Source organism: Aliarcobacter vitoriensis (assembly GCF_048320235.1).
Classification (GTDB): Bacteria; Campylobacterota; Campylobacteria; order Campylobacterales; family Arcobacteraceae; genus Aliarcobacter; species Aliarcobacter vitoriensis.
On the sequence record NZ_CP182882.1, the window covers coordinates 980,417 to 1,038,087 of the forward strand.

The following is a 57,671-nucleotide window of genomic DNA, read 5'->3' on the forward strand; positions in this document are numbered from 1 at the left end:
CATCTTTTTTTAAGACCTTCAACAATCTCTTCCTCAGTTAATTCTTCACCACCAAGATATTTATCCATTAATTCATCACTTGATTCAGCAGCAGCTTCAATTAATTTTTCTCTGTACTCGTTAGCAGTATCTACTAAATCAGCAGGAATCTCTTCAATTTGATACATTTCACCAGCTTGAGCATCAAGGTTATATGTATAAGCTTGCATTTTTACTAAATCAATCATTCCTCTAAATTGGTCTTCTGCACCAATTGGAACTTGAATTGGAACTGGATTTGCTTTTAATCTATCTTTTACTTGATTCATAACATTAAAGAAATTAGCACCTGTTCTATCCATTTTATTTACATAAATAATTCTTGGAACTCCATATTTATTCGCTTGTCTCCAAACAGTTTCAGATTGTGGTTGAACTCCACCAACTGAACAAAATACAGCAACAGCACCATCAAGAACTCTCATAGATCTTTCAACTTCAATAGTAAAATCAACGTGACCTGGAGTGTCAATGATATTTACTTGAAGTTGTTCTTTTGTTTTTGGATGAGTCCAATGACAAGTTGTAGCAGCAGAAGTAATTGTAATACCTCTTTCTTGTTCTTGTTCCATCCAGTCCATTGTAGCAGCACCTTCATGTACTTCTCCAATTTTATGAGAAACTCCCGTATAGAATAAAATTCTTTCAGTTGTTGTTGTTTTTCCTGCATCAATATGTGCAGCAATACCTATATTTCTAACTCTATTTAACGGTATTTTTCTTGCCATAATTTTATCCTACCATCTGTAGTGTGCAAATGCTTTGTTAGCTTCTGCCATTCTATGTACATCTTCTTTTTTCTTAAAAGATGCTCCTCTTTCGTTTGCAGCTTCAAATAGCTCATTTGCTAATCTTTCTACCATTGTTCTTTCATTTCTTTTTCTTGAAGCATCAATTAACCATCTTAAAGCTAAAGTTTGTCTTCTAACAGCTCTTACTTCAACTGGAACTTGGTAAGTTGCACCACCAACTCTTCTACTTCTTACTTCTAAAAGTGGTTTAACATTTTCTATTGCTTTTTCAAACAAATCAATACCTTTATCTTCACCTCTTGCATCTAAGTTTGCAATCGCACCATAAAGGATTTTTTCTGCAACAGATTTTTTACCATCTAACATAATTGCATTAACAAATTTTGTGATCACTTTACTATTGTAGATAGGATCAGCCATAATTTCTCTAACTGGAGCTTTTCTTCTTCTCATTTTCTATCCTTCTACTTATTTTTTAGCTTTTGCTTTTTTTGTACCATATTTAGATCTAGATACAGTTCTGTTATTTACTCCAGCCGAATCTAACGCACCTCTTACAATGTGGTATTTAACCCCAGGTAAATCTTTTACTCTTCCCCCTCTTACTAGAACAATTGAGTGTTCTTGAAGATTGTGACCTTCTCCACCGATATATGAAATAACTTCAAATCCAGTTGTTAATCTAACTTTTGCAACTTTTCTTAAAGCTGAGTTAGGTTTTTTAGGAGTCGTTGTATATACTCTTGTACACACACCTCTTCTTTGAGGACAATTTTTTAAAGCTGGTGATTTTGATTTTTTAATCACTTTTTTTCGCTCATTTCTTACAAGCTGATTAATTGTAGGCATTTCTTTCCTTTATAAAATTTGGTTTGAGTAGTTATAGCCCCACTCATGCTTCTCGTAATCTTCAAAATATTTTGAAACGATACTACCATTCTAGGAAACGATTTAAAGTTTTCTAAAAAAGTTTCGGATTATATCTAAAGTTCTTTAAATACAACTTATTAATATATTTTTAACTAAAATTACAAAAAAAGGTTTAATATGGAAATTTTAGCTTACAAAAGAGTTGGAACTGGTAAAAAAAGTATTATTTTTATTCATGAACTATTTGGTGATTGTACAAATTATGATAGTATAATTCCTTTTTTAGATAAAGAAAGATTTAGCTGTTATTTTGTAGATTTAAGAGGTTATGGTTTATCTAAAAATATTTTAGGAATTTACAATTTAGAAGAAGCTGTAAAAGATGTTATAAACCTCATTTCACATTTGAAAATAGAATCTTACAATTTAGTTGCTCACTCAATGTCTACAATGATAGCTCAACATATTTCTTTAAAAGACAATAGAGTAAAACAACTTATTTTAATAACTCCCATTAGCTACAAAGGTGTAAAAAGTACACAAAAAGCAAAAGAAAATTTACTATCTCAAATGGGAAAAGATAGTAAAAAAATAGAAGAAATTGTAGAGCAATCAAGCATAAGATATAACCAAACTTGGAAAAATTATCGTATAAATTTAGCTTTAAATTGCTCAATCTTAGAAGCAAGATTGGGTTATATGAGTATGTATTTGAATATAAATTTTGAAGAAGATAATAAAATAGATATTAATATTCCTATAAAAATATTAACTGGAAAATATGATTTTCCAGTTTTCTCAAAAAATGAAGTAGCTAAATATTTTCAAAATTTTAATAATATTGAAATAATAGAAGTTGAAGAATCAGGACATTATCCAATGATAGAGTGTCCTGTTTTTTTTGCTTCAAAACTAGAGTCTTGGTATGATTTTTAAATCTTTTTTGTATAGAATTCAAAAAAAATTTAAAAGGTAAACAATTTATGACCAAACAACTATTTCCTTTAGCATTAGGTGGACTTGCTATTGGAACAACAGAATTTATCATTATGGGACTTTTACCAGATGTTGCTAAAGATTTAGGAGTAACTATTCCTGTTGCAGGGCATTTAATATCTGCCTATGCTTTTGGAGTTGTTGTAGGTGCTCCAATTCTTGTAGCACTTAGTTCCAAATTTCCACCAAAAAATATTTTAATAGTTTATATGATTTTATTTACTCTATTTAATGCATTAGCAATACTAACACCAGATTATAATACTTTACTTATGTCAAGATTTTTTGCTGGTCTTCCTCATGGAGCATTTTTTGGAGTTGGGACAATAGTTGCAATAAAACTAGCAAAAAAGGGGAAAGAAGCCCAAGCTGTTGCATCAATGTTTACAGGATTGACTGTCGCCATTTTAGTTGCCGTACCAATTGTAACCTATATAGGACATCATCTTCATTGGAAATATGCTTTTGGTATAGTTTCTATTTTGGGCGCTTTTACAATTTTCTTTTTATATTTATATATGCCAAAACTAAAATCTTTAAAAACTGTTACATTTAAAGAAGAGATAGAATTTTTCTTAACAATAAAAGCTTGGCATATATTAACAATAGTTGCTATTGGTTTTGGTGGGCTTTTTGCTTGGTTTAGCTACATTGCACCACTTTTAATAAATATATCAAATTTTGATCCTGATAAAATATCATATTTAATGGTAGTCGCAGGTGCTGGAATGGTTGTTGGAAATATCTTAGGTGGATATTTAGCAGATAAAAGAAATCCTATAAAAGTAGCTATTTATCTTCTTTCTCTTATGGTTATTTTTCTAATTTTAGTATTCTTTTTATCTGAAAATCAAATTTTATCAATAGCGTTAACATTTATTTGTGGAGTTCTTGCTATGAGTATTGGAACTCCAATAAATATGGTTATGGTTAAAAGTGCAAAAAATTCTGAAATGTTAGGAGCTGCTTTTATCCAAGCTGCTTTTAATGTAGCAAATTCTTTAGGAGCTTTATTTGGTGGTTTTCCACTATTATTTGGTCTTAGCTATAATTATCCAGCATTAGTTGGAGCTTGTATGGCATTTATAGGTGTCATTTTAACTTTTTCTTTTTATAAAAAGTACAAAAAAGAGGAGTTTTAAACCTCTTTTTTATTCAAAATTTCGCTTTAAGTCCTGCAAAATAATATGTTCCTACATTTATATCGACATTTTCATTTACTTCTTTATTGAAGATATTATCAACTCCACCATAGATAGTAAAAATTTTACTAATATCATAGTTTATCCCTAAATCAACCAAAGTATAATCATCTACTTTATTATTGTTTTGAGTGTCTTCATACTGCTTTCCAATATATCTAAGATTTAAATTTGAAGATAAATTATCTAATATTTTATAGTTTAGATTTAAAGAAGCTGATAAATTTGGAGTATATGGAAGCTCTTTACTTGTAGTTTTATCTTCTGTATCAAGATAAGTTAGATTAAATGTAGTATCAAAACTATCATTAAATCTATAATCCAAATTTACCTCAACTCCATTTATATCTACCTTTTCTAAATTTTCAGAAGTATAATATTTTGCTCCACCAGTTCCATAAGGAACAGACTCAATTTTGTCTTTTACAATAGTTTTAAATAAAACAATTTCAGAGTTGAAATTATTAAAGCTATTAGCAAGTGCTAGTTCAAAAGTATCAGATTTTTCAGGTTTTAAATCATAAGCTGTTGTTTTAAAATTATTTATAACTTCTGAACCATATCTTTTCCCATCTTTAAAAAGTGGTGCAACAACATAAAGTTCTGCAATATCAGGAGCTCTGTATCCACTAGCATAATTTACTCTTACTCTTGTATTTTCACCTAATTTTTGTACAAGTCCAGCTTGGAAAGTTGCTTTACCATCTGCATTTGAAATATCATCATATCTTGCACCAATTGTTGCATTTAAAGAGTCTGTAAACTCTATTTCGTCTTGTAGATATACAGACTTATACTCTATAACTTTTTGAATAAAATCACTCGATTGTGGATTTGGATTTATTGCCGCACTATCTCTTGTCTCTTTTCTATAATCAAGTCCAAAAGTGATTAAATTTACACTATTTAAAGCATAAGTAGTGATACTTTCAATATCATCTATCTTTACATTTGCACTAAATTTTTTATTTACTGGTCCTGCAAAATTTATAGGGCTTGTTTCATTTCTTTTTTTATAGTAAGCCTCATAAAATCTTAAAGATGTTCTTAAATCATCATTGAAGCTATACTTTCCAAAAACTGAATAATCTACTCTTTTATTATCATCTTTTGATTTAACAGGAGTATTTAAAACCATCCCATTTAATCCTGTTCCTTGAGATGAACCTAAATACTGCCCTTCTCTATCTTCTTCAAAATAGTTTACATCAAAACCTAAAGTAAAGTTATCTGTAATATTTTTTTCAATTCCAACGCCAAAAGTATTTACAGTTGAATCATCTCCATAAGTTACTCCTAAAACTCCACTTTTTCCACTTTGAGGATTCATCATAGCTGGAAGTTCAGCTCCTGTATTTGGGTTTATAGCTTTTTGAGTATATTTTTTATCTATTTTGTATGAAGATGTATCAATAGTTGAAGCATAAACCTTATATTTTAAACCATTTACATTACCTAGAGTTGAAAAATTTGCATTTTTTTCTCTTGCTTGAGAATAAGCATTTGAACCATATTTTAAATCAAGAGTTGTCTGATTTATATCGTTAACATCTTTTTTTGTAATAATATTGATTACACCTCCAATAGCATCTGAACCATAAAGTGTACTCATAGATCCTTTTACTATTTCTATTCTATCAATCATAGAAGCTGGAATTCTACTCATCTCATACGGAGATTCTGTTTCTCCACTCAATCTTTTTCCATCAAGAAGTAGCAAAGTTCCATTAGGTCCAACACCTCTTATAGAAATTGCCCCTTTTGATAAAGCACTTGCATGTGGAAATCTTCCAAATTGTGAATTTATCGATGGAACTTTATCTAAAATATCTTTTAGTGTTGTTGCAGAAATTTTTTCAATATCCTCTTTTGTGATAACAACAACTGAAGCACTAACACCATCTATACTCTTTTGAGTCTTCGTTGCAGTTGTAACTAAAACCTCATCTAATTTTGTTGTGTCAGCTAAAATATTTGTTGTCAAAAATAAAGCTGCAACACTTGATAAAACTACTCTATTCATTCTTGTGTCCTTTTTATATATTAAGAATGAATATTGTAATATAATTTTATATAAAAATTATTGACTAAAATCAATAAAACTTATGGTTTATTTATAATATAAACTTTTATCTGGAATTTTTCCACCAATTAATTTGGCATCATTATCTTTTAGAACTTCAAAGAAAAATTCTAACTCTTTTTGTGAGTCAATTGCCATTTTATTATCAAAAACAATATGTGATATAGAATCAGCCAGTCCTTGCTCTTCCAACATTGGCAATGATTTAACTACCAATTTACTAGCTTCTTCTTTATTTGATTTATACCAATTCAAAGCTTTATCATATTCAAGTAAAAATCTATCTATTAACTCTTTTTTATCATCACTTTTTCCAATAACTGCAATCCCTGCTTGTGGGATTTTTGCTTCAGTTTGAAACAATCTTCCCCATTCATCTTGTAAACTAATACTTCTATATAAATCAGGAGCAATAACTTTCATAGGAAATGAACCAGTTTTTCGCAAAGCAATAGAAACGGCAGGTTCAGCCAAAAGTGCATGATCAACTCTTCTTAAAATTAACATTTGCATAGCATCTATTGGAGTTGCTACATATTGTATATCAAAATCTTTTTTTATATCAAGTCCAGCTTTTTTGATAACTGCTTGAAAAACAATATCTGGCATATCAGCACGAAATGGAACAACAATTTTTTTACCTTTAAAATCTTCAATAGTTTTTAAACTACTATCTCTACTTACCATTTGCAAAATTCCCCAAACAGATACATTTAAAAGTTTTAAATCAACTCCTTTATTGTGTAAGTTTGCTGCAACATTTGTAGGAAGAGCTATAAAATCAACATCACCTTTTAAAATCAATGCTCTTAATTCATCTGGATTATTCCAAAGTCTAAACTCTACTTTTTTATTTAAATCATTTAATACATCATTTTCTATCATATAAAAAAATGGATGAGAAACACTTGCTATTGGTCCAGCTACAACAATTTTTTGTTCATCTTTTGCCAATAAAATATTAAACAACAGAAAAAGTAAAACAACTATATTTTTCATAAAAACTCCTTTAAATTTAATTCAACCTTTTATTCCATCTGCTCTAGCACTTAGTAAAAATGGGAAAAATATTTTCATATATATGATAAAGGGTATAGCCCAAAGTATAGAAGATACAATATATGCTAATATCATATATTCATAATAATAAGGGATAAACGCTCTTATAAATGTAGCAAGAATGATTAAAATAAGCCCCAAAGTCAAAGCCCAATTTGTAAATATTGTTCTACCTGTATGAATCGTAGAAACTATTATCATCACAACATAAAATACCATTCCAAAAGTTCCAGTAGTTAAAAAGTGCCTAAAATGATTTAAAACATTTAATTCAAATAGATAATTAAATCCTAAAAACAAAAATCCAACTGCCGTCATTACAATAGTGGAAACTATATATAAAACAAATGGTTTTAATAATATATTATTATCCTTCAATACAAAATCATTTAATAAAGCCAATATAGAAGCTGTACAAGCAAAACAAATATAAGCTAAAGTAGAGTTATTTGGATAAAAGAACTCTATAAAACTATATAAAATGATGCAAAATATTGCTAAATTGTATCTATATGATTTTGCTAAAAATATTTCATCAATTTGCTGTTTTTCCAAAAGTTCATTTATAGACTCCATACTTATTCGCCGTAAAGCCAACAATATCAAAACTAAAAAAAGTCCCAAAGATAAAAGCAAAATTTGATACGAATTAATATCTACAATTCCAGCAACACTTAAAAAATAAACTATTTGAACGATAACAATTGAAGCCATAGAAAAGACTAAAGATATATGTTTTTTATTTGGGTCTTTAAATGCTGGAATAGTAGCAAGATATGAGATATAAACTAATAATGAAATATTTAAAAATCCTACGATATAAACTGTTAGAAAATCCATAAACCAAAATCCAACTCGCCCCAAAACCCATAAAACAACAATATATGCCAATTTTCTTCCAACGATTGGTATAACTCCATGAAATAATTCTGGTAATCCAGTTAAAAAAAATGCTACTATCATAGCACTTCCAACACCAAAAACCATCTCATAAATATGCCACTCTAAAAGATTATTAATTGGCAAACTTATATATCCAGCAAAAACAAAAGACCATAAAACAATATAAAGTACAATATATGGAGCAAGAAGTAAAAATATAGGTCTAAAACCATAAGCTAAATATATAGGAAAATCTCCTTTAGGATATGTTTCATAGTGATTCATCTTAACTCCAATTCAAAACTATCAATTATTATCTTGTCTTTTAAAAACTTTGCTGTTTCATTGTAAACAAACTCATCATCTCTTTTATCTCTTGATATATCAATACTAAACTTTTTAGCTATATGTCCAACCGGTTCGGCTTTTAAAACTATTATCTCATCACTTAATTTTATAGCCTCCATCAAATCGTGAGTTATAAACAATACACTCAAATTTTCTTTATTTATAGTTTCAATTAAAATATTTTGAAGTTCTTTTTTAAGCCCAATATCAAGTGCAGAAAATGGTTCATCTAAAAACAATAAACTAGGATTTACAACCAAAGCTCTAGCAAAAGAGACTCTTTGTTTCATACCTCCACTTAAATCTTTTGGAAATTTTGTAAAATCATCTATTTCTAGCCCAAATTTTAACGCTATCTCTTGGGCTTTTTTTATAGCAATATCTTTTTTCTCTTTTTTTGCTAACAATCCCAAAGCAATATTATCTATTACATTTTTCCAAGGTAATAATCTAGGTTCTTGAAAAGCAAAAGATGAACTATTAAAACTATTTCTTATCTCTCCATCTTCAACTCTTAGAATTTTTGAGCATAAATGCAAAAGTGTAGTTTTTCCACCACCACTAGGTCCAACAATAGATATAACTTTTCCTTTTTCAAGAACAAAATTTATATCTTCTAAAATCTCTTTAAATCCAAAAGAGAAATTTACATTTTTTACTTCTAATCTCTCCATGATTCAAGCTCCCTTTTTATCGGTTCTAAAATAATATACTCTATTAAAAGTAAACTTGCTATCATAATAGTTACAAGTGCTAAAGCAGTTGGAGTATCAAGCTGACTTCTAGCTATTGCCAGACTTGAACCTAAACCATCACTAGAAGCCAGAAGTTCAGCCATAACAACTATTTTCCACGACATTCCAAGTGCAGATATATAAGCAGGAAAAATATATGAAAAAACATGTGGTAAATATAAATCAAAAAGTTTCATAGAAAATGGTAAATGAAAACTATCAACCATCTGTTTCAAATCACCTTCAATAGTTCTTGTTCCTTGTAATGCTCCAACAAAAACAATAGGAAATGAAGCTATAAATACTGTAAAAATGACCGTCATATCACTCATACCAAACCAAATCATAGCTAAAACAATCCATGCAATTGGTGGCATTCCAAAAAGTATTGTTACTATTGGACGGCTCATAATAGAAGCTGTTATAAAAAGCCCTGATAATAGCCCAAGAATAGAACCAACTAAAACAGCTAAACCAAAACCAATCATAGCTCTTTTTATAGTTATAAAAATATTTTCTACAATTTCAGGATTGTGTAAGATTTCATTTAGAGCTATAAAAGTATCTTTTGGTGATGGTAAAACTAAACTACCATAAATTTGATGTCCAAAATCCCAAAGAGCCAAAAATAAAAATACAGAAGCAACAGAACCCCAGCCACTCCAAAGATAAGCTGGAAAATCTTTTATAATTTTTATAAAAAGTTTCATTTTAAATCCATTTCAAAATATTTTGTATTGTATAATATATATATTAATTATCATTGATTAACATCAAGTTTTATACCAAAATTTCAAATTTTGCTCCATCTTCAATATTGTAAACTATTAATTTCCCTTTAAAATGTTGTTCAATTATCATTTTGGACATATAAAGCCCTATTCCACTACCTTTTTGTTTTGTTGTAAAATATGGATCAAATATCAAATCTTTTTTATCTTTTTCTATTCCTCCACCATTATCAATTACAGATACAATAGAAATATTATCTTTTACATCAACAATTAATTTTATATTCGGATTTTCTATATTTCGTTCTATTAAAACATCTTTTGCATTTGTCAAAAGATTTAAAACAACTTGAGAATACTCATTTTCATAAGCATTTAATTCTTTATCATTTCTTATCTCAAAATCAAGAACTATTTTTTTATTTTCTAAAATAACTTTCATAATATCAATAGCTCTTTGTACAGCAACGCTTACATAAAAAAACTCTTTTTGTTTATTTAGTTTATAAAAATCTCTGAAATTATCAATAGTTTGCGACATAAAATCTAACTGATAAGTAGATTCTTTTAGTTTATCTTTTATATATTTTCTATCTAGTATTTCATCTTCTAAAACTAATTGTAAATTCATATTTATGAAGCCCAGATGAGTCAAAGGTTGTCTCCATTGATGAGCAATATTATTTATCATTTCACCCATTGAAGCTAGTTTACTTTGATGAATCAAAAGTTTCTCTTTTTCATTTTTTTCTTTTGCAAGATTTCTTAACATAATTCCTAAAGCAAAACTAAAAATTAAAGACTCTAAAGGTGTTCCAATATGTATTATATAGATTCCACTAATAGTAAATAAACCTTTTTGTGAGATATATATAATAACACACATAACAAACCAACCAATAGTATAAACAATAGCATTCTTATCTCCTTTAAATATAGCAATCAAGCCTATTAAACAAGGGATTAAAACTCCTATATAAAAAGGCATATATTCATACAATATTGAATATTTAGATATCAAAATTGCTATTAAATCTAAAAAATTTAAAACTATAAAGATATTTAATATTTTATGAAAGAATGGTAATTTATTTTTTGTTTCTAAAATAGCCTGAGCAAATAAAAAAGTAAATAAAAATGCCAAAGTTTCTGCAAAATCAACCAATGTATACATAAATATAGGAGCAGATGACTTATAACTAAAATACATAAAACCAACCAAAGATAGCAAAAGGAAAAATTGCATTAAAGAGTAATATAAAAAATATCTCATTTTTGTTGAAAAATATATTATTAAATAATACAAAAATGCACAAAATATTATCCCATAAGCAGTCCCATATAAAACTCCCTCATATTGTAAAAGGTATTTATATTCGAAAATACTTATACAATCAGAGCGAAAATCTGCAATTTTAGGTTCAGAATATCTATATTTAAAAAAAATCTCTTCTTTTTGATATTTATCTAATTTAACAACAATTATACTATTGATAATTTCATATTTTACATTTGTATATACTAAACTATTTTTATCTGAAATAACTGTTAAATAGTAAGTTTCATCTCCAAGTTGTTCCAAATCTAGCTTAAATTTAATTGTAAATTCATCCAAAATAACATTTCTATATTCTGAATATTGTAAATCTTTAAAATCTACATGATTCTCTGAAACATAATCTCTTATAAAAGAGCCATGATGATGACCATATAAATTTATAAATAGTAGGAAAAGTGTAAGTATTATTTTTTTCATATTGACATTATAACCAAACAATACCAATTCTTAAAATTTATCTTTTTGCTTGTATAATTCCACCATGAGTAAAAATGATTTTAAAAATATTAAAGTATTATTTGTTGATGATGAAGATAATATCAGAACAAATGCCATTTCTTATCTATCAAGATTATTTGATGAAGTTTATGAAGCAAAAGAGGTAAATGAAGCTTTTCAGATAATTGAATACAAAAAACCAGATATTATAATAACAGATATAAATATGCCTAAAATAAATGGTTTAGAGATGATAAGACAAATAAGACAAAAAGATATCAACACAAAAATAATAGTCCTAAGTGCTTACACAAATACAGAATATCTTTTAGATGCTATTGATTTAAATCTTGAAAAATATCTAGTAAAACCTATATCTCATGATATTTTATTTCCTGTTCTAAGTAATTGTGTAAATAAATTAAAAAATATTGATAGAAACATAAAATATTTATCTAAAGATTGCTATTTTGATATTTTAAAAAGAGATTTATACAAAGACAATGAGATTATAAAATTATCAAATAAAGAGTTAGATTTTCTAACTCTTCTTTGTGAAAGTAGTGGTAGTTTTGTATCTTATGAAACTATACAAGCAGTTGTTTGGCAAGACTCTTTTATGAGTGATGATGCTTTAAGAACAGTTGTAAGAAAACTAAGAAAAAATCTTCCAGAAAATTGTTTAGAAAACTTCTCAAAAACTGGGTATAGAATAACCACTATTTAGATAGTTTGAAAATATAAATATAAAATCTCCTTTTGAATATTTAATCTATATTTTTCAATATCTAACTTTCTTATCTCTTTAGAATTTTTCAAAGTATCTACATCTTCACTTGCTTTAAATCCAGCATTAAACTCTTCTTGATTTAACTCTAAAAGTTCTTGATAAAGTTCTATATCTTTTGTAGCTAAATTTATCCTATTTTCAAACTGTTTTATAGTTTCAAATGAACTATCATAAATTTTTTCAAGTTCAATCAAAGATAATTCTTCTTTTTTCCTATTTTGTAGATAAATTAATTTTGAGTACTCTACATCATTTAAAAAAGTATAATTTAATGGCATTGTTATACTCGCACCATAATTGTAATAATCTTTAGATTTATTTAAAGATGAATCTTCATAACCAACTTTTCCATTTAGATTTAAAGAAGGAAGATATTTACTTTTTGTTTTCTGATATTCATTTTTGCTTAATTGAGAATCTAAATTTGCATTAATTTGTTTTATAGCATTTTCTAAAAATATATCTTTAGAAATTAAAGATATTGATGGAATATTTATATTTCCAAATTCATAAGAAGTTAGTTTTTGTATCTCATTTTCATAAATTACATTATTAAGTTTTAATTCCATTTTGAAATCTTCTAAAGAGTTTCTTTTCATAATAGCATCATTTAATTCGCTAATATCACTTTGTCCATTTCTATATTGAGATTTTTTTATATCAACTTCTATTTCACTATTATTGATATTCAGGCTATTTTGTTGAAGATTTATACTATTTATTTTTAATTCAATAATATTTTTATACAAACTATTTAAATCTTCAAAATCATCCATTTTTATTTTTAAAGACTCTTTTTTCAATAGATTATTTGCATAATCAATTTGAGAAGATATACCTCCAAAATCTAGTATTTTTTGATTTAAATTTAAAGAATAATCTTTTGTTGTTATATCTTCATTATCTTTACTTTGACTCAAATTTATATTCAAATCATTTAACCATTCATATTTATTTAACTCTTTTTTCTCTTCTATACTCTTTTTTTCTAAATCTCTTATCTCATTCTTTAAAGGCAGTAAAACTTCATTTGATTTTTCATTTGCAAAAAGGAGTGAAGTTAAAAATATGGGAAATATAAATCTTTTCATTATTTAAACTCCACAGTTATACTTTTACCAAAATCTTTTGAATCTATTTCTATCTCAGCTTTATATGCTGAAATAAAAACTTTATCAGGAATAATATCAAGCTTTTTTATCTGTGCATTTGATTTTTTGCCATCTAAATAAATCTCTTTTGATTTTACATCTTTATAGTCTTCACTATTTAGATAAACTACAAGTTTTGCTTTGCTTATATCATAAACAGTAGCTATTTTAGTTCCTATATTTACATAATCATACTTGTTTACAACAAACTCTTTTAAATATAAATTGTTTAAACTTATCTCTTTTTTATTTATACTATTTTTTGTATTTGCTATTGAAATTTCTAAATTCTTGATACTATTTTTTAATTCAATTATTTCCATATATTTTTCATCTTTTTCAAAATCACTTTTACCTTTTATGGTTTTGAATTTGTTGTAATAATCTTGTAAAATTGTAAGTTTTTCATTCAAAAGTTTATGTTGAGTTTGATAAAGGCTTAAGTTCTCTTTATCTAAAACACTATCTATTTTCACTATAACTTCATTTACAATACTCATCTCTTTTGTTTTGTCAAGATAAATTATCTCTCCACTTGCATTTGCATAGATACTAAATTCATCTTTTGGTTCAATTTTTGCCATATATGAGTTAGCAAATAAAAATATTGGAAATATTAATAAAATATATTTTGTCATTGTTTAATCCTTGATTTTATATAAAGTTGCAAAAAGTGCAGGAACATAAACTAAATTTAAAACTGTTCCCCACAAAATACCAAATCCCAAAGAAACAGCTATTGGTTGAAGCATTATAGATTCTCCCGTTGGGAAAAATATTAAAGTAAATAGCCCGAGCATTGTTGTAATTGAAGTTATTAAAATAGGACGAACTCTAAGTTTCGCATTTGCAAAAAACTCTTTTTTTGTTCTAGTTTTATGCAAAAAATTTAACATAATAATTCCATCATTTATAACAACTCCAGCAAGTCCTAACATACCAATCATTGATTGAGAATTTAGATTTATTCCCATTATAAAATGCCCAATAATTGGTCCTAAAATAGTAAATGGAATAACAGATAAAATCACAAAAGTACTTTTAAAAGAAGGAAAAATTATAAGTAAAGTAATAAATATTAAAAACATTGATACTAAAAAAGCTTTTACTAAATCTAATGCCATTTGGTCACTTTTTTCTTTTTCTCCACCAAAATTTACTCTAATTCCTAAATTTTCAATCTCTTTTATAGTATCTTGTAGTTTGTCTAAAACTTCAGTTGCATTTACAATATCACTTTGAACATTTGCAACAACTTTTTTATAGATTTGACCATTTACTTTTTGTATCTCATTAAAATTTCTCTCAATTTTAAAATCGACAACTTCTTTTAATTGTACAAATTTATCATTGTCCAAAGGAATATAAAAGTTTTTTAACTCTTCAATACTATCTTTATTTATTGATTTTGTTATGATTTTTATAATTCCATCTTCATTAAAAGTATTTGCCTGTTCTCGCTCCAAAAAGAAACTTCCAACAGCTTTTGCTATATGAGTATCAGAAAGCCCTAAATATCTTCCATAAGGATTTACTATATATTTATATTCGCTCTCTCCTAAAATAGTATTATCAGCTATATCTTCAACTCCATTTATGTTTTGTAATTGTTTTTTTAATTTATCAATACTTTCAACAAGTAAAGAAGTATTTGCAGTATTTAATAAAATCTCTATATCAGTTGAGGCAATACCAATTCTTTCTGATGTTATATTATGATCAATAGCATTATCCTGCTTTGTTAAAGGTTCTATCAATTCTCGAATCATATTCATAGAATCATTTGAGCTAATAAGTCTTACTTTATCCAACCTTTCAAAATCAAAACTAAAATTTAAAATAGGATTTATATAGTTTTCAACAAAATTTTCTTCTCTAAACTCTTCAAGTTCTACCAAAATCATAAATCCATTTTCTATATCTTCTTCATTTCCTGCTAGATCATTATATACTCCAACATAAGTTGATATATTTTTGATATAAAGTTCTTTTGAATTATCTAGTAAAACTTTTTCATATCTCTTAGCAATATTATCAGTTATTGAAATAGGAATGGAATTTTCAAGTTTAATGGCAATTTCAATACTATTTGAGTCAATATTTGGAAATAGCTGAAATCTACTTGTTTTTATAAGAATAATCGAAATAATAGGAATAGTGATAAAAAATATGATTAAAAAACTTTTTTTATGTTCTATTACTTTATGCAAAATATTCTCATAAAAATTGTACATTTTTGTCCAATCCAATTGTTTCTCATTTACTTTTAAAAAATGTTTTGCATGAAGTGGTAAAAATAAAAAAGATTCTATAATAGATGAAAGTATCAAACAAGTAATCACAATAGGTATAAGCTTTATAAAAAGTCCCATTTCTCCACTGATAAATAGCATAGATAAAAAAGCAAAAACAGTTGTAACTCCAGCTATTATAACTGGACCTATTACTTGTTTTGTACCTTTTAAAATAGCTTCATTGAGTTCATATCCCTCGTCTATATGCCTTTGTATATTTTCACTTACAATAATTGCATCATCAACTACTATTCCCAACGCAATTAACATTGCCATCATAGAAATCATATTTAAGCTATAACCCATAAATTCTAAAAATAATAATCCAATGATGAAAGAAAAAGGTATTCCCAAAATAATCACAAAAGACAATCTAGGACTTATCAAAATATACATAGCAAAAGCAACTAAAATCAAACCCAATGTTATATTTGCCAAAATCGTATTTAGCCTATCTTTTATCTGTTTTGAGTTATCTCTTGATATAACTAATGATATATCATCATATGAATTTTGAGTCTTTTCTATCAACTCTTTTATCTCTTTTGTAAGTTTTATACTATCACCACTTTTATTTTTATAAACTCTTAAAGTTAAAGTATTTTCTCCATTAAGTCTTGAAATTGTATCTCTTTTTGGATATCCAATAGTTATATTTGCAATATCATTAAGATATATCTTTTTACCATCTATTTTTAAAATACTATTTTCCCAAAATTTTGTATCAAATTTATTATTATTTGCACTCAAATAAACATGATTTCCTACTTGCTCAATATTTCCAACAGGATAAATATAAGATAGTTGTGAAATTGCATCAACAACACTAGAACTATTCAAACCATACATATTTATTTTTTTATTATCTAAAACTAATTCTATTTGTAAATCAGCATCTCCAAAATTTCGTACTTTATTTATGTGTTTTATTTGCATCAAAGAGTTTTTTAAATTATCTGCAATTTTTAATAACTCTGTTTGATTATATTTTGAAGATGATAAAGCTATAGATAATAAAGACCACTCTTCATCCATTATTCTTACATTTGGTTCTTCCATATCAGTAGGTAAATATCTCTTTGCTAAGCTTACAGCATCTTTTACTTCATTTAATTTTATATTTTTATCAACACCATCTTGAAGTTTTATATTGATAGAGAAAAATCCTGAAAATATATATGAAGTTATTTTTTCAAGTCCAGCAATAGAGTTTAGTTGATTTTCTATTTCACTTACAGCAAAGTTATTTAGGCTTTCAGCACTAGCTCCTGTATAGCTTCCTTCAATATCTAGCATCTCTAATTGCGTTGTGGGAAATACCTCTTTAGGAATATTTATATATGCAAATATTCCTAATACTAGGAAAAAAACTAATATTGTGTGATTTAGTTGAGAATTATTATAAAAATAATCTATTATTTTATACATTAAAAACCTTGATTATATAAATTTTGATACTTCTAATTAAAAATGGAATTCTAATAAAAAAAAGTGGCTAAATTATGTCTTCTTTAAGATTTTTTACTATTTAAGACATTTTTTAGCCACTTTTTTTTAATACACTTCTACTTCACTATTACATATCAGTAGTAGTTATTACAATTATATAAAAGGAAAGTATATGAGAAAGAGTATGATACCATTGTCACTTTGTGTGATAATGGCTTTAGGTACGACAACTTTGGCACAAGAAACAACAGTTTTAGATACAATATCTGTATCTGAGAAAAATGGTGGTAGCTACTATGGTGTTACAGAAAATACAAATTCATACACAACAAAAAGTATGAAAACAGCTACAAAACTAGATTTATCTCCAAGAGAAACTCCACAGACTTCATTAGTTTTTACAAGACAAAAATTAGATGATCAAAATATTGTTTCTTTTCAAGATTTATTAGCAAAAACTCCTGGAGTTACTTTAAATAAATGGGATGAAAGGGTATATCCAACAGCAAGAGGATTTAGTGTTGATTACTATTTATTTGATGGTATACCAACATATTCAATGAATGGAAATGCAGCAGATCCAGACTTAATCATATATGATAGAGTTGAAGTTATTAAAGGTGCAAATGGTTTGATGACAGGTGCTGGAAATCCATCAATGGGAATGAACTTTATAAGAAAACATGCAAATAGTAAAGAATTTACAGGAAATGTAAATTTAAATGCTGGTTCTTGGGATAATTATGGTGCTTCAGCAGATATTTCAACGCCTTTGAATAGTGATGGAAGTGTAAGAGCAAGAATAGTAGCAAAACATCAAGATAAAAAATCATATATGGATAATTATAAAAAACAAACAGATGTTATTTATGGTGTAGTTGATATGGATTTAACAGATACTACATATCTATCTTTAGGTGCTAGTTATGAAAAAAATCAAAGAGATGGAGTAAGATGGGGTGGATTACCCGCATTTTATAGTGATGGAACAAAAACAGATTATACAAGAAATAAAACAGTTTCAGGAGATTGGACATACTGGGATAATGAAATAACTAGTTATTTTGCTGATTTTAAACAATATATTTATAATGATATTTCAATTAATTTATCTGTATTAAACAGAACTTTTGATGCAGATACAAAAATTGCATATTTTGGAGGAACAGTTAATAAGAATACAGGACTTGGAACGGGAGATCCCTCAAGATATACAGATACAAAAACAGAAAAAGAGAATAATATAGATTTATATGCTTCTATACCTTTTGAAATAGCTAATCTAGACCAAGAAATAGTTTTAGGAACAATGTACAATAAAAATAAAGTAACAAAATCTAATTGGGCAAATGCAAATCTTACAAATGTTACAATAGATGTTATTAATGTACCAAATCCTCATAATAATTGGACTTCATCAGGTAAAAATACACTTAATTCAACTACACAAAAAGCTGTATATTTGGCAGGAAAATTCTCTTTAATGCAAGATTTAAAACTTGTTACTGGAGTTAGAGTTTCATCTTGGGAATATAAGGCTGAAAATGGAAAAGGAAATAGAGAGTTTGATAATGAAATAACACCTTATGCAGGGTTGATTTATGATATAAATGATAATCACTCAATTTATGCAAGTTATACGAGTATTTTTAAACCTCAAAGCAATAAAGATGTAAATAACCAATATTTAGATCCTATAGAAGGTAAAAGTTATGAAGCTGGTATCAAAGGTGAATATTTTGATGGAAATTTAAATACATCTGTATCAATTTTTAGAATAGAACAAGATGGTGTTGGAGAGAAAATTGAACCAGAAATTAAAATTCCTGGAACAACTGAATCTGCTTATAGATCTGCTAAAGGTGTTGTAAGTAAAGGATTTGAGTTTAATGCAACAGGGAAAATTACAGATAATCTAAATTTAGATTTTGGTTTAGCAAACTTTGAAGCTAAAAATGCAAAAGGTGCTAAATTTAATACAGATTCTTCAAGAACAACTGCAAATTTATGGGCAAAATATGCTCTAAATGATTTTAGATTTGGTGCTGGTTTAAACTATAAAAGTAAAGCTTATACAGGAAGTGGTGCAACTAAAATTACTCAAGATGCTTTTGTAACTACTGATTTAATGGCTGGATATAAAGCAACTAAAAATTTAGATCTTCAAGTAAATGTGAATAATTTATTTGATAAAAAATATTATGATGGTATTGGAGCAAACTCTATGGTTTATGGAGATCCATTAAACTTCACTGTTGGAATGAAATACTCATTCTAAAAAATATCTATTTATGCTCTTTAGTTAAATATCTAAAGGGCATAAAAAAGGAATAAAATAAAAATGAATAAAGAACAATCATGTAAACATGAAGATGAAAAAGTCTTCAAACAAAGACTCCAAAGAGTACATGTTACAGTAGGAGTAAGCTTCTCATTACTTATGTATATAGCAGTTTTCTTTGGAATTTTTGCAATACTACTTCCATATATAGAAAATTGGGAGAAACCTTCACGACATTTTAAAATGGCAGATATTACAAATATTAATTATGGAACAATGATAGACCCAGTTTTAGCAGACCCTGATTATCCAAAAGTAAATCCTATCAAAATATCTTTTCCAGGATATATGTCAGATTCAGCATTAAGAATAAGCACAGATTTTGTAGATACAAAAGTTTTTAATCCAAATACATATTTGGAAGTTAAGGATGAAGATGATTTATCTGAACTTGCATGGTTTTTGAACTCTATGCACTATGGAAGACCTTTTAAAGATTTAGGATATATTATTTTCGGTTTGATGGCTGTTGGAGTTATGTTTTTGGTTATGGGAGGAGTTTATTTAATATTAAAAATAAAATATAAAAATAGTGATAAATCCCCTACAAGTAAATTTTCAAAATGGCATAGAAAGATTTTTATTTGGACTTTTGCTCCTTTTATTATCATAACTTTAACAGGTGCTTTGATGAATATTGGTTATAGTGGTTCAGCCCCTATGACATATATTGCTACAAAAGGAGATACACATAAAATTTGGAATATTACTGGACCTATTTTGTATCCACAAGAACCTAGGCTTGATTTAAAAAATGATAATGTGCAAATGCTTCCAATAAATGAGTTACTTAAAATTGCAAAAGATATAGCACCTCAAATAGATTTTCAAAGAGTAAGTATCATAAACTGGAATGATAGTAGTGCAATAGCAAAATTTGAAGGATACAATCCATATATGCCATTTTTAAATGGTATTTCAAATAAACCTTTTGTAACACTAAGTGGAGTGGATGGAAAATTAATTCATCAACAAAAAGTTATGGATAAACACTGGAGTGGTTTATTTTACGATAGTATTTTCTTTTTACACTTTTTATTTGGAGTAGATACTTTTACTAGGTTTTTTATACTTTCACTTATGCTTTTATCTACCCTAGCCATAGGCTTTGGGAATCTACTTTATTTAGAGAAGAAAGCCAGAAAGTTTGGAGATAATATTCCAGTATATCAAGGATTTGGAAAACTCTCACTAGCAGTTATGATAGGAGTTATTCCAGCAACAGCCTTGTTGTTTGTTTTACAATGGTTACTTCCTTTTGATATGGAAAATAGAGTTTTAATTCAAAAATGTTTTTTTGCTGTTGCTTGGATAGGAACTTTGACTTATTCGTTTTATAAATTAAACTCTTATCAAACAGCTAAAGAGTTTTTATATCTTGGTGGAGTATTGTTTGTTTTAAGTCCAATAATACATTTTATATTTAGTGGTTTTTCTCCTATTAGACTTTGGAATGAAGAAATATATACAGTTTTAGCTGTTGATATAGGATTGTTTGTTTTTGGATTGATTTTGCTTTATGTTGCTTATAAACTTCCAACTGATAGACAAAAGATACAAGAGTTTTGGACAAGAAGAGGTGTTAAATGATAAATTATTTAAATAGTTTAAAAGTAGTAGAAAGTAGTGGTAAAAAAATAGGATTGTTTAGAACAATTTGTTCTATTGTTGGTGGATTAATAGTTGCATATTTAGGAATGACTTTGCTAATATTTATTATTCCAGGAACTGCTGGAGAATCTATTATAGTACCGTTGTTGTTTAATACTTTTGCTTGGGCTAGTGTTGCTCTTTGGATAAGCTTATCTAAATCAAAATATATTGCACTTTTAAGATGTGTTGTTCCAACTTTAATATTTGGAATAGCTTTGATAATACTTTATAATGTTTAAGGATAAATAAAATGATAAAAAAATTAATATTAATGTTAAGTTTGAGCTTTGGTTTGTATTCTCATGAATTAATGCTGTTTGTAGAAGATAATAAAGATAATACTATAACAGTTGCAGGAGAGTTTGATACAGGAGATGATGCAGCAGGAGCATTAGTAAAAATAGAGTCTTTGGTTAGTGGAAATGTATTGTTTCAACAAAGACTTCCAAAAGAGAGTGAGATAACTATTGATATTCCAAAAGAGCCATATCAAGTAGTTCTTGATGGAGGGAGTGGACATACTTTGGTAAAAGAAGGTATTGCACCAATAGAAGGATATAGTGAAGAGTTAAAAGCACAAAGTAAACAAGTAACAGTACCACAGAATGTATCACATGAATGGAGTAGTGTAACTATAGTATTTTTTAGTATATGTATAATATTATTTTTAATGACAATTTATTTTAGTAATAAAAATACAAATAGAATATTAAATCAATTAAAAGAGAGTTAAAATTCTCTTTTAAAAATAGACTTAGGTGTGGGTTTCAAGGTTTTTTTGTATTTTCAGATTTTTTAACATCAATTTAGATTAGGAGCTAAAGTTAAAAAATTGTCCTTTCTTTTACCTTGGAACTCATACCTAAGTTTATATATTGTAATAAGTTAATTTAATAGTCATTTTTGCTAAAAAAGATAAAATGTAATAAAACTTATTAAAAAAAGAGTTAAAAGATAAATTATGTAAATAAATTTAAACAATAGAAATAGATAAATAGAAAAAAATAGAGGTATTTAGTAAAAAATAAATAGTATATAAATAAAATTTGAAGAAGGTATTGAAATATGTTTAATTGTGTTGAGAAGGAAGAAATAGAATAAAAAAAAGCCTTCCCTAAAATACTAGAAGAAGTAACTTAGGAAAGGCATTTGTAAAAAGAATACTCAAAGAGTTAGCGGTGACCTACGTTTCCACAAGGGGACCCTGCAGTATTATCGGCGATGAAGTGCTTGACTACCAGGTTCGGAATGGGGACTGGGTATTTCCACTTCTCTGTAACCACTAACAAAGTTGAGTAGTAAAAGCAAATAAAAAGTGAATTATTCATTTTCCATTTTTAACTTTTCATTTAAAAGCTTTGCTCTTAATACTCAACTCAAATATAGAGTTTAGATAAAGATAATGTTAAAGTCTTTTTGTATTTCATATAAAAACTAATGTAAACACAATTATTAAGTATTGTATACTTAATAAGATAGTAAACCAAAGAAATAAAAATAAGCCAAACGTTCTATTAGTACTGGTCAGCTAAACGCCTTACAACGCTTACACATCCAGCCTATCAACCAGCTAGTCTTGCTGGGAACTTCAGGGAAAGTTCATCTTAGAGTTGGCTTCGAGCTTAGATGCTTTCAGCTCTTATCACATCCGTACGTAGCTACCCAACGATGCTCTTGGCAGAACAATTGGTACACTAGTGGTACGTTCATCCCGGTCCTCTCGTACTAGGGACAAATCTCTTCAACTTTCCTACGCCCACGGAAGATAGGGACCGAACTGTCTCACGACGTTCTGAACCCAGCTCGCGTACCGCTTTAAATGGCGAACAGCCATACCCTTGGGACCGACTACAGCCCCAGGATGCGATGAGCCGACATCGAGGTGCCAAACCTCCCCGTCGATGTGAGCTCTTGGGGGAGATCAGCCTGTTATCCCCGGCGTACCTTTTATCCTTTGAGCGATGGCCCTTCCACGCAGAACCACCGGATCACTATGACCGACTTTCGTCTCTGTTCGACTTGTAGGTCTCACAGTCAAGCTAGTTTATGCCATTATACTCAACAAGCGATTTCCATCCGCTTTGAACTAACCTTTGTAAGCCTCCGTTACTATTTAGGAGGCGACCGCCCCAGTCAAACTACCCACCAGACATTGTCCTGATACAAGATAATTGTACGCAGTTAGTAACTCAAATATTCAAGGGTGGTATCTCAAGGATGGCTCCGACTCTACTGGCGTCTAGTCATCATAGCCTCCCACCTATCCTGCACATGAATATCCAAGCTACAGTGTCAAGCTGTAGTAAAGGTGCACGGGGTCTTTCCGTCTTTCCGCGGGTAGGAGGAATTTTCACCTCCACTACAATTTCACTGGATCCCTCTTTGAGACAGCTCCCATCTCGTTACGCCATTCATGCAGGTCGGTATTTAACCGACAAGGAATTTCGCTACCTTAGGACCGTTATAGTTACGGCCGCCGTTTACTCGGGCTTCAATCAAATGCTTCGCTTGCGCTGACATCATCAGTTAACCTTCGAGCACCGGGCAGGCGTCACACCTTATACATCCACTTACGTGTTAGCAAAGTGCTGTGTTTTTGGTAAACAGTCGGGAGGGACTCTTTGTTGCAACCTCTTTGGCTTTTTGAAGCAAGTTCATATACCAAAGTAGGCACACCTTATACCGAAGATACGGTGCTATTTTGCAGAGTTCCTTAAAGAGGGTTCTTCCACGCGCCTTAGAATACTCATCCCACCCACCTGTGTCGGTTTACGGTACGGGCAACATATAATATACTTAGTGGCTTTTCTTGGCACGACAGTATCATCGATTCTCCATCTCCTCCGAAGAGTGTCAAGAGCCTGTAAGATCTCGGTCTAATGTTAAGCGGATTTGCCTACTTAACAACCTACGTCCTTCGAGCCACTATTCCATCAGTGACCTCGATTAACTCTATGCGTCCCCACATCGCGCTTATATGTTGGTATTGAAATATTAATCAATTTGCCATCGTCTACCCCTTTCGGACTCGACTTAGGTCCCGACTAACCCTACGATGACGAGCATCGCGTAGGAAACCTTGGGTTTTCGGCGTTAAGGATTCTCACCTTAATTATCGCTACTCATGCCTGCATGCTCACTTCTATCCGCTCCAACGCTCCTTACCGGTACATCTTCTACGCTGAATAGAACGCTCTCCTACCACTCAATTAAAAATTGAATCTAAAGCTTCGGTGTACATCTTAGCCCCGTTATATTTTCCGCGCAGAATCACTAGACCAGTGAGCTGTTACGCTTTCTTTAAAGGATGGCTGCTTCTAAGCCAACCTCCTGGTTGTCACAGTAACTCCACATCGTTTTCCACTTAGATGTAACTTAGGGACCTTAGCTGTTAGTCTGGGTTGTTCCCCTCTCGACGATTGATTTTATCACCCACCGCCTGACTCCTGTGATTCCACATATAGTATTCATAGTTTGATAGGGTTTGGTACCGCGGTAAGCAGCCCTAGCCCATTCAGTGCTCTACCCCTATATGCTACAACACAAGGCTATACCTAAATATATTTCGGAGAGAACCAGCTATCACGAAGTTTGATTGGCCTTTCACCCCTATCCACAAGTCATCCCAAGACTTTTCAACGTCAGCGGGTTCGGTCCTCCACTGGCTCTTACACCAGCTTCAACCTGCTCATGGATAGATCACTTCGTTTCGGGTCTGCAGCTAGTGACTATGGCGCCCTATTAAGACTCGCTTTCGCTACGGCTTCGTACTTGACTTAACCTTGCCACTAACCACAACTCGCAGGCTCATTATGCAAAAGGCAGTCCATCACCCTGATAAATCATAGGGCTCTGAATGATTGTAAGCTAATGGTTTCAGGTTCTATTTCACTCTGCTCGCTGCAGTACTTTTCACCTTTCCCTCACGGTACTTGTTCACTATCGATCTGTAAGTAGTATTTAGGATTGGAGGGTGGTCCCCCCAGCTTCAGTCAAAATATCACGTGTTCCGACCTACTCAGGATACTATTAAAATTATTGATGATTTAAATTACAGGAGTTTCACCTTCTATGCTACACTTTTCCAAGTATTTCATCTATCATCTTTAATTCATATTATAGTCCTACAACCCCCAATACAAGTATTGGGTTTGTCCTTGTCCGCGTTCGCTCGCCGCTACTTACGGAATCTCTTTTGATTTCTCTTCCTCTAGCTACTGAGATGTTTCACTTCACTAGGTTCGCTCCCCGTAGGGTAATATAACTCTCATTATACTGGGTTGCCCCATTCAGAAATCCACGGATCAACGCTCTTTGGCAACTCCCCGTGGCTTATCGCAGCCTAATACGTCTTTCATCGCCTCTTACAGTCTAGGCATCCACCATTAGCCCTTAATAGCTTATTAATAAATAACTCTTTCAAGTTATTTGCCTTTAAAGTATTAAAAATTAATTTAATACTTTTAGTTTGATAATATTCTTTGGCTACTATCTTATTAAATATATTTATATTTAATAATTTAGTTGTGTTCTATCTATAGTTTTATAATAAATTTAATTTATCACAAATTATTGATATGAAATTTTTTTATTTAAAATTATTTAACTCTACTACAATAAAAAACTCTCATCTTTTATCTTCATATTATTATTTAATCTTACGAAAAAATTTTAAAGACTTTAACATTATATTTTTAAATATCATACTACTTAAAATAACTAAAGTTATCTTAGTAATGTTTTCTAGTTTTAAAAACCAGATATAAACTTTTAATCTATAAAAGCTTATATCTAATTTTTAAATATTAGTTTATATATATGGTGGAGAATAGCGGGATCGAACCGCTGACCTCCTGCGTGCAAAGCAGGCGCTCTCCCAGCTGAGCTAATTCCCCAACAAAACTCTTAATTCTAATATCTCTATTAAAAGTAAAGATTATTTAATGGTGGGCCTATCAGGACTTGAACCTGAGACCTCACGATTATCAGTCGAGCGCTCTAGCCAGCTGAGCTATAGGCCCATTCACCTATATATATTTATTCAAATAATCTTTATAAACCGAACATATATTGTTAATTGTTTTTTTCTTATTCTATGTATTAAGAATCAAATCTTAATACACTTCTCTGAAAGGAGGTGATCCAACCGCAGGTTCTCCTACGGTTACCTTGTTACGACTTCACCCCAGTCGCTGAATCCACTGTGGAAGGTAGCTACTTTAGCATCCCCGCTTCGAATGAGTTCAACTCCCATGGTGTGACGGGCGGTGAGTACAAGACCCGGGAACGTATTCACCGTAGCATAGCTGATCTACGATTACTAGCGATTCCAACTTCATGTAGTCGAGTTGCAGACTACAATCCGAACTGGGAAGTATTTTATAAGATTTGCTCCACATCACTGTATCGCTGCTCTTTGTATACTCCATTGTAGCACGTGTGTAGCCCTGGACGTAAGGGCCATGATGACTTGACGTCATCCTCACCTTCCTCCTACTTGCGTAGGCAGTCTCGTTAGAGTTCTCAGCCGAACTGTTAGCAACTAACGACGAGGGTTGCGCTCGTTGCGGGACTTAACCCAACATCTCACGACACGAGCTGACGACAGCCGTGCAGCACCTGTATGCAAGTTTCTGCAAGCAGACACTAATCTATCTCTAAATCATTCTTACTATGTCAAGTCCAGGTAAGGTTCTTCGTGTATCGTCGAATTAAACCACATGCTCCACCGCTTGTGCGGGTCCCCGTCTATTCCTTTGAGTTTTAATCTTGCGACCGTACTCCCCAGGCGGTACACTTAATGTGTTAACTGCATTACTGCAAGATCTAGTCTCACAACAACTAGTGTACATCGTTTAGGGCGTGGACTACCAGGGTATCTAATCCTGTTTGCTCCCCACGCTTTCGCATCTCAGCGTCAATAATGTTCCAGTAGATCGCCTTCGCAATCGGTATTCCTTCTGATCTCTACGGATTTTACCCCTACACCAGAAATTCCATCTACCTCTCCCACATTCTAGATTAACAGTTTTCAAAGCAGTTCTATAGTTAAGCTATAGGATTTCACTTCAAACTTATCAATCCGCCTACATGCTCTTTACGCCCAGTGATTCCGAGTAACGCTTGCACCCCCCGTATTACCGCGGCTGCTGGCACGGAGTTAGCCGGTGCTTATTCATATAATACCGTCATCATCTTCTTATATAAAAGGAGTTTACGCACCGAAATGTGTCATCCTCCACGCGGCGTTGCTGCATCAGACTTTCGTCCATTGTGCAATATTCCCCACTGCTGCCTCCCGTAGGAGTCTGGACCGTGTCTCAGTTCCAGTGTGACTGATCATCCTCTCAAACCAGTTATGCGTCATTGTCTTGGTAGGCCATTACCCCACCAACTAACTGATACAATACAGGCCAATCTCTTACCAATAAATCTTTCCCTTACAAACTTTTGTTTATAAGGAATATAAGGTATTAGCAAACGTTTCCATTTGTTATCCCTTAGTAAGAGGCATATTACCTATACATTACTCACCCGTGCGCCACTTAGCTGACAGTTATAACAAGTTATAACCCGTTCTCGTTCGACTTGCATGTGTTAAGCACGCCGCCAGCGTTCACTCTGAGCCAGGATCAAACTCTCCATAAATTTACAATGAAAAATAAAAAACTACAAATTAAAAATTACATTTTAATTTACATTCTAAATTCTATCACTCTTTATAGTGTTTGAAACTGACATATTCCATAATTACTCTCTTTTAAACTATATATCTATCTCTAAACATATAACTCTCTATTAAGTTAGTTACAAAATTATCACTCAAGTTATAGACAAGTATTTCAAATAATATCTATTCCTATCTCTAGGTTAAATATTACTACTTGTACAAATTTTCTTTTAACATATATATTCGGTTTACAAAGATTACCCTCTCTAAACCTATCAAACTTTAAAGATCTCAACCTTCCCAGCTGTCTGGTCAAATTGGACGGGAATTATAATAGCTTTTTTCTTATTTGTCAAGAGGTTTCTATTAATTCTGGCTTAAATTTTGGAATTTGTTTATTTCTTTTTTAAAAGTTCGATAAAACCACTATTTGGATGAATAGCAATTTCTCTAAAATCATTTGAATTTGATATAAACTTTATAATACAAGGTTTTTTTATCTCAAAATCATATGCTTCTGATATTCTTGAGTACACTTTTCCATCTTCACCAAAGGATATTTGTCCTAAAGAATCAGTAGAGTTGCAACTAATATCTACTTTTTTTATATCATAGTTTTTTAAAAGCACAAATGGACTATTTTCAATATTATTGTTACAAGCATTTGTATTATAAATATATTTATTTGAAAGTGGGTCTTTTAGACTCTCCTTTTGACCAGCATGTCCTTTATCATTTTTTTCTGAATAAATACGAAAATAAATTCCTCCACCTTTATTTTCAGAACATCGCATAAACTTCATAGTCCATCTACCTTTATACCAAAGATTATCTCCTTTGCTATCTTTTTCTTCTGAATAAACATCATCGCTCAAAGCTTTAAATCTTGTAAAATGTAAATATATTAAAATTCTATTCGTAACTTCATCTAATTTGTTTATATATTTCTTCGGAGTAAAAATTGAGTAAATTATCCCTAATATAACTATTACTATAATAAATTCTATTAGGAAAAATGATTTTTTCATATTAATTTTTTTATATACACTCTAAAAAGTTCTTTATCGTAGTAGTTAATTGATATTTTTTCATCATAACCATAAAATTCAAATTCTGATAAAAAGTAATCTTCTGTTTCTTTAATTCCATAAAATTTTAGCCTTAAAGCTAAAGACTTATCATCACAAAAAACACCATTGATATTTCTATTTTTAAGTTCTTTTGAAAGTTCTTTTACAAAATGGTATTGATGTACAAAGTGTTTATCGCTTCTTTCAAGAAGTAAATAAATTGGTTTATTTACAAATGTAAACAAAATATTAATTGATAAAAATAAAATTGTTGTTATAGCTATAATATTATAAGTTGTTCTAAACTCTTTTAATCTAACTCTATATGAATGCAAAAATATTTTTACAATTGCAGGAATAACCACAACAACATAAGGAGCAAAATCTTCTATATATATGCGTTGTCTAAATGATGCTAAAATAGACAAAAGAAGTGCTGTTGAAGCTATATACCAACTCAAATCCATCTCTTTTTTTATTAATACTCTATATAAAGAGTATAAAAAGTATAAAAATAAAAGTGGAGATAATATAGCTGCATATATTCCAAAAGTATCTATTAAAAAACCTTTTGGACGCCCATCAGTAAATATTCCATAAATAAATATAGATAGAACAAATAAAATTGTTGTGAAATATAAAAGTTTTCTATCTTTAGTTTTAAACGAAAATAAAAAAAGAGCCAAAAAAAGTATTGCAAAAGAGTTATCAACAAATAGTAAAAACGGTAACAAATAATATAAGTGTTTACCATATTTTTCATAATAGTAGATATATAAAAGAGTTAAAAATATACAAATTATTGCCGTATTTACTAAAAGTGAGGCACTCAAAACTCCTGGTAAGACCATAAAAAGGCAAATTGATATAAATCTATCCATTTCATATTTGAAATAGTTTTCAGTAATTTTATACATTAGAACTACACTAAAAATATACATACATATAAAAGGTAATCTTAATGCTAAATCACTTTGCCCAAATAAATATACAGAGGCTTGTGTAATAAATGATAAAATGGAACTATTCTCATAAAAATTCAAAGCTTCTTTATATGAAATACTTAGATAAACTTGTGTTTGTATAAAAAGTAAACATACAATAAAAAATAATAATATATAAAAATATAATGTATATTTACTTTTTAAAAGCATTCTAAATCTTTAAAAAATTATCTATTATCTTATGCCCATGTTCACTCATAATTGACTCTGGGTGAAATTGTACACCATAAATTTGTTTATCTTTTATTTCCAAAGACATTATCTCTTCATCATCTAAACTTTTTGAAGTAACAATAATATCTTTTGGTAAATCATTTTTATCTACAATTAAAGAATGGTATCTTGTTTGAGTAAACTCTTTTGGTAATCCTTCAAAGATTTTTGTATCTTTTACAACTTTTATTAAAGAAGTTTTTCCATGCATCATATTTTTTGCTCTTATAACTTTTGCACCAAAAACTTGTGCTATGGCTTGATGTCCTAAACAAATCCCAAAAATTGGTTTTTTATCAGAAAAATATTCTATAACTTCAAGGCAAACACCAGCATCATCTGGAGTTGCTGGACCAGGTGAAATTATAATTTTACTAGGATTTAAAGCTATTATATCTTCTAAACTCATTTCATCATTTCTAATTATATTTAAATCTGCTCCCAATTCTAAACAATATTGAACAATATTATATGTAAAGCTATCATAGTTATCAATCATTAAAATCATTTTATTTTTATCCTTTTAAGCCATATTTTCTATGGATTTATACAAAATTTATTCTAAAATATTAAAAATCATGCTAATCAATTACTACTCATTTTAGTATTTTATACAGTTTATAATAGTACGCTAAAAGTAGCATAAAAGTTATTCATTATATCTAATTGATGTTTAATCTCAAATTTTTATGATATGTGAATTAACAATATTTAACTATATTGTTTTATTATCATCTGCACAGCTTTTTCTACTAAGTTATTTTGTTCATCAGATGTCAATTTAGATGCACCATAGATTTGTGGATAAAAAGCAAATGATTTAATCATTCCTATAAACTGTTTAGATACAAATAAAGAACTTTCAAAATCTAATTTTTTATTTTCTTTAGCTTTCTCAAACCATTTTGAAGTCATATCCATACAGTCATCTCTTTCATAAGCTAATAATTTTAAACCAATCTCATTTTTTTGAATCATTACAACTGTTAAAATCTGAATTAATTTCATATTTTCATTGTTATTTAAAAACTCTAATTCTTTATATGCAATTTCTTTTAATTGAAATTCTATTGTTTTGTTATTATCATATTCATATTGAAAACTTTTTTCAAGTTTTTCAAGTAATATATGTGCTAATGCTAAAAATAGATCTTCTTTATTTTTAAAATGATTATATACAGTAGCTTTAGATACATTAGCTTCCTTAGATATTGTATCCATACTAGAAGCTTCATACCCTTTTGTATAAAATTCTTCAATAGCAGCTTTTATAATAGCATTTCTTTTTTCTTGATTTAATGGTCTATTTCTTTTCATAATAGAATTTTAACAAATAAAAACTTAAGAGATATTCAGACTAAACCGTTTAGTTTAATTAATATTTAAGATTTCTTACACTAAACTTTTGAGTATAGTTTAAACAACAAAGGAATGAAATGAAAAATGTAGCTTTAATTACAGGTGCAAGTTCAGGTATAGGAAAAGAATTAGCTAAAATTCATGCAAGTAAAGGTGGAGATTTAGTTTTAGTAGCAAGAAATGAAGATAGTTTAATAAGCTTAAAAAATGAATTAGAATTTAAATTTTCAGTAAAAGTTGTAAATATCATAATTGATTTATCAGTTATAGGATCAGCTAAAGAGGTATATGAAAATGTAAAGGCTTTAAATATTGATATAGAATATTTATTTAACAATGCAGGATTTGGATTATTAGGTAAATTTGATGAGCTTTCTTGGGAAAGACAATCTCAAATGATTAATCTCAATATAATAGCAGTAACAGAACTAACATATTTATTTTTATCTGATATGAAAAAAAGAAATAGTGGCAAGATTTTAAATATATCTTCAATTGCTTCATTACTACCTGGACCACTTCAAGCAGTATATTATGCAACAAAAGCTTATGTAACTTCATGGGGAAATGCATTAAGTGAAGAATTATATGATACAAATATTACAGTTACAAATTTGCTTCCAGGTGCAACTGAAACCAATTTTGGTGCAACTTCAGGAGTTGATAAAACAAAACTTTTGGATAAGGCTGTTTCTGCACTAAGTGTTGCTCAAGATGGTTATAATGCCATGATAAAAGGTGAGTTAGATAAAATCTCTGGTGTTGGTTGTTTTCAAAATATAATGATAAAAATAATACCATTTGTACCAAAACCAATATTTTTAAAATATGTTAGACAAATACAAGAGGTATAGTGGTTTATGAAATAAATAGAAAATACAATAACCTAAAATTTATTAAAATTAAAAATGCTGGAAGAAATTATAGGAGTTTGTAATATATAATTACAACATCCTAATAACCATTCTTACTATAACTTTTTTTAAAGTTTAAATATTATATCATTCAAGTTCAAATTAAAAAATGGAGTATATAATGATTAAAAAATTAGCATTAAGTTCACTTTTACTTTCAAGTTTTCTATTTGCAAACAATGAAGTAAATGTTTATTCTCAAAGACATTACGATTCAGATAAAATTTTATTCAAACAATTTGAAGAAAAAACAGGTATTAAGGTAAATTTGGTAACAGCAAAAGCTGAAGAGTTAGTTTCAAGATTAGCTATTGAAGGAGCAAATTCTCCTGCTGATATACTTATCACTGCTGATATTGGAAATTTATATGATGCAAAACAAAGAGATTTACTTCAGAAAGTAGAATCAAAAACTTTAGAAGAAAATATTCCAAGTCATTTAAGAGATGAAGATGGAAAATGGTTCTCTCTTACAAAAAGAGCAAGACTTTTTGTTTATAACCCAAAAACTGTAAATCCTAAAGATTTAGGGGACTATTTTTCTATTACAAAACCACAATTTAAAGGTAAAGTTATAACTAGAACTTCAACTCACGCTTATAATAAATCTCTATTAGCTTCAATTATTGCTCATCATGGAGAAGATAAAGCATTAGAGTTTGTAAAAGGTTTAGTTGAAAACTTTGCAAGAAACCCAAAAGGTGCTGACAAAGATCAAATAAGAGCAGTAGCCTCTGGAGAAGCTGATATTGCTATTGTAAACTCTTATTATGTTGGAGTTATGGCAAATAGTGGTGATAAAGTTGATGAAGAAATAGCAAAATCTATTGGAGTATTTTTTCCTGCACAAGAAACAACTGGAGCACATATAAATATTTCAGGTGCTAGTGTTACAAAATTTGCTCCAAATAAAGATAATGCTGTAAAATTAATCGAATTTTTAACAAGTGTTGATGCACAAGGTGCTTTAGCACAAGGAAATTATGAATATCCTGTAAATCCAAAAGTAAAACCAGCTGGTATAGTTGCTTCTTGGGGTGAATTTAAAGAAGATACTATCCCTTTAAATGAAGTTGGAAAATATACAAAAAAAGCAGTTGAAATAGCAACAAAAGGGAAATGGAAATAAAAAATTTAAAATTCTATATAGCTCCAGTTTTGGGGCTATGTATAGCCTTACCAATATTAATTTTAATAGCATATTTTATATTTAGTGGTTCATTTAATAAAGAGTTTTTACAAAGTGATTTCTTAATAGAATATACATTAAACACTACTCATTTGATTTTAGGAACGGCTATTTTTGTAATCATCATAGGCACTATAACATCATATTTAAGTGCAAGATTTACATATTTTGGAAGTAAATTTTTTGCTATTTGTTTTGTTTTACCTTTAGCTTATCCAGCTTATATTTTTGGATATACTTATGTTGGATTTTTTGAATTTCGTGGTCTTTTATCACAAATACTAAATAATACATCGATTAAACTTGATATTTTAAATATGAGTGGAGCAATTTTTATATTTACAATAGCAATGTTTCCTTATGTTTATATTCTAGCAAGAGTATCTTTTGCATCTCTTTCATCAACAGTAACAGAATTAATATCTTTACAAAAAATAAATCCTATAAAAGCCTTTTTCAAAGTATATTTACCATTGTCTTATCCAGCCATTTTTGCAGGAACAATACTTGCCATTATGGAAACATTAAGTGATTATGGAACAGTTTTATATTTTGGAATAGAAACTTTTAGTGTTGGTATTTTTAAAAGTTGGTTTGGTTATGGAGATTTAGCTGGAGCTATAAATGTAGCTATTGTTCTACTTGTTTTTGTTTTTTCTATTTTATTGGTTGAACATAATATTAGAAAAAAATTAAGATTTACAAGTTCAACTCATAGTTCAAAAAAAGCTAATAAAATAAAATTGACTGGGAAATACAATCTTTTAGCATTTTTAGTATCTTTTATTATCAGTTCTTTTACACTATTTATTCCAACTGCTATTTTAATTTATTGGACTTACTTGGATATTCACACTTTAGATTTTGAGGCATTTGATTTATTATTTAATACTTTAAATTTAAATATTATATCAAGTTTATTTATAGTACTTTTAGCATTCTGTATAGTTTATTTTATAAGAAAATTTCCTTCAAAAATATCAAATATTACTCACAAATTATCAATATTAGGATATTCAATCCCTGGAGCAGTTGTTGCTGTTGGGTTGATTATTATTGCAAATTTTATAGATAATAGTCTAGGAATATATTTCTTTAGTAGCTCATTTATAATTTTAATTTTTGCTTACACTACTAGATATTTTGCATCAAGTATTGGTTCAGTTGAGAATGGCTTTAGTAAAATAGATGCTAGTATAGATGATGCAAGTAAAATATTTTGTAAAAATGAAGTTCAATCTATTTTTAAAATTTATCTACCACTTTTAAAACCTTATTTAATAAGTGGTTTTTTAATACTTTATATAGATATAGCTAAAGAACTTCCTGCAACACTGATTTTACGACCATTTAACTTTGATACTTTAGCTATAAGAATATATGAATTAGCAACAAATGAAATGCTTTATAAAACTGGGTTCCCTTCATTAATCCTTGTTTTAACGACTGCTGTTGCAGTTTTATTATTAAATTCAAAATTTGTAAGAAGAAGAAAATGAAAAAAATTGTAGATATAAGAAATTTAAAAAAATCATTTTGTAAAGGTAATGTTTGTGTAGCAAATAATATAAATTTATCTTTTAATGAAGGTGAAATTTTTACTATTTTAGGTACAAGCGGTAGTGGGAAAACTACCTTTTTAAGAATGTTAGCTGGACTTGAAAAGCCTGATGAAGGTGAAATTTTTATTGATGAACAATTGGTTTTTTCAAATAATATAAATTTAGAACCAAGAGATAGAGAAGTTGCAATAGTTTTTCAAAATTATGCCCTACTTCCACATCTTGATGTATCTTCGAATATACTTTTTGGAAGCAATGCTTCAAAAAAGGAATTAGAAGATATTTTAGAAAAAACAAAACTAAAAGGTCATGAAACTAAATATCCACATGAATTAAGTGGAGGACAACAACAGCGTGTTGCACTAGCACGTGCTATTATAAATAAACCAAAAATATTACTTTTAGATGAACCTTTAAGTAACATAGATACAGAATTAAGAAATATTCTAAGAACTGAATTAAAAGAGATGATAAAATCTTTCAATATAACAGCACTTTTTATAACTCATGATAAGGAAGATGCATTTTTTTTATCAGATAGAATTGCTATTATGTTTGGTGGTGATGTTCTTCAAGTTGGTACTTCAAAAGAACTTTATCATAATCCATCTAATTTATATTGTGCAAATTTTTTAGGAAAATTTACAAAAATAGGAGATAATTCTTATATTCGACCTGAAAATATAAAAATTTGTGAAAATGGAAATATAAAAGCTATCGTAAAAGAAAATATTTTTTATGGAAATTTTAATGAAATCATAGCAGAGGTTGATGGGCAAGATTTATTGATAACTAGTTTTGATAAAAGCCCTAATATTGGAGAAATTATAAATTTAAGTTTTGAAGATAAAGTTTTAAATTTTTGATTTATAACAAAGGATATTTTTATGAGTAATATTCCAAAGGTTGAATTTTGTACTTTTGTTGAATTAGAAAAAGAGATATTAAATCCATTTGAAAGATTAATCCATATAAGATCTATAAATAAAGATTTAGGAGATGGAAAATACTTTTGGTATGATATGGGCAATGGTATAGCTGCTTTAATTAGAAATTTTACCCCTAACCAAGATATTACATTAATCGAACAAAGTGGCGGAGTTGCGGGAGCAACTTTTATTTTCAATCTAGGAGAACCTCTTAATTATACATTTCAAGACAAAGAATTTAAATTAAGAACTAATGATTTCTTTTTAGAACTTATTTCTGATAAATATTATGCTCAAAATCATTTAAAAAAAGGTAAAAATTATACAACTTTTATGATAGCAATTAAAGAAGAACTTTTTTTAAAACTCGGTTCTCCTATTGAAAATATTAAAAGTTATATGAATGAAGCTTATATAAAAATGAGAACTCATATATACAATGGAAATATTGATTTAGAACAATTTGAAATTTTGAATACACTTAATAGTAGTTGTTTTGATGAAGATCTATTAAAAAACCTATATTTGGAATCAAAAAGTATGAATTTACTTCATTATACTATAGAAAGAATAGCAAAGGTTTTAAATAATGATTTTATAAATTATGACAAGAATAGGCTTTCAAGTTTAGAAAGAGCTAAAGAGATAATTATGAAAGAGTACAGTTCAAATCTTTCTATAAAAGATATTGCTTACAAATCTGCAACAAATGAGTGTTATCTTAAAAAAGATTTTAAACAATATTTTAAGATGACTATATTAGACATGCTTCAAAAAAGAAGGCTTGAAGTAGCAAAAGAACTGTTAAAAGATGATTTTAATATAAATGAAGTTGCTTTAAAAGTTGGATATAAACACTCTGGATACTTTAGTAAACTATTTACTGACTATTTCAAAATAACTCCAAGTGAATATAAAAAACAATTTACTGCTTATTAAAATATTATAAATTTCCCTTTTTTAGTTTAATTTTTCCTTTTTATGATTCTTAAATATTGATAACAACTATTTATTTTTATAATATTCCGATCTAAAAAATTAAATAAAAGGAAAAGAGAATGAAAATAAAAATGGCACTATCTGTTGCTACAATTTTAACTATTAGTAGTGAAAGTCTCCTAAATGCAAATGAAACTACAAGACTAGATGAAATTACAGTAAATAGTTCTTCAAGCTATAATTATCAAAGTAAAATAGAGTTAAATAGAACTCAAATGTCAAAAGAAGATACAGCAAAATCTATTCAAACTTTTAATAAAAATTTTATCAAAGATTCATCTTCTCAAAATATTGAAAATATTATAACCATGTCATCAAATACAGTTTACACAGGCGATAATCATGGAAGAACAAATGATATATCAATGAGAGGGTTTTCAGGAGTTCCTATTTTATTTGACGGAATAAGATTTACAAATAAACTAGCACATCCAGAAGTTTTTAATCTTGAAGCAGTTGAAGTTTTAAAAGGTCCTGACAGTTTACAATATGGACAATCAAGTCCAGGTGGATTAGTAAATTTAGTTACAAAAAAACCTACAAAAAACTCTGTGGCTTCAATAGAATTTGAAGCCACAGACAATCCATCTTATAGTCCAAAACTTGATATTGGAGGAAGTTTAAATGAAGATAAATCTTTATATTTTAGATTAACATCTGTTTTAAAATATGATGAAGGTTGGACAAATAGCAATACAGATACAAATAAGATATTTATAGCTCCTAGCTTAGCTTATAATATCAATGATAATAATACTATTACTTTTGTAACTGAATATACAGATGAAAAAACTCCATCAAATTTTGGAACTTATGTAAATAGTAATGGGAAATTAGTAGCTCCTATAAAAAATATGAGTTCACATCCTGATGAAGAGTTTGAAAAAACACAAAAAATTGCTGGTTTTGATTTAGATAGTATTTTTGATACTTGGAGTTCTAATTTTAGATATAGATATATTGATTATGTTGGAGAAAATGAAAATGTTGCATTCCCATTTATGTATCAAGAAGCAACAGGTAATTTATTAAGATTCTTTGCTATACAAAACCAAAAATATCAAGAACATGCTTCTCAATATACTTTAAATAAAGAATTTGATTTATTTGGTATAAAGAATAGATTTACTATTGGAGCTGATTATAACAAAGCTTATTCAGAACAAATTATGTTTGCAGATATGAATACATTTTATCCTATAAATTTTTCAAATCCAAATTATGAACATCTTACAAATTTAAAAGACCATCCAAATGCAGCAAATATGTCAGTACCAAAAAATAATGTAGAAAGTTATGGAATATTTTTACAAAATAATATAAATATAACTGACTCTATAATTTTTAGTGCTGGAATTAGATATGATGAAGTAAAACCTCAAAATAGTCAAAAAAGTGATGCTACAACTCCATCTTTTGGTTTAGTTTATCAGGTAACTCCACAAACAACTATTTTTACAAATTATTCTCAATCATTTACACCGACTACAAGTATTGATAAAAATGGAAATGTCTTAGACCCAGAGAAAGGGAAAGGATATGAGTTTGGAGTTAAGCAAAAACTATTTGATGATAAATTTGATTTATCTGCTTCTATTTTTAAAATAGAAAAAGAAAATGTTGCTACTCGTGATATAGTTATAGGGAGTCCTATTTTTTACTATAAAGCAAGTGGAAAACAAGAAAGTAAAGGTTTTGAACTTGATTTAAGTGGAGATATCACAGAAAATTTATCTCTTATTGCTTCTTATGGATATGTTGATACAAAAAATAAAGATGTTAACAATAATGATTTAATAAATATTCCAAACCATACTGCAAATCTGTTTACAACTTATAAATTAGCTTCAATTAATCTTCCCGATTTTTATATAGGTGGTGGAGTTAAATATTTGGGTAGTAAATATGCAAATGAAACAAATAGTATAGAACTTGATTCAGTAATCACTTACAATGCAACTATTGGGTATAAAAAAGGTAATTGGAGAGCAAACTTAAGTGTACAAAACTTAACTGATAAAGAATATGTTGATGGCTCACTTATTAGTGATGCAAGGGGGACAAGAGTATATGTAGGAACTCCTAGAACTTTCTTAGCATCTGTTTCTTATAAATTCTAAAAGAATAAAATATGTTAAAAAAAGCTTATTTATATTTAGCTACACCTGAAATTTCAGGAAAGAAAATAGGACTATTTAGAACATTGATCGCCATTTTTGGCGGTCTATTTGTCGCTTATTTAGGTATGACTCTACTTGCTTTTATAATACCTATGGAAGTTAAACAATCAGGAATAATATCAATTATGTTCAATACTTTTGCTTGGGCATGTACTTTTACTTGGATAGCACTATCTTATACAAAGCTTGAAGCACTATTAAAAGCTGTAATTCCTACTGTGATTTTTGCCATATCACTTTATATTTTATATTAGGAAAAGATTATGGAAAAATCAAAACTATTTAAACAAAGACTTTTTGCTCTTCATATAGCTGCTGGTATTACTTTTTCTATTATTATGTATCTTGCAATATTTTTTGGAGTATTTGCTATATTTTTACCACATATTCAAAATTGGGAAAAACCTTCAAGATATATCGAAAAATCTGATATTACAAAAATTGACTATAACTCTATGGTAGAGATTGCTTTAAAAAATCCAGATTTTCCAAGAGATAATATTCTTATAAATCTACCTGGAAGACTTGGAGATACAGCAGTTAGCGTTACAAACCGTTTCGTTAAACCAGTAGTTTTTAATCCTACAACAAAAGAGATTCTCGAAGATGAGAATAAAGAAGTTACAAATCTAGCTGAATTTTTAAATCAACTTCATTATGGGTACCCATTACAATTAATAGGTAGATTAGCTTTTGGATTTACAGCTGTTGGAACTTTGGCTTTGGTAATAACTGGATTAATTTTAATTTACTATTTTAAATTTAGTTATAGAGCAAAAAATCAACAAGGATTATTTTCAACTATTCATGTCAAAATATTTACTTGGGCATTTTTACCATTTTTACTTATAACAATAAGTGGTGCTGTTATGAATTTAGGATTAATATCTGCTCCACCTATGGCAAAAATACTCACAAAAGGTGAAGCAAAAGCAATAGATGAACTTGTAGGTTCTACACTTTTCCCACAAAACAAACCTGTAAAAAAAGAGAATATTGAAGCGAAAATGCTTCCTTTAAATGAGTTGATGAAAAAAGCTAGTGAAATAAATCCACAACTTACATTTAAACAAATAAAACTTTTAAACTGGAACGATACAACTGCAAGAGCTGAATTTATAGGTTACAATCCTTATAAACCATTTTTAAATGGTGGAATGTTTAATATTCCTTATGTAGCACTCAATGCTCATACAGGGGAATTACTAGAAAATAAAAGAGTATTGGACAATACTATTCCAGTATTTGTAGCTGAAGGATTATTTTTCTTACACTTTTTATTTGGTATTGATATTTTTTCAAGAACTATTATAGCTATTTTGATGGCACTTTGTGGAGTTGCTATTGGATTTGGTGTGATGTTATGGCTTGAGAAAAAAGCAAAAAAAGTTGAAGGAAAAATCACTTTTTATCACTGGATGGGAAAACTATCAACAGCAACAATGGTAGGAGTTATTCCTGCTGTTGCAGTTTTATTTTTACTGCAATGGACATTACCATTTGATTTAGAGGATAGAGTTTTATGGCAACAAGGACTTTTTTATAATGTTTGGTTATTTACACTTTTTTGGTCATTTTATAGAATTAACTCTTACCAAGCTAGTAAAGAGTTTTTAGTAAGTGGAGGAATATTATTTATATTAGCTGTATTAATGCACTTGATAAGTTTTGATTTAGAACTTATAAAAAATAGTTATTATGCAGTTGATATTACTTTAGTTTTATTTGGAATTTTTTTAATATATTTAGGTAAAAAACTTCCAGAAAAAAGAGAAGATTTTATACTAGCTAAGATTTTAAACAAAGGAAAAACAGATGAATAAAATATTTAAAATAGCAATACTTTTACTATCTCCTTTATATATTTTTGCTCACTCTTTAGTTTTATATGTAGATGACAATAAAGATGGAACAATCACTATTGCAGGAGAGTTTAATACGGGAGAAAGTGCATCAGGGGCATTGGTAAAGCTTGAAGCTTTACACTCTGGCGAAATACTTTTTCAACAAAGATTAACTGATGATGATTTGATAGTCGATATTCCAAAAATTCCATATAAAGTAGTTTTAGATGGTGGAGGAGCTGATCATCAAGAAGAAAAAATTGGAATTGCTCCACCAAATGGATTTGAAAAAGTAGAACAAGTAGCTAAACCTGAAGCTAAAAAAGAACAAAAACCTAGTAGAAGCTTGATGCAAATTTCATCAAGTCCTGCTGTAACAATAAGTATATTTTTAGCCTTTTTACTACTTTTTGCAACAATGCTTGTAAGTATAATAAATACAAATAAAATATTAAAAAAATTAGAAGATAATAAGTAGAGAGTTAAAACTCTCTATTTATTGAATTATGGGTTTCAAGGTAGATTTTACTTAAGTATTAAAATTTCGACTAAAATTTCTTGATAGCAGTAGATAGTATTCCTTTTACTATCTTGGAACTCATAGTTGAATAAATCAACTATTCATCATCACTACTAGCACCACCAACTGGCTCTAAAGCAGCTAGATAATCCTTAAATCTTGTTTGTCCTAAGTTATCAGTTTTATAGTCATTTAAAAGACTTTCAATATAATCAACAACTCCAGTAGCTGGAACTTTTACACCTATTTTTCTAGCAATTCGGCTTTTACTTGTACCTTCTAAATTTCCACCTATTAGTACATCATATCCTTCTACTCTTTCTCCATCAAATCTCATCATTCCACCAACAAATCCAATATCAGCAATTTGTGGATGAGAACAAGTATTTCCACATCCAGAAATAGCAATTGTTAGGTCTTCTTTAAAATCTGGAAATCTATTCTCAAGTTCAACTACAACTTTTTTTGCATACTCTTTTGTTTCAGTAATTCCAAATTTACAGAACTCTTTTCCAGTACATGATTGTAATCTTGCTCTAAATGGATTTGGTTTATATGGATATCCTAAAGCTTCAAATTCATCTGCTAAACTTTGAGCAAATTCATCTTTTATATCATAAACTATAAAGTTTTGAGTTCCAGTTAGAGCAACTCCTCCAGCACTATATTTACTACAAATTTCATAGAATTTTACAAAATCTTCCCCAGCAACTCTTCCAGAATTTGTTGCAAATCCAACATAAGAAAGACCTCCTTGTTGTTGTTTGTTTATTCCAAAGTGATTTCTATTTTCATACGAAGCAATAATTGGCTCAACTTCACCAATTTGAAGTTTATATCCAATAGCTTTTTCTATCTCTTCAACAAATTTTTCAATTCCCCAATCATTTAAAAGATGTCTTACTCTTGCTTTATTTCTATTACTTCTATTTCCATTATCTCTAAAAATCTCTGCACAAGCAACCGCTACATCTAAAACTTGTTCTGGTTTTACATATCTGTTTGCCCTAGTTGCAATTTGTTTAGATTTTGATAATCCTCCACCAATAGTTAAATCAAATAAAACCTCATCATTTTTAGTTTTAAAAGCAGTAAATGCAACATCTTGAACTTCATGTGCTGCACAATGACATTTACAGCCACTAATTCCAATTTTATATTTTCTAGGAAAATTACAAAATCTATCATCGTTTTTATCAAAATATGTATCAACTTCTTTTAAAAGTTTAGCAACATCATAAATCTCACCATCATCTATTCCACTAACAGGACATGTCATGATAGGTCTTGGTCCATCTCCAGATGCCATTCTTGAAGTCAAATTTACACTACTTAATAAATCAAAAATCGCTGGAATATCTTTAATTTCTATATAGTGAAATTGAACATTCTGTCTAGTTGTAAAATCTACTAGACCTTGCGCATATTTCATTCCAATTTCACTCATAACTTTTAGTTGTTCTAAATTCATCCTTGCATCAACAAGCTTAATTCTTTTCATAAAATATTTTTTATCTTCAAGACCATCTTTGTTTATGTGTGGATACATACCATACCATTTTAAAAGTCCGATATATTCATCACTTAAAGGAATTCCCTCTAATGCCTCTTTATATAAATCTTCAACTACTCTTAGTGGATTTCTTGAAGCTTTAAGTTGTTCAAGTGCTGATAATTCTGCCATAATTAATCCCTTATAATTTTTTAATTTGTAATTTTACAATAAATTTGCAAAATTATATCTCTATATTTTTAAATACAGATTAAAATAAAGTTGATTAAAATAATATACTTTAATATTTTAAAATTAAGTTTCATTTTAGAATAAAAAAAAACTTTATGGTTTATAATTCCACGCATAGAATAATTTTTATTCTATCTAAAATTATAGGAGTTAATTTTGGTTAATTCATTGATAAATGAGCCAAAAAATTTTAATCTTTTTTTAGATTTGTTAAAGCAACTTATTCGTGTTCCATCTGTAACAGGAGCAGAACACTCTTTTTTAGTATATATAAAAAGAGAGCTTGAAGAATTAGGGATTAAAACTCAACATTATGATGGTTTATTAGTTGCCCTTGGTAATAATCCAAAAAATGGAATATTAAGTGCACACATTGATAGACATGGCGTTATTTGTACAGGTCCAAATGAGTTCCAATTTGCTGCATTTTTAGCAAAAAATCGTTCTGATTTAAAAGGAAACTCCGTATCTGAACAAACTTTCCAACTAATCTCTCAAAGATATATCAACCAACAAGTCCATGCTTATGAACCTTATAGCGGTAGTTATTTAGGAATGGGAACTATAAAAAATGCCTTTTTAAAAGAAGAAATAAACAATTTAATCTTTGAAATAGAAGGACTTTCTCATCTACAACCAGCAACTCCAATAGCTTTTAGTGATAAGTTAAAACAAAATGATAATTTAATATCTGCTCAATTAGACAATGTTCTTTCAGCAGCAATTATCATATATTTGTATCAAAATGGATTTCAAGGAACTGCATTTTTTACAGCTCAAGAAGAAGCAGGAAAATCTTGGAGATTTGTACATGAATGGTTTAAAAAACAAAATCTTTGCACAAATGAACTTCTTGTATTGGATACAAGTCCTTACGAAAGTAGAGAAGAAGCGGATAAACAACTTGTAGTTTTGAGAAATAAAGACGTAAATGCAAGATTTAAATCGCCTATTTTAAAACAGCTAAAAAGTTTTTGTAAAAAAAACAAATTATCATTTTCTTGTAAAGATAAGTTTATTGAAGAAAAAAATAAGATTCGAATAGAACAAGGTTTAAAACCTTTAAGTTTAGGAAGTACTGAACTTGGAAGAATTGTGATGGAATCAAAAGGAAAGATTCAAGGAACAACATTGCAAATCCCAACAACAGGCTACCATACAGTCGATGAAACAGCTTCAATAGAATCAATTAAGGCAATTTTATTTATTTTAAGTAGTTTATATATTACTACAAACTAAAAATTTAGAGGTATAAAATGAATTTAGCTATTATTTATGAATTAAGAGCAAACGATGTAAAAGAAGAAGACATCGAATTAATCATGGATAGAGTAAAGAATAGATTAAGTGAAGACAATATTGATAAAGAACTCGTAAAATTGGGTTATCCTAAAATATTTACTGTTGATTATAGCGAATATGACGACTATAATTATAACGAAGATTATTCACCAAACCATAAAGGAAATTTTGACGATTTAGACTAAAAAATCTTATTTTATACTTTCATAAGCATTTTGTTTATGAAAGTTGCCTATCATTTCACAAAATCCAAAAAAAGAACATTTATGAATTTAATAGAAATTTTACAAAACAAAACAAATTTATCAAAAAATATTATTGAAAATATTATAAAACTGCTTGATGAAGGTTGTACGATACCCTTTATCGCAAGATATAGAAAAGAGTTTACAGATGGTGCAACAGATGAACAACTTAGAGATTTTGAAGAGATTTTTGAATACTCAAAAAAACTTATTGAAAGAAAAGAAGAGATAATAAATCTTTTAAAAGAGAAAAACTTTTTAGATGAAAAAATAAAAAATAATATTCAAAATGCTACAACTTTACAAGCTTTAGAAGATATTTATGCACCTTTTAAAGAAAAAAAATCTTCAAGAACAACCTCTGCTTTGGAAAATGGATTAGAATCATTAGCAAATATCATTCAAAGTATGAAATATAGTATTGAAGAGTGTGAGCAAAAAGCAAAACTATTTTTAAATGAAAATATACAAAATATAAGTGAAGCAATCAATGGTGCAAAAGATATAATCGCACAAAGATATGCAGATGATTTTAAATCAAAAGAAGTTTTGAGAAATCTTATACAAAATTGGGGTATTTTAGAAATAAGTGAAGGTAAAGAGTTTGATAGAAATGGACTTTATGTAAACTTTGCAAATACAAGTGAAAAAATAAAATATATAAAATCACATAGAATATTAGCCATTTTAAGAGCAACAAATGAAAAACAACTAAATATAAAAGTTGAAATAGATGAAAATCATATTTTAGAAAATATAAAAAAATATAAAATCCCAGTTGAAGCAAATAGCTCTAAAGAGTTAGTATTTGATGCTTACAAAGATGGTTTAAAAAGATTGTTACTTCCAACTTTAAAAAGAGAAGCTATAACAACTTTAAAAGAAAAAGCAAGTATTGAAGCAATTGAACTTTTTGGGAAAAATCTAAAAGAGTTACTTCAAACTGCCCCGCTTGTAAATCAAATAATTTTAGGAATGGACCCAGGATATAAAACTGGTTGTAAACTTGCAGTCATTGATGAAAATGGTCTATTTTTAGATAGTAAAGTTATATATCCTACAAAACCAAAAGAGGATATACAAACTTCATCAAAAGTTGTTTTAGATTTGATTAAAAAATATAAAATTACTGCTATTGCTATTGGAAATGGTACAGCTTCAAGAGAAACTGCAAATTTTATAGATAATTTGATAAAAGATAATAATTTGAGTTTAAAATATGCAATTGTTAGTGAAATAGGTGCAAGTGTTTATTCAGCTTCAAAAATAGCTTCGCAAGAGTATCCAAACCTTGATGTAACAATAAGAGGAGCAATTTCAATAGCACAAAGACTTCGAGATCCTATGGCAGCTTTAGTAAAAATAGACCCAAAGTCACTTGGTATTGGACAATATCAACATGATGTAAATCAAAAAGAGTTAAGTTTAAAGCTAGAAAATATAACAATAGACTTAGTAAATAAAGTTGGAGTTGATTTAAACTCTGCTTCATATAAACTTCTTTCATTTATCTCTGGAATTAGTGAAAAACTTGCACAAAATATTGTTGAGCATAGAGAAAAAATCAAAAAATTTAGTACAAAAGAACAACTTTTAAAAGTAAAAGGAATAGGAGAAAAAGCTTATATTCAAAGTGTTGGATTTTTACGAATAAAAGATGGTAAATCTATTTTGGATAATACAGCAATTCACCCAGAAGATTATGAACTAACTTCAAAGTTGCAAAAAAACTACAAAGTCGAAGAAATAAAAGATTTTGAAAAAGTGGCAAATGAAATAAATTGTTCTATTTTAAAATTAAAAGATATTGTAAATGAGTTAATAAAACCTGGATATGATGTGAGAGTTGAGTTTAATCAAGTAAAATTTTCAAATGACATTTTGGATATAAATGACTTAAAAGAAGGATTTATATTAAGTGGTATTGTAAGAAATATCACTGATTTTGGAGCATTTGTTGATATTGGGCTAAAAAATGATGCCCTACTTCATATTTCACAAATAAGTGAAAAAAGAATCTCTCATCCTAGTGAAGTTTTAAGTATAAATCAAAATTTAGAAAACTTAAAAGTTATAAGTATAGATTTGGAAAAGCAAAGAATTGGAATAAGCCTAAAATGAATGTTTCAAAATCAAATCTAGGAATAATTTATATAGCTTTATGTATTTTTCTTTGGTCACTACTTGGAATTTTTGTAAAATTTGCACAATCAAACTTAGACCACTATCAATATATGTTTTATTCATCAGCTTTCTCTTTTTTATCTTTATTACTTGTAGCAATTGTAAGTAAAAATTTAAAAGAAATTCTAAGCTATACAAAAAAGATTTTTTTAGTTTTATTTGCTTTAGGATTTTTAGATTTTATGTTTTATCTACTTTTATATTTTGGTTATCACAATGCAAACTCTATTGAAGTATTGGTTATACAATATACTTGGCCTATTTTTATCGTTGTTTTATCTTTGATTATTTTAAAAGAAGATTTTACAAAAAGAAAACTTTTTGCTGTAATCTTAGGATTTATTGGTGTTAGTTTGGTTATCACTAAAGGAGATATTTCAGCTTTTAATTTTAAAAATATTGATGTTTTACTTATTGTTATGTTATCTGCTTTTTGTTTTGCTCTTTTTTCAGTTTTGAGTAAAAAAGTTAAAATAAATGCTGTAAATGCAGTTATGATTTACTTTTTTAGTGCAACAATATACTCATTTTTTACAATGCAAACTTTCTCAAATTTTGTAATCCCAGCATCAAAAGATTGGATTGCTATTTTGGTAAATGGAGTTTTTATAAATGGGATTTCGTATGTATTTTGGATAAAAGGACTTCAAATTTTTGATGCTTCAAAAGTAGCACCATTTACATTTATAATTCCTATTTTATCAGCATTTTTTTTAATTTTAGTTTTTGATGAACCTATATTAATGGTATATTTTGTAGGACTTGCTTTTGTTGTTACAGCTGGACTTATAAATAGTATAAAAACTAGATAAATCTAGTTCTTATATGATATAACATCTACTTCTACTAAAACATTTTTTGGTAATGTTTTAACAGCCACTGTACTTCTTGCAGGTGCAGTTTCACCTTTAAAATATTGTCCATAGATTTCATTGAAAGCTACAAAATTATCCATATCAGATAGATAACAAGTTGTTTTTAAAACATTTTCAAAAGAACTTCTAGCTTCTTCTAAAACAGCTTTTAGATTTTCCATAACTTGTTTTGTTTGTTCTTGAACTCCACCACTTACTATTTCCATAGTAGAAGGATCAAGTGCTATTTGTCCAGAAGTAAATACAAGTTTTTCAAAACTTGTAGCTTGATTGTAAGGTCCTATTGCACTTGGTGCTTTTGTTGTGCTTATTATCTTTTTCATTTTTATCCTTTATTTTTAAAGTTAGTATTATATTTAGTTTTTGCTTTCTTTCACAAAAAACAACTCAAACTCATTTTTTAGATGATTTAAAATTGGAGTTTCAGATTTTTCTAGTCCACTCATGCTTATCGCTGATTTTACGATAGTTTTTGTATATTTACTAATATCTTCTCTAATAAACATTTCATCAAGATTTAACCAAATAGCCTCACTTATTTCTTGTTTATCTTTTATATCTATTTTCAAACTCTTTGGAACTGCTTTACAAAGAACATATAAATTTGATTTATTAAATTGATGTGGATAAAAATGCCCTAAAGATACTATTTTTTCAAAATCTACAACAACTCCTGTTTCTTCAAAAACTTCTCTACTTAAAGCAGTTGTTATCATCTCTGCATCATCAATATGACCTCCAGGAAGCTTATAGTACTCATTTCTTAAATGCTCTTTTATAAGTAAAATCTCATTCTTTTTATTGATTACTACTGCACCTACTCCCAAAGTATGATTTGCCAGAGTTGGAACAATAACTCCTTGCTTCAAAACTTTTAACAAAAGTAAATAATCACTATTACAAGAGTGAAAAGTAAAACCATATTTTGTCAAAATTGGTATAAAATCAGAATCTTTTATATCAACATATATCCAAATAAGATTTCGTTTATTTTTTATCTCTTCAATCAAAATATCTAAACTTTTTTCAAACTCCAAAATATCTTTTGGAAAATCATTTTTTTCTATTGTTATTCCATTGTATGGGTCAAGACTTGTTTTAAAATTGGCTATATATTCTATGCTACTTGTCATTATAAATCCTTTTACACATATCTTATTGGTAGATAAAAATCTAAAGTAAATTCTTCATTGTTACTTAAAAAATGGTTTTTTTCATATATTGTATAAGATGGATTTGTTGTTGTTTCATATCCACTTTTTATAAGCCAAGTATGATAAACCCACTGAATCAACTTGATAACATCACCATATTTTCCACTCAAATTAAATTTTGCATAAATTCCCTTTGGAACAATCAAAGAAGGCAAAGACAAATCTTTTAAACTATCTTCATCATCTAAAACTGCAATCGCAATATATTGACAATCTTCCAGTGGAGTTATAATAGGATTATCGTGATGAAGAGCTATTTGCTTGTAATCTTTTATATCATTTGTATATATCCAAGTTTGAATTTTTGACCATGTTTGTTTTATAGTTTTATCATAACCTTTATGTCTTATATAAAAACCTTTTATTTCAGGCATTTTTACAATTGTTGGCTCTATATCAAAATCTATCTCTTCAATATTATTGGATATCTTTTCTACTATTTTATTTGAATATTTTTTATATCCACCATTTCTCCAGTCTTTTGGAGTCATATTAAATCTTTGTTTGAAACTTCTTAAAAATGAAGTTTGAGAACTATATCCAATCATTAAAGCAATATCAGATATTGTAGAGTATCTATTTGTAATAAGTAAATTTGCAGCTTTTTCAAGTCTGATAGATTTTATACTTTCATAGATATTTTTTCCAAATTCTTCTTTAAATATTCTATGAAGATGAAACTTACTTATATTTAACTCACAACTTAATTCATCTATATTTATATTTGTATCAATATATTTATAAATATAGTTCATAACATCATTCGCAAGTTTTGTTCGTTTTTCAAATGTAATTTTTTTCATAAGAAATTATATCAAGAATTGTATATAAATTTAGCAATAATTGATAATAATAAAAGCATTTTATGTAAAGCATAAATAATTCTTTTGATGTAGAATTTTGAAATATATATAAAAGGATTATAAACCAATATGAAACGGTCATTTATAAGAGAAATTCTTGAAGCAATAGATGAAGAAACTATCTCTTTTGCTGGTGGACTTCCAAGTCTTAATCTATTTCCAACACAAGATTTAAAAGAAGCAACAATAAAAGTTTTAGATAATCCAAAAATTTATCAATACACAGTTAGCAATGGAATAAATGAATTAAGAGAACAAATAGCCAAAAGATATTCAGATGAAGGATTTCCTACAACAAAAGATAATATTTTGATAACAACTGGAAGCCAACAAGCTATGTATATTTTAGCAAAGTTTTTTGAAAACAAAGATATAACTATAGAAGAACCATCATATTTGGGTGCTATGAATATTTTTAGATTAAATAAGTTAAAAATGCAAGGAGTAAAGTTAGAAAATGACGGAGTAAATATTAGTGAATTTGAGAAAAGTTTTAAAAACACAAAATTAACTTATTTAATACCAGATTTTCAAAATCCAAGTGCAACAACATATAGCAAAGAAAAAAGAGAAGAAATTACAAAAATAGTAGAAAAACAAGATGGTATCTTGATAGAAGATAGCCCATATAGTGAACTATTTTTTGAGAAAAAAATGCCTTATATTAGTGCTAAATTACCAAACAACTCTTTTCATTTAGGAAGTTTTTCTAAAACTTTAGTTCCTAGTTACAGAATGGGTTGGATTAGAGCAGATGAGGAAAAAATAAAATCTTTACTGATTATAAAAGAAAGTATAGATTTACACTCAAGTGGAGTTTCACAATATATTTTGGCTGAATATCTAAAAGATACTCAAAAATATGAAAAACATCTTCAATCAATAAGAGATGACTATAAAGCAAAAGCAGAATATTTTTCAAAACAATTAAACTTAATAATGCCCGAATTTAAACACCAATTACCAAAAGGTGGAATGTTTTTATATGGAACTTTTGGAGATAATATAGATACATTTGCTCTTGTTCAAGAGTGCTTAAAGAAAAAAGTTGTTTATGTTCCAGGAAATCAGTTTTATATTGATAAAGTTCCAAATGGTGAGATAAGATTTAACTACACTCATTCAAATTTTGAACAAATTGAAAAAGGTATAAAACTTATAAAAAGCTGTCTATAAGATACTTATAGGCTCTTTTTTCTTTTTTTTGTAATTTTGTAGTATATATAAGAAAAGATTACAATAGATACTAAAATTACGATTATAATCAAATGTAAATACTCTTTTAACAACTCTTCATTATCTCCTAAAAAATATCCAAGATATGCCAAAACTATCATCCAAAGTCCTGCACCCAAAGTAGTATAAAAAGTAAATTTTGCTAAATTCATCTGTGCAAGTCCAGCTGGTAGAGATATATATTGTCTTACAACTGGTATCAATCTTCCAAAAAAAGTAGAAATATGCCCATGTTCTTTAAAAAATTGCTCTATTTTCTCTAAAGTTTCTTCTTTTATAAAAACATAATTACCATATTTTACTAAGAGTTTTCTTCCCAATTTAATTGCTAAATAGTAGTTAAACAAAGCCCCTGCAAGTGAACCTAAAATCCCCGATAATACTACTAAAAGCATACTCATTTCACCTTTATATGCCAAATATCCTGCTGGTATCATAACAACTTCAGATGGAAAAGGAATTATAAATGAACTTTCAATAAACATCATTATAAATATTCCTATATAACCTAAGCTTCCAACAGTTTGAACAATAAAGTTAATTATTTCTGATAACAATTTTATCCTTTAAATTAGATAGTTTGAAATGAAGTATTTTAAATTTGTAGAAATTGTGATAAAAATCAAAAAAATTAAGGCAAAAAGCCCTAATTATTTTTTTAACTCTCTAATTTTTGCAGCTTTACCTTTTAACTCTCTTAAATAGTTAAGTTTAGCTCTTCTTACTCTACCTCTTCTTATTACTTCAAAAGATTTTAAAGATTCACAGTATAAAGGGAAGATTCTTTCAACACCAACACTATTTGCACCAAGTTTTCTAATTGTAAAAGTAGCATCAACACCATTTCCGCTTCTACCTATAATTACACCTTCGAAAGTTTGAACTCTTTTTTTCTCACCTTCTTTAATCTCAACACCAAGTCTTACTGTATCTCCTGCTCTAAATGCTGGAACTTCTTTAGAAGCAATTTGTGCTGCTTCGAAACTTGCAATATATCTGTTTTTCATCGTTTTTCCTTATTAGGTCTATAATATTTTGTCTTACAAATGGACATCTGGAATTTTAAGTCGCAAATTTTACTATGGTTTCCCTTTAAAAATTCTTTAATGACACTTAAATTTTGGTATTTTTCAGGTTTTGCAAAAGATGGAGCTTCTAAAAGATTATTTTCATAGCTTTCAACTTCCAAAGAATCGGCATTTCCTAAAACACCATCTACATTTCTAGCAATTGCATCACACATAACTAAAGATGGAAGTTCTCCTCCAGTTAAAATATATTCCCCTATAGAAAATACTTCATTTGCATACTTTTCAATAACTCTTTCGTCAATTCCCTCATATCGTCCACTAACCATTACTATATTTTTTTTCTTTGCCAATCTTTTTGCATCATTTTGACGAAATGGCTTAGCAGCAGCCAGCGGAAAAACAATGTATGCATCTTTGTTTTTCTTCTTTATATCATCAAGACAATCAAAAAGAGGTTGACAAAAAAGAAGCATTCCTGCTCCTCCGCCAATCATCTGATCATCAACTTTTTTATGTTTATTAGTTGTAAAATCTCTTGGATTAGAAAACTCATAAGATATAAAGTTTGATTCCACTGCTCTTTTTAATATAGAATCTTTAAAATATGGTTCTATCAAATTTGGGAAAAGGGTTACAAATGTAAATTTCAAAGCCTAAAATCCGTCCTAAAATTTTGTTTGGAATATTACCATATTTAGTTTTAGTTATTATTAAGGATTATTAATTTAGACTTCTTACTTTATTTATAATAATTATAAGAGAAGGTTTTTTATTGAAAACATTAAATGGTTTTGGAAAAAAATATTTTTCATTGTCATCAATACAAGCTCACAGTGTAGCTATATCTTTACACAATAAAGTAGTGTCTTGTAAAAATCATTTAAAAAATAAACTTCAATTATCTTCAAAAAATGATGAAGAAATAGAAGAATTAGAACCAACCATATCACAAATTTTACTATCTTGTTTTATTTCAAAAAGTAAACCTTGCCATTGTGACTGTTTCTTTAGAAAAAAAACGGCACTTGCAGTAAGACTTTTTAAATTTATTCCAAGATGTCCATATTATACGACTTATTTTGCTTTTAGAAGAACTGGCGTTCATCCTCCATTATATACTATTTAATTCGTATCAAAAATTATAAAGATACATCCATTTTTTAGTTTTAAGTTTTGGCTAACTAAATAGTCAATTATAGTATGGTTCCTTTTTTAAAAGGAACCTTTGAAAAAAGGATTAATAATGTCAAAAAATTATGTAATAGGATTTCCAAGAATTGGAGAGAAAAGAGAGTTAAAAAAAGTTTTAGAACAATACTGGGCAAAACAAACAGACTTTGATGAAGTAAAATATGTAGCGCAAAGTCTTAGAAAAAGACACTGGACATACCAAAAAGAAGCAAAAATAGATTTTATAGCTTCAAATGATTTCTCATATTATGACAATATGTTAGATACTACAATTTTACTTGGGGCTATTCCACAAAGATTTCAACATCTAAAAAATGAAGAATTATATTTTGCAATGGCAAGAGGAAATCAAGATTGTGTTGCTATGGAGATGACAAAATGGTTTAATACAAACTACCATTATATCGTACCTGAAATATCTAAAGATACAAAATTTGCTTTAAACTATAAGAAAGTAATAGAAGAGTATAAAGAGGCAAAAGAATTAGAAATAAACACAAAAATAAATTTGATTGGTGCAATAACATATTTAGGATTATCAAAAAGTGTTGATAATAGTGATGTTTTTGCTCATATAAATAGTGTAGTTGATGTTTATAAAGAACTGTTATTGGAAATTTCAAAACTTGATGAAGAAATTGTAGTTGAATTTGCAGAACCACTTTTTGTAAAAGATTTAGACACAAAAGTTTTATCTCTATTAAAACCAGTTTATGATGCACTTTCGAGCGTTGCACCAAATATTAAAATAGTTGTGACAACATATTTTGAACACTCAAATGAAGCAACAAAAATCTTGGTAAATACTCCAATTTGGGCTTTAGGATTAGATTTTATTCATGGAAGCAAAAATCTTGAAGCTTTAGAAATCATCAAAAATTCAAATAAAGTTTTAATAGCTGGTGTTATTGATGGAAGAAATATTTGGAAAAGTAACTTTGAAGATAAATTAGTGTTATTAAATAAAATTTCAAATGTTATTTCAAAAGAAAATATAATTGTAGGAACATCTTGCTCACTTTTACACGTTCCTTTTACTTTAAATTATGAAGAAAAATTAGATAGTGAAATTAAATCTTGGTTAGCATTTGCAACTGAAAAATTAAAAGAGTTATCACTTGTAACAAAACAATTCTTTGATTTAAAACTTTCACTTGATGACAATGCGAATATAAAGAAAAATGCTGAAGAAAATGCAAAAAGAAAAATATCTACAAAAATTCACAATGCAAAAGTTCAAGATGAAATCAAAAATTTAAAAATATTCCAAAGAACTGATAAATTCCAAGATAGAATAAAAGTTCAAAGAGAATTTTTCAAATACGATGCACTTGCAACTACAACTATTGGGTCATTTCCTCAAACTCCTGAAATTAGAGAAAATAGAAAACAATACAAAGCAAATGCTATTTCAAAAGAGCAATACGAAGCTGAAATTAAAAAATATATTGATGATTGTGTAGCATTCCAAGATGAAATTGGGCTTGATGTTTTAGTTCATGGAGAACCAGAAAGAAATGATATGGTTGAATATTTTGGTGAATTAATGGAAGGTTTTGCATTTACTCAAAATGCTTGGGTACAATCATATGGAAGTAGATGTGTAAAACCACCTGTTATTTTTGGTGATGTTTCAAGACCAAATCCTATGACTGTTGAGTGGATAAAATATGCTCAAAGTAAAACAAAAAAAGTTATGAAAGGAATGCTAACTGGACCAGTTACAATTTTAAATTGGTCATTTGTAAGAGATGATATTCCAAGAAATGAAGTAACAAAACAAATTGCACTTGCAATTAATAAAGAAGTTGATGATTTACAAAATGCTGGAATAAAAATGATTCAAGTTGATGAAGCAGCATTCAAAGAAGGTTATCCACTTAGAAAAGAAAATATCAAAGCTTATGAAGATTGGGCAGTTGAAAACTTCCGTTTAAGTGTAAGTTGTGCAGAAACAAATACTCAAATTCACACTCATATGTGTTATAGTGAATTCAATGATATTATAAAAACTATTGAAGCTATGGATGCCGATGTTATATCTATTGAAACAGCACGAAGTGGAAATAGACTTTTACGAATTTTCAAAGAAGTAGCATATAAACAAGAAATTGGACCTGGAATCTATGATATTCATAGCCCAAGAGTTCCAAGTGTTGAAGAAATGGTAGCTCAAATAAAAGCTTTAGTTGAAGTTTTACCAAAAGAACAATTATGGATAAATCCAGATTGTGGATTAAAAACAAGAAAATGGCCAGAAGTAAAAGAGAGCTTAAAAAATCTTGTTGAAGCAGTAAGAATAGTAAAAAATAGCTAAGAGCATTTGCTCTAGCTGTTTTACTAAAATCAATTCAAATTAATACATTATCAAGAATAAACTCATTCACAATTTTTTAAACTATTAAACCAATTTCTGATAAAATCCACTAAAATTTCTCAAAAAAGATAGAAGATGATTACACTAAACGATATAAAAGATGCAAAAAAAAGATTAGAAAATACAGTTTCTAAAACTCCACTTATGAAAGCCCCTTTTTTAAGTATTGAAAAAAATGCCCAAATTTTCCTAAAAGAAGACAATCTCCAAATAACAGGAAGTTTTAAATTAAGGGGTGCTTTCAATAAAGTAGCAATGCTTGATGATAGTAAAAGAAAAGCAGGAGTTGTAGCAGCAAGTGCAGGAAACCACGCTCAAGGTTTAGCTTTTGCAGCCCAATATTTTGGCTGTGAAGCAACTATTTTTATGCCTGAAGCAACTCCACTTACAAAAGTTTCAGGAGTAAAATCTTATGGAGCAAATGTTGTTTTAACTGGTGAAAATTTTGATGAAGCATATGCAAGTGCAGTAAAATTTGCAAAAGAAAACAATAAAGAGTTTGTTCATCCATTTGCTGATGATGAAGTTATAGCAGGGCAAGGAACAATTGCACTAGAAATTTTAGAAAATATTGAAGATATAGAACAAATTATCGTACCAATTGGTGGTGGAGGATTAATTGCAGGTATTGCAATAGCAGCAAAATCTATAAATCCAAACATAAAAATAACAGGTGTTGTAGCAAGTGGTGCAAAAGGTATGAAAGAGAGTTTTGAAGCTAGAATGCCAATAGACTCTTCAACTGTAAGAACAATAGCAGATGGAATAGCAGTACGTGATGTAACACCAAAATTACTTGATATTATTTTAGAATATGTAGATGAAATTGTAGAAGTAAGCGACAACGAAACAGCAAATGCAATTTTATTTTTACTAGAACGACATAAACTTATGGTTGAAGGTGCAGGAGCAGTTTCAGTTGCTGCTATTATGCATGATAAAGTTGATATTACAAATAAAAAAGTTTGTGCAATAGTTAGTGGTGGAAATATAGATGTTACTATGTTATCACTTATTATTGAAAAAGGTTTAATAAAATCTCATAGAAAAATGAATCTTATAGTTACACTTATGGATAAACCAGGTGCTTTGATGCACTTAACAGAAGTATTCTCACAATGTTCAGCAAATATAGTTCAAATAGATTTTGATAGAAACTCTTTAAAACTAGAGTTTGGAGAAGCACATGTAACTATAGCTCTAGCAACAAAAGGGGAAGAACATCAAGAGCAAATAAGAGAAAATTTGAAACAATATGGATATAGATTTAAACAAATCTAAATTATTTTACAACATTTATAAAATTTTTAGAAAACAAATATTATAATCCAAGCATAATTTAGTAAATGTAGAAACAAAGACAAAGGAAGAGTATGGAAGGAAGACTGTTTACATTCTTAGGAACAATCGGTGGACACGGACAAGAATGGATAATTTTATCTCACTACGTTTTAGTAATTGGGATTATTTTCTTAATTTCAAATATGGCAACTAGAAGATTGCAACTAGTTCCAACTGGTTCACAAAATGTTATGGAAGCATTTGTTGGTGGTGTTATTGGTATTGGTAGAGATTCTATGGGAGAGCAAAACTCAAGAATCTATATGCCACTTATTGGTTCGTTGGCTTTAGTTATTTTTGTTAGTAATATGATGGGAGTTATCCCAGGATTTGAAGCTCCAACTTCAAATATCAACTTTACTTTATCTTTAGCTTTGATAGTATTTGTATATTACAACTACTTAGGTATTAAGAAAAATGGTTTTATAAACTATTTTAAACATTTTATGGGACCTTTACCAATC

The 57,671-nt window shown here is 28.5% G+C and carries 48 protein-coding genes, 2 tRNA genes and 3 rRNA genes (2 of these 53 running past the window's edge); 25 read left to right on the forward strand and 28 right to left on the reverse strand.

What is annotated here, in order from left to right; all coding sequences use genetic code 11:
• The 3 genes in view from fusA to rpsL are tightly spaced (at most 15 nt apart) and all read right to left on the reverse strand, a layout consistent with a single transcriptional unit that may run on beyond the window.
• Window positions 1–767, reverse strand: partial view of an elongation factor G gene (gene fusA, locus ACNSOS_RS04945; protein ID WP_418186158.1) — the 5' portion only. It extends 1,342 nt beyond the left edge of the window; the window shows 767 of its 2,109 coding nt (coding positions 1–767); its start codon is at window positions 765–767; its stop codon lies beyond the left edge, outside the window.
• Between the two features lie 9 nt (window positions 768–776).
• Complete coding sequence (gene rpsG / locus ACNSOS_RS04950) at window positions 777–1,244, reverse strand: 30S ribosomal protein S7 (RefSeq protein WP_113892865.1); 468 nt, start codon at window positions 1,242–1,244, stop codon at window positions 777–779.
• Between the two features lie 15 nt (window positions 1,245–1,259).
• Window positions 1,260–1,640, reverse strand: a complete 381-nt coding sequence (gene rpsL / locus ACNSOS_RS04955) for a 30S ribosomal protein S12 (protein WP_113892863.1) — start codon at window positions 1,638–1,640, stop codon at window positions 1,260–1,262.
• 198 nt (window positions 1,641–1,838) lie between these two features.
• Between rpsL and ACNSOS_RS04960 the strand changes: the two genes are divergently transcribed.
• Together ACNSOS_RS04960 and ACNSOS_RS04965 are read left to right on the forward strand one after the other, a co-directional pair.
• On the forward strand, window positions 1,839–2,597 hold the full coding sequence (locus ACNSOS_RS04960) for an alpha/beta fold hydrolase (protein ID WP_418186159.1): 759 nt from the start codon (window positions 1,839–1,841) through the stop codon (window positions 2,595–2,597).
• A 47-nt stretch (window positions 2,598–2,644) separates the two neighbouring features.
• The gene (locus ACNSOS_RS04965) at window positions 2,645–3,799 is read left to right on the forward strand and encodes an MFS transporter (RefSeq protein ID WP_418186160.1); all 1,155 of its coding nucleotides are present in this window, start codon (window positions 2,645–2,647) and stop codon (window positions 3,797–3,799) included.
• A gap of 13 nt (window positions 3,800–3,812) precedes the next feature.
• Here ACNSOS_RS04965 and ACNSOS_RS04970 read toward each other — a convergent pair whose 3' ends face one another.
• From ACNSOS_RS04970 to ACNSOS_RS04995, 6 genes are all read right to left on the reverse strand, one after another.
• Window positions 3,813–5,882, reverse strand: a complete 2,070-nt coding sequence (locus ACNSOS_RS04970; RefSeq protein ID WP_418186161.1) for a TonB-dependent receptor plug domain-containing protein — start codon at window positions 5,880–5,882, stop codon at window positions 3,813–3,815.
• A gap of 87 nt (window positions 5,883–5,969) precedes the next feature.
• Window positions 5,970–6,941, reverse strand: a complete 972-nt coding sequence (locus tag ACNSOS_RS04975; RefSeq protein ID WP_418186162.1) for an ABC transporter substrate-binding protein — start codon at window positions 6,939–6,941, stop codon at window positions 5,970–5,972.
• A 21-nt stretch (window positions 6,942–6,962) separates the two neighbouring features.
• Window positions 6,963–8,168: an NnrS family protein gene (locus ACNSOS_RS04980; protein ID WP_418186163.1), complete on the reverse strand. Its 1,206-nt coding sequence runs from the start codon at window positions 8,166–8,168 to the stop codon at window positions 6,963–6,965.
• Entirely contained in the window at window positions 8,165–8,905 is a 741-nt protein-coding gene (locus tag ACNSOS_RS04985) for an ABC transporter ATP-binding protein (protein WP_418186164.1), read from the reverse strand. The genes ACNSOS_RS04980 and ACNSOS_RS04985 overlap by 4 nt, the downstream gene beginning before the upstream one ends.
• A complete protein-coding gene (locus tag ACNSOS_RS04990) occupies window positions 8,893–9,675 on the reverse strand; it encodes an ABC transporter permease (RefSeq protein WP_418186165.1) in 783 nt (260 codons plus the stop codon). The genes ACNSOS_RS04985 and ACNSOS_RS04990 overlap by 13 nt, the downstream gene beginning before the upstream one ends.
• A gap of 70 nt (window positions 9,676–9,745) precedes the next feature.
• Entirely contained in the window at window positions 9,746–11,452 is a 1,707-nt protein-coding gene (locus tag ACNSOS_RS04995; protein WP_418186166.1) for a 7TM diverse intracellular signaling domain-containing protein, read from the reverse strand.
• A gap of 64 nt (window positions 11,453–11,516) precedes the next feature.
• Between ACNSOS_RS04995 and ACNSOS_RS05000 the strand changes: the two genes are divergently transcribed.
• Window positions 11,517–12,200: a response regulator transcription factor gene (locus ACNSOS_RS05000; protein WP_418186167.1), complete on the forward strand. Its 684-nt coding sequence runs from the start codon at window positions 11,517–11,519 to the stop codon at window positions 12,198–12,200.
• On the opposite strand, the gene ACNSOS_RS05005 is transcribed toward ACNSOS_RS05000, so the two are convergent.
• The 3 genes from ACNSOS_RS05005 to ACNSOS_RS05015 are packed head-to-tail and all read right to left on the reverse strand — an operon-like array spanning window position 12,197 to window position 17,136.
• Window positions 12,197–13,354: a TolC family protein gene (locus ACNSOS_RS05005; protein WP_418186168.1), complete on the reverse strand. Its 1,158-nt coding sequence runs from the start codon at window positions 13,352–13,354 to the stop codon at window positions 12,197–12,199. The genes ACNSOS_RS05000 and ACNSOS_RS05005 overlap by 4 nt on opposite strands.
• A complete protein-coding gene (locus tag ACNSOS_RS05010; protein WP_418186169.1) occupies window positions 13,354–14,052 on the reverse strand; it encodes a hypothetical protein in 699 nt (232 codons plus the stop codon). Before ACNSOS_RS05010 ends, ACNSOS_RS05005 begins: the two co-directional genes overlap by 1 nt.
• Window positions 14,053–14,055: 3 nt before the next feature.
• Complete coding sequence (locus ACNSOS_RS05015) at window positions 14,056–17,136, reverse strand: efflux RND transporter permease subunit (RefSeq protein WP_418186170.1); 3,081 nt, start codon at window positions 17,134–17,136, stop codon at window positions 14,056–14,058.
• Between the two features lie 193 nt (window positions 17,137–17,329).
• Between ACNSOS_RS05015 and ACNSOS_RS05020 the strand changes: the two genes are divergently transcribed.
• From ACNSOS_RS05020 to ACNSOS_RS05035, 4 genes are all read left to right on the forward strand, one after another.
• Window positions 17,330–19,435 (forward strand): TonB-dependent siderophore receptor, encoded by a 2,106-nt coding sequence (locus tag ACNSOS_RS05020; protein WP_418186171.1) that lies wholly within the window; start codon window positions 17,330–17,332, stop codon window positions 19,433–19,435.
• 63 nt (window positions 19,436–19,498) lie between these two features.
• Window positions 19,499–21,088: a PepSY-associated TM helix domain-containing protein gene (locus ACNSOS_RS05025; protein WP_418186172.1), complete on the forward strand. Its 1,590-nt coding sequence runs from the start codon at window positions 19,499–19,501 to the stop codon at window positions 21,086–21,088.
• Window positions 21,085–21,390, forward strand: coding sequence for a hypothetical protein (locus tag ACNSOS_RS05030; protein WP_418185669.1), 306 nt, complete (start codon window positions 21,085–21,087; stop codon window positions 21,388–21,390). The genes ACNSOS_RS05025 and ACNSOS_RS05030 overlap by 4 nt, the downstream gene beginning before the upstream one ends.
• A gap of 11 nt (window positions 21,391–21,401) precedes the next feature.
• The gene (locus tag ACNSOS_RS05035) at window positions 21,402–21,884 is read left to right on the forward strand and encodes a hypothetical protein (protein ID WP_418185668.1); all 483 of its coding nucleotides are present in this window, start codon (window positions 21,402–21,404) and stop codon (window positions 21,882–21,884) included.
• A 437-nt stretch (window positions 21,885–22,321) separates the two neighbouring features.
• On the opposite strand, the gene rrf is transcribed toward ACNSOS_RS05035, so the two are convergent.
• The 9 genes from rrf to ACNSOS_RS05080 form a co-directional block, all read right to left on the reverse strand.
• Window positions 22,322–22,438: ribosomal RNA gene (gene rrf, locus ACNSOS_RS05040) — 5S ribosomal RNA — on the reverse strand.
• 206 nt (window positions 22,439–22,644) lie between these two features.
• Window positions 22,645–25,557: ribosomal RNA gene (locus tag ACNSOS_RS05045) — 23S ribosomal RNA — on the reverse strand.
• Window positions 25,558–25,970: 413 nt separating this feature from the next.
• A tRNA-Ala gene (locus ACNSOS_RS05050) sits at window positions 25,971–26,046 on the reverse strand.
• Between the two features lie 49 nt (window positions 26,047–26,095).
• Window positions 26,096–26,172, reverse strand: a tRNA-Ile gene (locus ACNSOS_RS05055).
• A gap of 109 nt (window positions 26,173–26,281) precedes the next feature.
• Window positions 26,282–27,799: ribosomal RNA gene (locus ACNSOS_RS05060) — 16S ribosomal RNA — on the reverse strand.
• The 16S, 23S and 5S rRNA genes sit together here with 2 tRNA genes alongside, the layout of an rRNA operon.
• Window positions 27,800–28,216: 417 nt before the next feature.
• Entirely contained in the window at window positions 28,217–28,849 is a 633-nt protein-coding gene (locus ACNSOS_RS05065) for a type II secretion system protein (RefSeq protein ID WP_418186173.1), read from the reverse strand.
• Window positions 28,846–30,045: a hypothetical protein gene (locus ACNSOS_RS05070; RefSeq protein ID WP_418186174.1), complete on the reverse strand. Its 1,200-nt coding sequence runs from the start codon at window positions 30,043–30,045 to the stop codon at window positions 28,846–28,848. The genes ACNSOS_RS05065 and ACNSOS_RS05070 overlap by 4 nt, the downstream gene beginning before the upstream one ends.
• Before the next feature lies 1 nt (window position 30,046).
• Window positions 30,047–30,616 (reverse strand): anthranilate synthase component II, encoded by a 570-nt coding sequence (locus ACNSOS_RS05075; RefSeq protein WP_418186175.1) that lies wholly within the window; start codon window positions 30,614–30,616, stop codon window positions 30,047–30,049.
• 203 nt (window positions 30,617–30,819) lie between these two features.
• Window positions 30,820–31,425 (reverse strand): TetR/AcrR family transcriptional regulator, encoded by a 606-nt coding sequence (locus ACNSOS_RS05080; protein ID WP_418186176.1) that lies wholly within the window; start codon window positions 31,423–31,425, stop codon window positions 30,820–30,822.
• A 119-nt stretch (window positions 31,426–31,544) separates the two neighbouring features.
• On the opposite strand from ACNSOS_RS05080, the gene ACNSOS_RS05085 reads away from it, so the two are divergent.
• The 9 genes from ACNSOS_RS05085 to ACNSOS_RS05125 all read left to right on the forward strand — a co-directional run bounded on the left by ACNSOS_RS05085 (window position 31,545) and on the right by ACNSOS_RS05125 (window position 41,562).
• On the forward strand, window positions 31,545–32,321 hold the full coding sequence (locus tag ACNSOS_RS05085; protein ID WP_418186177.1) for an SDR family NAD(P)-dependent oxidoreductase: 777 nt from the start codon (window positions 31,545–31,547) through the stop codon (window positions 32,319–32,321).
• Window positions 32,322–32,502: 181 nt separating this feature from the next.
• Window positions 32,503–33,510, forward strand: coding sequence for a Fe(3+) ABC transporter substrate-binding protein (locus ACNSOS_RS05090; RefSeq protein ID WP_418186178.1), 1,008 nt, complete (start codon window positions 32,503–32,505; stop codon window positions 33,508–33,510).
• Complete coding sequence (locus ACNSOS_RS05095; RefSeq protein WP_418186179.1) at window positions 33,501–35,069, forward strand: ABC transporter permease; 1,569 nt, start codon at window positions 33,501–33,503, stop codon at window positions 35,067–35,069. Before ACNSOS_RS05090 ends, ACNSOS_RS05095 begins: the two co-directional genes overlap by 10 nt.
• Window positions 35,066–35,998, forward strand: coding sequence for an ABC transporter ATP-binding protein (locus ACNSOS_RS05100; protein ID WP_418186180.1), 933 nt, complete (start codon window positions 35,066–35,068; stop codon window positions 35,996–35,998). The genes ACNSOS_RS05095 and ACNSOS_RS05100 overlap by 4 nt, the downstream gene beginning before the upstream one ends.
• Before the next feature lie 21 nt (window positions 35,999–36,019).
• Entirely contained in the window at window positions 36,020–37,000 is a 981-nt protein-coding gene (locus tag ACNSOS_RS05105; RefSeq protein WP_418186181.1) for a helix-turn-helix domain-containing protein, read from the forward strand.
• 119 nt (window positions 37,001–37,119) lie between these two features.
• Window positions 37,120–39,180, forward strand: coding sequence for a TonB-dependent siderophore receptor (locus ACNSOS_RS05110; protein WP_418186182.1), 2,061 nt, complete (start codon window positions 37,120–37,122; stop codon window positions 39,178–39,180).
• Between the two features lie 11 nt (window positions 39,181–39,191).
• On the forward strand, window positions 39,192–39,494 hold the full coding sequence (locus ACNSOS_RS05115; protein WP_418186183.1) for a hypothetical protein: 303 nt from the start codon (window positions 39,192–39,194) through the stop codon (window positions 39,492–39,494).
• 9 nt (window positions 39,495–39,503) lie between these two features.
• Entirely contained in the window at window positions 39,504–41,063 is a 1,560-nt protein-coding gene (locus ACNSOS_RS05120; RefSeq protein ID WP_418186184.1) for a PepSY-associated TM helix domain-containing protein, read from the forward strand.
• Window positions 41,056–41,562 (forward strand): hypothetical protein, encoded by a 507-nt coding sequence (locus ACNSOS_RS05125; protein WP_113894526.1) that lies wholly within the window; start codon window positions 41,056–41,058, stop codon window positions 41,560–41,562. Before ACNSOS_RS05120 ends, ACNSOS_RS05125 begins: the two co-directional genes overlap by 8 nt.
• Window positions 41,563–41,701: 139 nt before the next feature.
• Here ACNSOS_RS05125 and ACNSOS_RS05130 read toward each other — a convergent pair whose 3' ends face one another.
• Window positions 41,702–43,288 (reverse strand): nitrite/sulfite reductase, encoded by a 1,587-nt coding sequence (locus ACNSOS_RS05130; RefSeq protein ID WP_418186185.1) that lies wholly within the window; start codon window positions 43,286–43,288, stop codon window positions 41,702–41,704.
• A 216-nt stretch (window positions 43,289–43,504) separates the two neighbouring features.
• Between ACNSOS_RS05130 and ACNSOS_RS05135 the strand changes: the two genes are divergently transcribed.
• The 4 genes from ACNSOS_RS05135 (at window position 43,505) to ACNSOS_RS05150 (ending at window position 47,891) form a co-directional block, all read left to right on the forward strand.
• Complete coding sequence (locus ACNSOS_RS05135) at window positions 43,505–44,587, forward strand: peptidase M42 (RefSeq protein WP_418186186.1); 1,083 nt, start codon at window positions 43,505–43,507, stop codon at window positions 44,585–44,587.
• Between the two features lie 17 nt (window positions 44,588–44,604).
• Entirely contained in the window at window positions 44,605–44,835 is a 231-nt protein-coding gene (locus ACNSOS_RS05140) for a hypothetical protein (protein WP_113894523.1), read from the forward strand.
• A gap of 81 nt (window positions 44,836–44,916) precedes the next feature.
• Entirely contained in the window at window positions 44,917–47,016 is a 2,100-nt protein-coding gene (locus ACNSOS_RS05145; RefSeq protein WP_418186187.1) for a Tex-like N-terminal domain-containing protein, read from the forward strand.
• Window positions 47,013–47,891, forward strand: a complete 879-nt coding sequence (locus tag ACNSOS_RS05150) for a DMT family transporter (protein WP_418186188.1) — start codon at window positions 47,013–47,015, stop codon at window positions 47,889–47,891. Before ACNSOS_RS05145 ends, ACNSOS_RS05150 begins: the two co-directional genes overlap by 4 nt.
• Window positions 47,892–47,893: 2 nt before the next feature.
• On the opposite strand, the gene ACNSOS_RS05155 is transcribed toward ACNSOS_RS05150, so the two are convergent.
• From ACNSOS_RS05155 to ACNSOS_RS05165, 3 genes are read right to left on the reverse strand one after another with little or no spacing between them, the layout of a single operon-like run.
• Window positions 47,894–48,277: a RidA family protein gene (locus tag ACNSOS_RS05155; RefSeq protein WP_418186189.1), complete on the reverse strand. Its 384-nt coding sequence runs from the start codon at window positions 48,275–48,277 to the stop codon at window positions 47,894–47,896.
• Window positions 48,278–48,310: 33 nt separating this feature from the next.
• Complete coding sequence (locus tag ACNSOS_RS05160; protein ID WP_418186190.1) at window positions 48,311–49,087, reverse strand: NUDIX domain-containing protein; 777 nt, start codon at window positions 49,085–49,087, stop codon at window positions 48,311–48,313.
• Window positions 49,088–49,098: 11 nt separating this feature from the next.
• The gene (locus ACNSOS_RS05165) at window positions 49,099–49,971 is read right to left on the reverse strand and encodes an AraC family transcriptional regulator (RefSeq protein WP_418186191.1); all 873 of its coding nucleotides are present in this window, start codon (window positions 49,969–49,971) and stop codon (window positions 49,099–49,101) included.
• Between the two features lie 129 nt (window positions 49,972–50,100).
• Between ACNSOS_RS05165 and ACNSOS_RS05170 the strand changes: the two genes are divergently transcribed.
• Complete coding sequence (locus tag ACNSOS_RS05170; protein WP_418186192.1) at window positions 50,101–51,207, forward strand: PLP-dependent aminotransferase family protein; 1,107 nt, start codon at window positions 50,101–50,103, stop codon at window positions 51,205–51,207.
• Window positions 51,208–51,212: 5 nt separating this feature from the next.
• Here ACNSOS_RS05170 and ACNSOS_RS05175 read toward each other — a convergent pair whose 3' ends face one another.
• The 3 genes from ACNSOS_RS05175 to trmD all read right to left on the reverse strand — a co-directional run bounded on the left by ACNSOS_RS05175 (window position 51,213) and on the right by trmD (window position 52,948).
• On the reverse strand, window positions 51,213–51,824 hold the full coding sequence (locus tag ACNSOS_RS05175) for a DedA family protein (protein ID WP_113909761.1): 612 nt from the start codon (window positions 51,822–51,824) through the stop codon (window positions 51,213–51,215).
• Window positions 51,825–51,917: 93 nt separating this feature from the next.
• The gene (gene rplS, locus ACNSOS_RS05180; protein WP_418186193.1) at window positions 51,918–52,274 is read right to left on the reverse strand and encodes a 50S ribosomal protein L19; all 357 of its coding nucleotides are present in this window, start codon (window positions 52,272–52,274) and stop codon (window positions 51,918–51,920) included.
• Window positions 52,271–52,948: a tRNA (guanosine(37)-N1)-methyltransferase TrmD gene (trmD, locus tag ACNSOS_RS05185; RefSeq protein ID WP_418186194.1), complete on the reverse strand. Its 678-nt coding sequence runs from the start codon at window positions 52,946–52,948 to the stop codon at window positions 52,271–52,273. Before trmD ends, rplS begins: the two co-directional genes overlap by 4 nt.
• Before the next feature lie 122 nt (window positions 52,949–53,070).
• On the opposite strand from trmD, the gene ACNSOS_RS05190 reads away from it, so the two are divergent.
• The 4 genes from ACNSOS_RS05190 to ACNSOS_RS05205 all read left to right on the forward strand — a co-directional run.
• Window positions 53,071–53,424: a hypothetical protein gene (locus ACNSOS_RS05190; RefSeq protein ID WP_113909764.1), complete on the forward strand. Its 354-nt coding sequence runs from the start codon at window positions 53,071–53,073 to the stop codon at window positions 53,422–53,424.
• A 117-nt stretch (window positions 53,425–53,541) separates the two neighbouring features.
• Window positions 53,542–55,806, forward strand: a complete 2,265-nt coding sequence (gene metE / locus ACNSOS_RS05195; RefSeq protein ID WP_418186195.1) for a 5-methyltetrahydropteroyltriglutamate--homocysteine S-methyltransferase — start codon at window positions 53,542–53,544, stop codon at window positions 55,804–55,806.
• A gap of 135 nt (window positions 55,807–55,941) precedes the next feature.
• Window positions 55,942–57,147 carry a threonine ammonia-lyase gene (ilvA, locus tag ACNSOS_RS05200; RefSeq protein WP_418186196.1) on the forward strand — a complete coding sequence of 402 codons (1,206 nt, stop codon included), beginning with the start codon at window positions 55,942–55,944 and terminating at the stop codon, window positions 57,145–57,147.
• Between the two features lie 92 nt (window positions 57,148–57,239).
• On the forward strand, window positions 57,240–57,671 hold the 5' portion of the coding sequence (locus ACNSOS_RS05205) for a F0F1 ATP synthase subunit A (RefSeq protein WP_113894508.1). Its footprint extends 255 nt past the window's final position; 432 of the gene's 687 nt are visible here — the first part of the coding sequence; it begins with the start codon at window positions 57,240–57,242; the stop codon falls past the right edge of the window.

Excerpts from the sequence above, each read along its gene's own strand:
- ACNSOS_RS05075 (WP_418186175.1), bottom strand. The coding sequence starts at position 30,616 with ATGATTTTAATGATTGATAACTATGATAGCTTTACATATAATATTGTT.
- ACNSOS_RS05070 (WP_418186174.1), bottom strand. The coding sequence starts at position 30,045 with ATGCTTTTAAAAAGTAAATATACATTATATTTTTATATATTATTATTT.
- ACNSOS_RS05090 (WP_418186178.1), top strand. The coding sequence starts at position 32,503 with ATGATTAAAAAATTAGCATTAAGTTCACTTTTACTTTCAAGTTTTCTA.
- ACNSOS_RS05030 (WP_418185669.1), top strand. The coding sequence starts at position 21,085 with ATGATAAATTATTTAAATAGTTTAAAAGTAGTAGAAAGTAGTGGTAAA.
- ACNSOS_RS05080 (WP_418186176.1), bottom strand. The coding sequence starts at position 31,425 with ATGAAAAGAAATAGACCATTAAATCAAGAAAAAAGAAATGCTATTATA.
- ACNSOS_RS05010 (WP_418186169.1), bottom strand. The coding sequence starts at position 14,052 with ATGACAAAATATATTTTATTAATATTTCCAATATTTTTATTTGCTAAC.
- ACNSOS_RS05145 (WP_418186187.1), top strand. The coding sequence starts at position 44,917 with ATGAATTTAATAGAAATTTTACAAAACAAAACAAATTTATCAAAAAAT.
- ACNSOS_RS05025 (WP_418186172.1), top strand. The coding sequence starts at position 19,499 with ATGAATAAAGAACAATCATGTAAACATGAAGATGAAAAAGTCTTCAAA.
- ACNSOS_RS05170 (WP_418186192.1), top strand. The coding sequence starts at position 50,101 with ATGAAACGGTCATTTATAAGAGAAATTCTTGAAGCAATAGATGAAGAA.
- ACNSOS_RS04985 (WP_418186164.1), bottom strand. The coding sequence starts at position 8,905 with ATGGAGAGATTAGAAGTAAAAAATGTAAATTTCTCTTTTGGATTTAAA.
- ACNSOS_RS05140 (WP_113894523.1), top strand. The coding sequence starts at position 44,605 with ATGAATTTAGCTATTATTTATGAATTAAGAGCAAACGATGTAAAAGAA.
- ACNSOS_RS05100 (WP_418186180.1), top strand. The coding sequence starts at position 35,066 with ATGAAAAAAATTGTAGATATAAGAAATTTAAAAAAATCATTTTGTAAA.
- ACNSOS_RS05085 (WP_418186177.1), top strand. The coding sequence starts at position 31,545 with ATGAAAAATGTAGCTTTAATTACAGGTGCAAGTTCAGGTATAGGAAAA.
- ACNSOS_RS05130 (WP_418186185.1), bottom strand. The coding sequence starts at position 43,288 with ATGGCAGAATTATCAGCACTTGAACAACTTAAAGCTTCAAGAAATCCA.
- ACNSOS_RS05165 (WP_418186191.1), bottom strand. The coding sequence starts at position 49,971 with ATGAAAAAAATTACATTTGAAAAACGAACAAAACTTGCGAATGATGTT.
- ACNSOS_RS05035 (WP_418185668.1), top strand. The coding sequence starts at position 21,402 with ATGATAAAAAAATTAATATTAATGTTAAGTTTGAGCTTTGGTTTGTAT.
- ACNSOS_RS04965 (WP_418186160.1), top strand. The coding sequence starts at position 2,645 with ATGACCAAACAACTATTTCCTTTAGCATTAGGTGGACTTGCTATTGGA.
- ACNSOS_RS05065 (WP_418186173.1), bottom strand. The coding sequence starts at position 28,849 with ATGAAAAAATCATTTTTCCTAATAGAATTTATTATAGTAATAGTTATA.
- ACNSOS_RS05125 (WP_113894526.1), top strand. The coding sequence starts at position 41,056 with ATGAATAAAATATTTAAAATAGCAATACTTTTACTATCTCCTTTATAT.
- ACNSOS_RS05160 (WP_418186190.1), bottom strand. The coding sequence starts at position 49,087 with ATGACAAGTAGCATAGAATATATAGCCAATTTTAAAACAAGTCTTGAC.
- ACNSOS_RS05095 (WP_418186179.1), top strand. The coding sequence starts at position 33,501 with ATGGAAATAAAAAATTTAAAATTCTATATAGCTCCAGTTTTGGGGCTA.
- ACNSOS_RS04975 (WP_418186162.1), bottom strand. The coding sequence starts at position 6,941 with ATGAAAAATATAGTTGTTTTACTTTTTCTGTTGTTTAATATTTTATTG.
- ACNSOS_RS05020 (WP_418186171.1), top strand. The coding sequence starts at position 17,330 with ATGAGAAAGAGTATGATACCATTGTCACTTTGTGTGATAATGGCTTTA.
- ACNSOS_RS04995 (WP_418186166.1), bottom strand. The coding sequence starts at position 11,452 with ATGAAAAAAATAATACTTACACTTTTCCTACTATTTATAAATTTATAT.
- ACNSOS_RS05150 (WP_418186188.1), top strand. The coding sequence starts at position 47,013 with ATGAATGTTTCAAAATCAAATCTAGGAATAATTTATATAGCTTTATGT.
- metE (WP_418186195.1), top strand. The coding sequence starts at position 53,542 with ATGTCAAAAAATTATGTAATAGGATTTCCAAGAATTGGAGAGAAAAGA.
- ACNSOS_RS05015 (WP_418186170.1), bottom strand. The coding sequence starts at position 17,136 with ATGTATAAAATAATAGATTATTTTTATAATAATTCTCAACTAAATCAC.
- ACNSOS_RS05005 (WP_418186168.1), bottom strand. The coding sequence starts at position 13,354 with ATGAAAAGATTTATATTTCCCATATTTTTAACTTCACTCCTTTTTGCA.
- rplS (WP_418186193.1), bottom strand. The coding sequence starts at position 52,274 with ATGAAAAACAGATATATTGCAAGTTTCGAAGCAGCACAAATTGCTTCT.
- ACNSOS_RS05120 (WP_418186184.1), top strand. The coding sequence starts at position 39,504 with ATGGAAAAATCAAAACTATTTAAACAAAGACTTTTTGCTCTTCATATA.
- rpsL (WP_113892863.1), bottom strand. The coding sequence starts at position 1,640 with ATGCCTACAATTAATCAGCTTGTAAGAAATGAGCGAAAAAAAGTGATT.
- ilvA (WP_418186196.1), top strand. The coding sequence starts at position 55,942 with ATGATTACACTAAACGATATAAAAGATGCAAAAAAAAGATTAGAAAAT.
- ACNSOS_RS05115 (WP_418186183.1), top strand. The coding sequence starts at position 39,192 with ATGTTAAAAAAAGCTTATTTATATTTAGCTACACCTGAAATTTCAGGA.
- ACNSOS_RS04990 (WP_418186165.1), bottom strand. The coding sequence starts at position 9,675 with ATGAAACTTTTTATAAAAATTATAAAAGATTTTCCAGCTTATCTTTGG.
- ACNSOS_RS05155 (WP_418186189.1), bottom strand. The coding sequence starts at position 48,277 with ATGAAAAAGATAATAAGCACAACAAAAGCACCAAGTGCAATAGGACCT.
- ACNSOS_RS05105 (WP_418186181.1), top strand. The coding sequence starts at position 36,020 with ATGAGTAATATTCCAAAGGTTGAATTTTGTACTTTTGTTGAATTAGAA.
- ACNSOS_RS04980 (WP_418186163.1), bottom strand. The coding sequence starts at position 8,168 with ATGAATCACTATGAAACATATCCTAAAGGAGATTTTCCTATATATTTA.
- ACNSOS_RS05110 (WP_418186182.1), top strand. The coding sequence starts at position 37,120 with ATGAAAATAAAAATGGCACTATCTGTTGCTACAATTTTAACTATTAGT.
- ACNSOS_RS05000 (WP_418186167.1), top strand. The coding sequence starts at position 11,517 with ATGAGTAAAAATGATTTTAAAAATATTAAAGTATTATTTGTTGATGAT.
- rpsG (WP_113892865.1), bottom strand. The coding sequence starts at position 1,244 with ATGAGAAGAAGAAAAGCTCCAGTTAGAGAAATTATGGCTGATCCTATC.
- ACNSOS_RS04960 (WP_418186159.1), top strand. The coding sequence starts at position 1,839 with ATGGAAATTTTAGCTTACAAAAGAGTTGGAACTGGTAAAAAAAGTATT.
- ACNSOS_RS04970 (WP_418186161.1), bottom strand. The coding sequence starts at position 5,882 with ATGAATAGAGTAGTTTTATCAAGTGTTGCAGCTTTATTTTTGACAACA.